Below are 53,528 nucleotides of genomic sequence, written 5' to 3'. Positions count from 1 at the left end.
GATCGAAGCCCGGGCACGCCGTTGCTGTTGGCCCTGGACGGGGTCACCGATCCGCACAACCTCGGCGCCTGCCTGCGCACCGCGGATGCCGCCGGGGCGCTGGCGGTGATCGTGCCCAAGGACAAGTCGGCGACCCTCAACGCCACGGTGCGCAAGGTGGCCTGCGGGGCTGCCGAGGTGGTGCCGCTGGTCGCCGTGACCAACCTGGCGCGTTGCCTGGAGAAGTTGCAGAAGCGCGGTTTGTGGGTGGTCGGCACTGCCGGCGAGGCGGAGCAGGAGCTCTACGACCAGGACCTCAGCGGCCCGCTGGTGGTGGTGATGGGGGCCGAGGGTAGGGGCATGCGCCGGCTGACCCGCGAGCACTGCGACTTCCTGGTCAAGTTGCCGATGGCCGGCAGCGTCAGCAGCCTCAACGTTTCGGTGGCCACCGGGATCTGCCTGTTCGAGGTGGTCCGCCAGCGCCGTGCGGCGCAACGCCAGGCCTGAGCCTGCCGTGCTGTTCAAATAATCGCCAGTCTGCCTTGCGCCGGCGGGGCGGCTTCCCTAGAATGTCGCCCCTTGCCGTGCCGGTAGGTCCTTGTGCGCCTTCAGTACAGCAAGCCAAAGAAGAGTCATTCACTCCTTGCCTGACCGCTGCGGTGGCAGGCTACAACCCGTAAGGAGCATTTATGCGTCATTACGAAATCGTCTTTCTGGTTCACCCGGACCAGAGCGAGCAAGTCGGCGGCATGGTCGAGCGTTACACCAAGCTGATCGAAGAAGACGGTGGCAAGGTTCACCGCCTGGAAGACTGGGGGCGCCGTCAACTGGCCTACGCCATCAACAACGTTCACAAGGCCCACTACGTGCTGATGAACGTGGAGTGCACCGCCAAGGCCCTGGCCGAGCTGGAAGACAACTTCCGCTACAACGATGCCGTGATCCGCAACCTGATCATCCGTCGCGACGAAGCCATCACCGGCCCGTCCGAGATGCTCAAGGCCGAGGAAAACCGCAGTGAGCGTCGCGAGCGTCGCGAGCGCGTCGAGACTGCCGAGAGCGCCGAAGGCCAAGGCAGCAGCGACAGCGAAAACGCTGACGAGTAATCCACGGATCTATTGAGGAGCCACTGTCATGGCACGTTTCTTCCGTCGTCGTAAGTTCTGCCGTTTCACCGCTGAAGGCGTGAAGGAGATCGACTACAAGGATCTCAACACCCTGAAGGCCTACATCTCGGAAACCGGCAAGATCGTTCCGAGCCGTATCACCGGTACCAAGGCTCGCTATCAGCGTCAGCTGGGCACCGCCATCAAGCGCGCCCGTTTCCTGGCCCTGCTGCCTTACACCGACAGCCACGGCCGCTGAGAACGGACGGTCGACAAGCAGTAAGGATTGAATCGCATGCGCGCCCTGGCTGAGTTCATCATGCGCGGCCGCATGCAGGCCACCCTCGTGGTGGTGGGGTCTGCGGCTCTGCCGCTGTTGTTCTGGTTGAGCGCCGCCGCCGGCAGCCTGGTTTTGCTGCGGCGCGGCTTGAACGATGCCTTGAGCGTCGTGCTCTGGGCCATGCTGCCGGCCGTCGGCTGGTGGTATTTCGGCGAACCGCGCACCCTGCTGGTGCTGCTCGGGACGCTGGCGCTGGCGCTGCTGTTGCGCGCCAGCGGGTCCTGGGCACGGGTGACCGTGGCCAGCGTGGCGCTCGGCGTGGTGTACGGCCTGACGTTGGGCTCGGCGTTTCGCGAACCCATCGAGACACTGGCGACGGAGCTGCAGAAGCTCATGCCGCAGATGCTCGGTGACCTCCATCAGCAGATGGGGGAGGGGGAGCGGGCCCGGCTGAACGCCCTGCTGGCACCGGTGCTGACCGGACTGATGGCGGGACTGCTGCAAGCGGCCAGCCTGCTGTGCCTGATGCTTGGGCGTTACTGGCAGGCCGTTCTGTATAACCCCGGTGGTTTCGGCCGCGAGTTCCGCGCGCTGCGACTGCCGCCGGCGCTGGCGCTGCCTTTGCTGGCCGGCATGCTGCTCGGCCCCAACCTCGGGGTCCAGGCGGCGATGCTGACGCCGCTGTGCAGCGTGCCGCTGGCCTTCGCCGGGCTGGCCCTGATTCACGGGCTGGTGGCGCAGGGCCGACTGGGCAGGTTCTGGCTGGTCGGGTTGTACGTGACCCTGGTGCTGTTCATGCAGCTGACCTATCCGTTACTGGTGGTGTTCGCCCTTGTCGACAGTCTGATTGATTTTCGCGGCCGCCCGGCGCGCAACGACGGCGCCGGTTCCGCGAACGGTGAAGGTTAAAAGTTAAGAGGTAAGACTCAAATGGAAGTCATCCTGCTGGAAAAAATCGCCAACCTGGGCAACCTGGGCGACAAGGTGAGCGTCAAGGCCGGTTACGGTCGCAACTACCTGCTGCCGCAGGGCAAGGCCACTGCCGCTACCCCGGAAAACATCGCTGCGTTCGAAGCCCGTCGCGCCGAGCTGGAAAAGGCCGCTGCCGAGAAGAAGGCCGCTGCCGAAGCCCGCGCCGCGCAACTGGCCGAGCTGGAAGTCACCATCACCGCCACTGCTGGCGATGAAGGCAAGCTGTTCGGTTCCGTCGGCACCCACGACATCGCCGACGCCCTGACCGCCGCCGGCGTGCCGGTCGCCAAGAGCGAAGTGCGCCTGCCCAACGGCACCATCCGTCAGGTCGGCGAATACGACATCGCCCTACACCTGCACACCGACGTGGAAGCTACCGTCCGCGTCATCGTGGTGGCTGCCTAACGGCACTCGATCGTCTGGCACCCACCGGGTGCCGGCGGTAACATCGGGCACGGTCCCGCGCAAGCGGGCCGTGCCCTTTGCTTTCCGGCCGTAGCCGGGTGTCCTGCCCCGCGGCTGCCTCCGGGCCTGGCCCCGGCCTTTTCATTGCAGAATCCATCCACCGAGCCATGAACGATATCAGCGTCCCCGAGCAGTACGATCTGCAGACCGCCGCCCTCAAGGTGCCGCCGCATTCGATCGAGGCCGAACAGGCCGTGCTGGGTGGCTTGATGCTCGACAACAACGCCTGGGAGCGGGTTTTGGACGCGGTGTCGGACGCCGACTTCTACCGGCACGACCACCGCCTGATCTTCCGCGCCATCCACAAGCTGGCCGAGCGCAACATGCCGTTCGACGTGGTGACCCTGTCCGAGCAGTTGGACAAGGAAGGCCAACTGGCCCAGGTGGGCGGCCTGGCCTACCTCGGCGAATTGGCCAAGAACACCCCGTCGGTGGCCAACATCAAGGCCTACGCCAACATCATCCGCGAGCGCGCCACCCTGCGGAAGCTGATCAGCATCAGCAACGAGATCGCCGACAGCGCCTACGAGCCCCAGGGGCGTAGCGGCGAGGAGATCCTCGACGAGGCCGAGCGCAAGATCTTCGAGATCGCCGAGTCGCGGCCGAAGTCCGGCGGCCCGGTGGGGATCAACGACATCCTGGTGAAGGCCATCGACCGCATCGACACCCTGTTCAACGCGGGCGACGCGATCACTGGCCTGTCCACCGGCTTCACCGACCTGGACAACCAGACCAGTGGCCTGCAGCCGGCCGACCTGATCATCGTCGCCGGGCGTCCGTCCATGGGTAAGACCACCTTCGCCATGAACCTGGTGGAGAACGCCCTGATGCGCAGCGACAAGACGGTGCTGGTGTACTCCCTGGAGATGCCCTCGGAGTCCATCGTGATCCGTATGCTCGCCTCCCTGGGACGCATCGACCAGACCAAGGTGCGTTCCGGGCGCCTCGACGACGACGACTGGCCGCGCCTGACCTCGGCGGTGAACCTGCTCAACGACCGCAAGCTGTTCATCGACGACACCGCCGGCCTCAGTCCCTCGGAGATGCGCGCGCGCACCCGCCGGGTGGCCCGCGAGCACGGCGAGATCGGCCTGATCATGGTCGACTACCTGCAGCTCATGCAGGTGCCGGGTTCCTCCGGCGACAACCGGGTCAACGAGATCTCCGAGATCTCCCGCTCCCTCAAGGCCCTGGCCAAGGAGTTCAACTGCCCGGTGATCGCCCTGTCGCAGCTCAACCGCTCCCTGGAGCAGCGCCCCAACAAGCGCCCGGTGAACTCCGACCTGCGCGAATCCGGGGCCATCGAGCAGGACGCCGACATCATCATGTTCGTCTACCGCGACGAGGTGTATCACCCGGAGACCGAGCACAAGGGCATCGCCGAGATCATCATCGGCAAGCAGCGTAACGGTCCGATCGGCACGGTACGCCTGGCCTTCCTCGGCAAGTACTCGCGCTTCGAGAACCTGGCGCCGGGCAGCTACCAGTTCGACGACGAGTAAGCGCCGGCCGGCCGTCGCCTGCCCGCCGGCGGCACGGCGCCTGGGCCGGCAAAACCCAGCTTGCCGGTCGGACTTGTTCACTTTTTGTGCTATAGTCCGCGCCCCCGTGACCGCCTGACCGATCAAAAAACATGCAAGCCGCCAAGCCGCTGTTCGACTACCCCAAATACTGGGCCGAGTGCTTCGGGCCGGCGCCCTTCCTGCCGATGAGCCGGGAGGAGATGGATCAGCTCGGCTGGGATTCCTGCGACATCATCATCGTTACCGGCGATGCCTACGTGGACCACCCGTCCTTCGGCATGGCGATCATCGGTCGGCTGCTCGAGGCCCAGGGCTTCCGCGTTGGGATCATCGCCCAGCCGGACTGGCGCTCCAAGGACGACTTCATGAAGCTCGGCGAGCCGAACTTGTTCTTCGGCGTGGCGGCGGGCAACATGGACTCGATGATCAACCGCTACACCGCCGACCGGAAGATCCGCAGCGACGACGCCTACACCCCCGGCGGCCTCGCCGGCAAGCGCCCGGACCGCGCCAGCCTGGTCTACAGCCAGCGCTGCAAGGAGGCCTACAGCCACGTGCCGGTGATCCTCGGCGGCATCGAGGCGTCGCTGCGTCGCATCGCCCACTACGACTACTGGCAGGACAAGGTGCGCCGCTCCATCCTCATGGACGCTACCGCCGACCTGCTGCTCTACGGCAACGCCGAGCGTGCCGTGGTGGAGGTCGCCCACCGCCTGGCCCGCGGCGAGCCGATCGAGCGCATCACCGACGTGCGCGGCACCGCCTTCGTCCGCCGCGACACCCCCGAAGGCTGGTTCGAGATCGACTCCACGCGCATCGACCGCCCGGGCAAGATCGACAAGATCATCAACCCCTACGTGAACACCCAGGACCTGGAAGCCTGCGCCCTGGAGCAGGGCAGGGACGAGGCCGCGGGGACTGACGACGGGGTGCAGGTGGTCCAGCTGCTGCCCCATCCCAAGCTGGAGCGCGAGCGCACGGTGATCCGCCTGCCGTCCTTCGAGAAAGTGCGTAACGACCCGGTGCTTTACGCCCACGCCAACCGCGTCCTGCACTTGGAGACCAACCCGGGCAACGCCCGCGCTCTGGTGCAGCGCCACGGCAACCTGGACATCTGGCTGAACCCGCCGCCGATCCCGCTCTCCACCGAGGAAATGGACTACGTGTTCGGCATGCCCTTCGCCCGGGTACCGCACCCGGCCTATGGCAAGGAGAGGATCCCGGCCTACGAGATGATCCGTTTCTCGGTGAACATCATGCGCGGCTGCTTTGGCGGCTGCACCTTCTGCTCGATCACAGAGCACGAAGGGCGGATCATCCAGAACCGCTCGCACGAGTCGATCCTCCAGGAGATCGAGGAGATCCGCGACAAGGTGCCGGGCTTCACCGGGGTGATCTCCGACCTCGGCGGGCCGACCGCCAACATGTACCGCCTGGCCTGCAAGAGCCGCGACATCGAGAAGCACTGCCGCAAACCGTCCTGCGTGTTCCCGGGCATCTGCGAGAACCTCAACACCGACCACAGCTCGCTGATCGCCCTGTACCGCAAGGCCCGCGAGCTGCCCGGAGTGAAGAAGATCCTGATCGCCTCGGGGCTGCGCTACGACCTGGCCGTGCAGTCGCCGGAATACGTCAAGGAGCTGGTCACCCACCATGTCGGCGGCTACCTGAAGATCGCCCCGGAGCACACCGAGGAAGGCCCGCTGTCGAAGATGATGAAGCCGGGCATCGGCACCTACGACCGCTTCAAGCAGATGTTCGAGAAGTACTCGAAGGCGGCGGGCAAGGAGCAGTACCTGATCCCCTACTTCATCGCCGCGCACCCCGGGACCAGCGACGAGGACATGCTCAACCTGGCCCTGTGGCTGAAGCGCAACGGCTTCCGCGCCGACCAGGTGCAGGCCTTCTATCCCTCGCCGATGGCCACCGCCACGGCCATGTACCACTCGGGCAAGAACCCGCTGCGCAAGGTCACCTACAAGAGCGAGGGCGTGAAGATCGTCAAGAGCGAGGAGCAGCGCCGCCTGCACAAGGCCTTCCTGCGCTACCACGATCCTCACAACTGGCCGCTGCTGCGCGAGGCGCTGGTGCGCATGGGCCGCGCCGACCTGATCGGCAGCGGCAAGCACCAGCTGATTCCCGCCTACCAGCCCAAGGTGGAGGGCTACCAGGCGGCGCGGCGCAAGAACTCCACGCCGCCCGGCAGCAAGAAGGTCGGCCGCCTGCTCACCCAGCACACCGGCCTACCGCCCCGCGGCAGCGATGGCGGCCAGCCCTGGGATAAGCGCGAGCAGGCCAAGGCCGCGGCCTTCGCCCGCCTCGACGAGCAGCGCAAGAGCGGCAAGGGCGGCGCCAAGGGCAAACGCCGGCCGGTCAGCCCGCGTTAGCGGGCGGCCTTAGTTCGGGCTGCGCTCCACCCACTTGGGCGCCACGGTGGGCTGCCACTGCGCCAGGCGCTCGATCAGCTTGGCCGGGGCGCTCGCGATCTGCAGCATCTCTCGGTGCTGGGGGCGGACGAAGCGCTCGGTCACCAGATGGTCGAGGAAGTCGCGGAGCCGGGCGTAGAAGCCCTCCACCTCCAGCAGGCCGAGCGGCTTGCCGTGGTAGCCGAGCTGGCCCCAGGTCCACACCTCGAACAGCTCCTCCAGGGTGCCCAGGCCGCCGGGCAGGGCGATGAAGGCGTCGGCCAGCTCGGCCATGCGCGCTTTGCGCGCGTGCATGCCGTCCACCACCTCCAGGCGGGTCAGGCCCGGATGGCCGATCTCGGCGTCCTTGAGGCTTTGCGGGATGATGCCGATCACCTCGCCGCCGGCGGCCAGGGCGGCGTCGGCCACCAGCCCCATCAGGCCCACCGCGCCGCCGCCGTAGACCAGGGTGATGCCGCGCTCGGCCAGGCCGCGGCCTAGCGCCTCGGCAGCTTCGCGATAGGCGGGGCGGGCGCCGGGGCTGGCGCCGCAGAATACACAGATCGAACGCAGGGACATGGTCGACTCCAGGAAATGACGGGCCGCACAGGGTAACCGCACGGCGCCCGGAAAGTCAGGCAGAATAGCGTTCCGGTGCGGCTTTTTGCCTCGCCCCGGAAGCGATTCGTCTATGGTAAGAAGAGCGCTTCCGAATCCTGCCATTGTGGGCAATGCAGTTCCTGCCCCCAACCTGCCTTAAGGAGTTCATCATGTTTCGCAAGCTAGTCGTTGCTTCCGCCCTGGCCCTGGCCAGCGTTTCCGCCTTCGCCGCCGATTGCGCCGTCACGGTGAACTCCACCGACCAGATGACCTTCGACACCCAGGACGTCAAGATCAGCAAGAGCTGCAAGTCCTTCACCGTGGAACTGGTGCACACCGGCAAGCTGCCGAAGGCCGTGATGGGCCACAACTGGGTGCTGACCAAGACCGCCGACATGCAGCCGGTGGCCACCGACGGCATGAAGGCCGGCGAGGCCAACCACTACCTGCAGCCCGACGATGCCCGGGTCATCGCCCACACCAAACTGGTCGGCGGTGGCGAGAAGGACTCCGTGACCTTCGACGTCAGCAAGCTGAGTGCCGACGAGCAGTACTCCTTCTTCTGCTCCTTCCCCGGCCATATCGCCATGATGAAAGGCACCGTCACCCTGGTCGACTGACCTGTGCCGCAACAGGGTGGCGGTCCTCGGCCGTCACCCTGCCCACGGGGCTCGCATGTCGGCCCCCGCCAGCTATTCTCCCGGCAATCCGCTGCCTCGCCTACCGGGCGTTACGCCCTGCCTACTCTCCCGACTGTCCGCCTGGTTCGCCGCACGGGCCCCGACCGCAAGCCTGGGACTGCGCCTGCGCGAGGTGCGCTGGCCGCTCAGCCTGCTGGTCAGCGTGGTCGCCGAATGACGCCGGCAGATATCCCCGAAGTCTGTGGAACGGTCTGTGGATAAGGTGGGGGCCGATGGCCGCAAGGCGCAGTGGAAGGGCCTTGCAGGCACCTGGCGGTTTTTTGTCCAGTCAGACTTTCTTGAGTAAAAACAGCAGCTTGTGCGTCGTCACGAGGATGTGAACAGAGACCGGGTTTTTCACACATCCTGTGGATGGTCTTGTTGATAACTTCGGTACAGATGGCGGAAGGCTAGGCATCCCGCGGGCCGCAGCGATTTGTTCAGCTTCTGACCAGGACAGCCGACAGCGCCGACTCATGGCTGACAGGCAGGTCGGACGGCCAGTTATCCAAGGAATCTGTGGAGCGCTCTGTGCATAAGCTGGGAGGCAATACCCGATAAGCGCACCGCGCGGGGCCTGGCAGCACCTGGCGATTTTCTGTGCGCCGGGGCTCTTGAAGGGAAATATGAGGGGAAACAGCGACTTGCGGAGCTCCGTCGAGCAGTGGAAAAGCGCCGGTTTTTCCACGTATCCGGTGGATAGTGCTGTTGATAACTTCGGTACAGATGGCGGAGGGCCAGGCATCCCGCGGGCCGCAGCGATTTGTTCAGCTTCTGACCAGGACCGCGGCCGGCGCCGATCCACGGCAGGCAGGCAGGTTGGACGGCCAGTTATCCAAGGAATCTGTGGAGCGTCCTGTGCATAAGCTGGGTGGCTCTGGCCGGGAACCACGCCTGCTGCGGCATGGCGGCGATCGGCGATTTTCTGCACAGGACCACAGGGTGGACGGGGGGTAAGCTAGCAGGCCGATTCCTTGGGCTGTTGCAGGAGATTCTGGCCAATGACTTCAACTCTCTTCATCACGGGTGCCACTTCCGGGTTCGGCGAGGCCTGTGCGCGGCGCTTCGCCCGCGACGGCTGGGCGCTGGTGCTCACCGGGCGCCGCGAGGCGCGTCTGCAGGCGCTGGCCGAGGAGCTCTCGGCGTACACCGAGGTGCATCCGCTGGTGCTCGACGTGCGCGACCGCCAGGCCATGGAGCAGGCCATCGCCGGTCTGCCTGAGAAGTTCACCAGGTTGCGCGGACTGATCAACAACGCCGGCCTGGCCCTGGGCACCGATCCGGCGCCGCGTTGCAGCCTCGATGACTGGGAAGTGATGGTCGACACTAACATCAAGGGTCTGCTGTACAGTACCCGGCTGCTGCTGCCACGGTTGATCGCCTACGGGCGCGGCGCGGGCATCGTCAACCTCGGCTCGGTGGCCGGCCACTGGCCCTATCCGGGCAGCCACGTGTACGGCGCCACCAAGGCCTTCGTCCGGCAGTTCTCGCTGAACCTGCGCAACGACCTGGTAGGCACCGGGGTGCGGGTCACCGACCTGGAACCGGGGCTGTGTGAGAGCGAGTTCTCCCTGGTGCGCTTCGGCGGCGACCGGGAGCGCTACGAGGCGACCTATGCCGGCGCCGAGCCTATCCAGCCGGAGGACATCGCCGAGACCATCCACTGGATCCTCAACCAGCCGGCGCACATCAACATCAATACCCTGGAGCTGATGCCGGTCAGTCAGACCTGGGCCGGCTTCGCCATCGACCGTTCGCGCTCGGCGTCCTGAACGGCCAGCCACGAGCTCAGGCGGCCAGCAGCCACGCCCCGGTGCCGGCCGCCAGGGCGCCGGCCAGCCGCACCAGCGGCGCGGCGACCTGGGGCAGCAGGCGCACCAGCGCGTAGCCTGCGGCGTGCAGGGCGGCGGTGGCGGCGACGAAGCCGGCGGCGTAGCCGACCGGGCTGGCCTGCGCCGGCAGCTCCAGACCGTGAGCCAGGCCGTGGGCGAGGGCGAACAGTGCGGTCACGGTACCGGCCAGGAGCAGCGGCGGGCGCACGGCGAGGGCGACCAGCAGGCCGAGGGCCAGAACCGACCCGGCGATGCCGGTTTCCAGCAACGGCATCCCTACCCCGGAGAAGCCGAGCAGGCCGCCGGCCAGAAGGCTCAGCACGAAGGTGGCGGGCAGCGCCCAGCGTGCGGTGCCCTGCTGCTGGCTGGCCCAGAGGCCGACAGCGAGCATCGCCAGCAGGTGGTCGAGACCGGCCAGCGGGTGGATCAGGCCGGCGGCCAGCCCGCTGTCCGCATGGCCGGGGTGGGCGAAGGCCAGGGCCGGGGCGCAGAACAGGGCGAGGGCGTAGAGGGGCTTGCGCAGGGTCATGGTGGCTTCCTCGTGCGTCTTGGGGGTCAGGCGGCGTTGAGCATGCCGTGGCGCTCGATGAAGGCGATGATCTCCTCGAGGCCCTGGCCGGTCTTCTGATTGCTGAACACGAAGGGGCGCTCGCCGCGCATCTTGCGGGCGTCGCGTTCCATCACCTCCAGGGAGGCGCCGACCAGGGGGGCCAGGTCGATCTTGTTGATCACCAGCAGGTCCGATTTGCAGATACCCGGGCCGCCCTTGCGTGGCAGCTTGTCGCCGGCCGCCACGTCGATCACGTAGAGGGTCAGGTCGGAGAGCTCAGGGCTGAAGGTGGCGGACAGGTTGTCGCCGCCGGACTCGACGATGATCAGGTCCAGGCCGGGGAAACGGCGGTTGAGCTGCTCCACCGCCTCCAGGTTGATGGAAGCGTCCTCGCGGATCGCGGTGTGTGGGCAGCCGCCGGTCTCCACGCCGATGATGCGTTCCGGCGCCAGGGCTTCGTGGCGCACCAGGAACTGGGCGTCCTCCTGGGTGTAGATGTCGTTGGTGACCACCGCCAGGTTGTAGCGGTCGCGCAGGGCGCGGCACAGCGCCAGGGTCAGGGCGGTCTTGCCGGAGCCGACCGGTCCGCCGATGCCGACGCGCAGGGGTTGGCTGTTCATTGTGGGGTTCCTTGTTTCATGAGCGGAAAAGTCGGCTGTACTGGCGCTCGTGCGCCATGCTCGCCAAGGCCAGGCCGAAGGCGGCGCTGCCCCAGGCATCTTCGTCGAGCTGCTCGGCCAGGCGCCGTGCGTCCTCCAGGCTGGGCAGCAGCTCCGAGGTGAGGCGCTGGGCGGCTTGCTGACCGAGCGGAAGGGTCTTCATCAGCACCGCCAGCTGGTTCTCCAGCCAGCCCCATAGCCAGGCGGCCAGGGCATCCTCGGCGGCGATCCCCCAGGCCCGCGCGGCCAGCGCCCAGGCCAGGGCCAGACCGGGCTCCTCGATGCCGGCGAGCCGTTCGCGGGTCGGTCCGTCCAGTTCCGGCAGGCCGTCGAGCAGCTGTTGCAGCGAGTAGCCCATCTGTCGGCTTTCCAGATGCAGCTCGCGGGTCTCGCGGCTGGCCCGGTGCAGGGCGGCCAGTTCATGCAGGCGCGACCAGTCGCCGGCCGCCGCGGCCCGGCAATGAGCGAGCAGGAGCGGTGCCTCGAAGCGTGCCAGGTTGAGCAGCAACTGGTCGGCCAGCCAGCGCCGGGCAGTTGCCGGGTCGTGGACCAGGCGTTGCTCTACAGCCAGCTCCAGGCCTTGGGAATAGCTGTAGCCGCCTATCGGCAGCTGCGGGCTGGCCAGGCGCAGTAGGGCCCAGGCGGAGGATGTCATGGACGCACACCGAACTGGTGCAGGCGCGGCGCGTAGTGGAACTCCGCCTCGCCGCCGTGGGAGTGGTGGTGGCCGCCGCCGTAGGCGCCGTGCTCCGGCTGGTAGGGAGCCTCGATGCGTTCCACCCGGGCGCCGAGTTGTTTCAGCATGGCCTCCAGCACGTGGTCCTCGGGCAGGCGCAGCCAGCCGTCGCCTAGCTGCAGGGCGACGTGCCGGTTGCCCAGGTGGTAGGCGGCGCGGGTCAGCTCCAGGGGGCTAGCGCAGGTGACGTGGAGCAGGCGTTCCGGTTTGGCACACACGCGCACCACGCGGCCGTCACGGGCCAGCAGGCATTCGCCGTGGTGCAGCGGCGGCTGGCCGCGTTCGAGGAACAGGCCGACCTCCTCGCCGCTGCTGGTGAAGCAGCGCAGCCGACACTTGCTGCGTGCCTCGTAGCTCAGGTGCAGTTCGGCGTCCCAGTGGTCGCGGGGCGCGATGCGTTGCTGAATCACCAACATAGGGCAGGCTTCCAGGGATGGATGGAAGGTCCAGAGCAAGGGGCTTGCCAATCTTCCCGCATGGCCCTCGGCCCGCTGGTTGGCGGTGGCGGACCGCCGTCGTGCACGAAGATGGCCGTTCGGCCAGGTTTCATTTGGTGCGCGCGGGGCCTGGGTGCACCATCATGGTGCTCTGGCGAAGGGTCAGCGGCGCAGCTTGCCCAGACCGAGCCAGTGCTTGCCGCCGATCATGATGAAGCGCAGCTGCTGGGTGATCTTCTCGGCGGCGCTCAGGTGCGCCGGCTGGCCGGGAGCCGGCGGGTCGATGAGTTCCGGCAGGGTGGCGAACACTGTCTTGACGATTAGGTCGGCGAGCACGTCGAGTGCCGCATCGTCGAGGTGCGGCATGCGGTTCATCAGGCGCAGGTCGGCGGCCAGGTCGTCGGTGATGCTTTGGCGCAACGCGGCGATCGCCTGGCGCACCGGCAGCGAGCCGCCGTACTGCTCGCGGGCGAGGAACAGGAACTGGGCGCGATTGGCTTCCACCGCGCCGAGGAAGATGCCCACCGAGGCGTCGATGAGTCCGCCCAGCTCGAATTCGTGGTGGCGTACCTGGCGGATGGCGGCGCGGAAGGTTTCGCCCACCTCGGCGACCAGCGCCAAGCCCAGCTCGTCCATATCGGCGAAGTGCCGGTAGAAGCCGGTCGGCACTATGCCGGCGCTGCGTGTCACCTCTCGCAGGCTCAGGCTGCAGAAGCCGCGGCCGCCCTCCATGAGACTGCGCGCAGCCGCCATCAGGGCCTGACGGGTCTGCTGTTTCTGTTCGGCGCGAAGGCTGGGGCGGGGCATGCGCGGCACTTTAGGGGCTGCCGCGGCCTCAGGCAAGACGCGCAGGCGCAGGGCCGGCGCGTCTGAACCGAGGTTCGACGGCCCGCATCGGCAGCGTCGCCGCAGGTGCGGAAAGGACCGGGATCAGGCGTTCCCGGCAGGCAAGGCTGGGGAGGCGCAGGCTCAGACGCTGCGATTGCCGTGGCTGCCGAGACGCTTCCAGCCGCCGCGGGCCAGGTCCAGGCTGTGGTCGGCCGGCTGGGCCTGACGGTCGGCTTTGCCGCCGGTGCGCTCGAAACCGTCGCCGCGGGCGAGCAGGGTGTCGTCGGCGGCTTCCTGGGCGTGCGGCGGTTGGGAGGGCTCGGCGGGCAGGGCAAAGGCGCCCGCGGAGAGGCTGGCAAGAAGCAGTGCTGCAAAAGCGTGGACTTTCATGGTCGGGTCTCCAGGGGGGACTGAAGTGGTTACGGGGCCATGGTAGCCACGGGGGTGATAGATAGAAGTTCTTGTTGCTAATGGTGACTATCAACGGAATCAATTAACCGACTGAAACGGTCGGAAAAGCCGTGCCATCGGCAGTCCGCTGCTGTCGATAGAAAGGCGGACACCCCGTGGCGGCCTAGCCGCTACCCGGCAAGGAGAAATGCATGAGCGTCCGTCGAGTCCTGGGCTGGGGCAGCGCGGTGCCGGTCCTGCTGCTCGCCGCCCTGGCGATCCTCGTCGCTTCCTTTGACTGGAACCGGATCCGGCCGCTCCGCAACGAGCGGGTCTCCACCGCTTGCGGACCAGTCACGGCGAACGGAGCGGCAGCCCCTCAGCAACGAGCTGCTGGTGTTCCTGGTGGTGTTCGGCGTGCCACTGGCCGTGCTGCGCTGGATCGGTCGGTCGGTCTGGGCGCGTCGCCGTAGCCTAGAGCTTCTGCTCCAGCTCGCGCCGGTTGGCCTCGTGGCGCTCGCAGGTCATGAAGCCCTTGCCGTCGACCCGCCCGGCGGAGTCGAAGGTCACGTAGTAGGGCTGCTGCACGCCGCCTTCGTTGAGGATGTAGTTGTGGCAGGTGCCGGGGTGCAGCTGGCGAGGTACCTCGCTGGACGGCGTGCCGCCGATGCGCAGGACTTCCTGGCGGCTCATGCCGTCCTCCACCTGCCTGACCAGTGGCTGGTTGCGGAAGGTGTAGTAGTCCACCGGGTTTTCGGGCTTGATGGCGCAGCCGGCCACCGCACCCAGCAGGCAGAGCGGGAGCAGTATCGACTTGGGCATGGGCAGTTTCCTTGTGTGGGCCCGGGGCCGACCGGATTGCCGGCCCACACCAGGTTGGAGCCGGTCAGGGCCCGGGAAGTTCGCCGCCGTGCCCCGGACGGCTGTGCTAGGGTGTGGCACAGTGATTCGCCGGGCAGGGAGGCAGGTCATGGGGGACGAGGCGCGAACCCGCTATCCGCTGGTGCTGGTGCCCGGGCTGCTGGGCTTCGTGCGGCTGCCCGGCTACCCCTACTGGTACCGCATCGACGAGGCGCTTCGCCGCGCCGGCGCGCAGGTCCATCCGGTGCTGGTCTCCTCCCTGCACGGCAGCGAGGTGCGCGGCGAACAGCTGCTCGCCGAGATCGAGCGCATCTGCGTGCAGACCGGCGCGGACAGGGTCAACCTGATCGGCCACAGCCAAGGTGCCCTGACCGCCCGCTACGCCGCCGCCGTGCGCCCGCAGCGGGTCGCCTCGGTGACCTCGGTGGCCGGGCCCAACCAGGGGTCCGAGCTGGCCGACTACCTGGCCCGCCAGGTGCCGCCGGGCAGCCTCCGCGAGCGCGTGCTGGTCGCCATGATGCACGGATTGGCGCGCCTGCTGGCCCGTCTGGAGCGCGGCTATCAGGGCCCTCCGCTGCCCCTCGACGCGCGCGCCGCCCATGCCTCGCTAACCAGCGCCGGAGTGGCTGCGTTCAACCGCCGCTACCCGCAGGGCCTGCCGGAGACCTGGGGCGGCCAGGGCCCGGCCGAGGTGAACGGGGTGCGCTACTACTCCTGGTCCGGGACACTCCAGCCGGGGCGAACCGAGCGCGGCGGCAACCGCCTGGATCTGTCCCACTACTGCTGCCGGCTATTCGCTCGATGCTTCGTCCGCGAGGCGGGGGAGAACGACGGCATGGTGGGGCGGCGCAGCGCGCACCTGGGCCGGGTGATCCGCGACGACTACCCACTCGACCACCTGGACATCGTCAACCAGAGCCACGGCCGGGTCGGCCTCGGCGTGGATCCGGTGGCCCTCTACCTGGAGCACGCCGCGCGTCTGCGCGCCGATGGCTGCTGAGCGCTGACCTGGATCAAGCCGCGGCAGGTCGCCTTGGCGTTTCCTATGCTGTGAGGGTTGCAGCGAGGAGGCACCATGGAGTTCAAGGACTACTATGCAGTGCTCGGCGTGGCGCCGGACGCCGACGCCAAGACCATCAAGACCGCCTACCGCCGGCTGGCCCGCAAGTACCACCCGGACGTCAACAAGGAAGCGGGCGCCGAGGAGCATTTCAAGGAGATTGCCGAGGCCTACGAGGTGCTCGGCGATCCACAGAAGCGCGCCGAGTACGACGAGCTGCGCCGCTACGGCAGCCGCGGCCAGCGCTTCGAACCGCCGCCGGGCTGGCGGGGCGGCGCCGGCGATTTCGAGGACCTCCGCCGGTCCGGCGACTTCGACTTCTCGGAGTTCTTCGAGAGCCTGTTCGGCGCCGGCCGCGGCGCGGGCGGGCAGGCCCGCAGCCGCCGCGGTCGCGACCTGGAGGTGGAGCTGCCGCTGTTCCTCGAGGAGACCCTGGGCAACGAGGCCAAGCCGGTGACCATCACGGTGCCGCGGTATGCCGCCGACGGCCGGCGCCTCGGCGAGCAGCAGAAGAGCCTCAACGTGAAGATCCCCCGCGGGGTGCTGGATGGCGAGCGCATTCGTGTCAAGGGCCAGGGCGCGCCGGGGATCGGCGGCGGGCCGGCCGGCGACCTCTACCTGGTGATCCGCTTCGTGCCCCATCCGCTGTTCGAGGTGGACGGCCACGATCTGCTGCTCACCGTGCCGCTGGCGCCCTGGGAGGCGGCGCTGGGCACGCGCATCGAGGTGCCGACCCTGGACGGGCGCATCCAGCTCAGCGTGCCGGCCAACAGCCAGACCGGCCAGCGCCTGCGCATCCGCGGCAAGGGCCTGGCCACCCGGCATGGCGGTCATGGCGACCTCTACGCCCTGCTCAAGGTGGTGATGCCGCCGGGCAGCGATGCGCGCAGCCGTGAGCTGTGGACGCAGCTGGCTGGGCAGGCCGCCTTCGATCCGCGCAGCAACTGGAGGCGACAAGCATGAAGAGCAGCCTGATCATCGAGTTCGATGTCGAGGAGGTCTGTCAGCTGACCGGCCTGGAGCGCGCCTACCTGGTGGAGATCGTCGCCCATGGCATCGTCGAGCCGCGCGGCGAACGACCGGAGAACTGGCGCTTCGATCAGCAGGCTCTGCACCTGCTGCGCCGCGCCGCGCGCCTGCAGCGTGAGCTGGCGCTGGACTGGGCAGGGGTGGCGGTGGCCCTCGACCTGCTCGGCGAAGTGGAGCAGCTGCGCCGCGAGAACCTGCGCCTGCGCCGTCTGCTCGAGCGTTTCGAGAAGGACTGAACCACGGCGGGGTGGGTGCGGTCGATTGCACAGAAGCCATCCACAGGGAGACCATTCATGGACCTGATCCGCATCCTCATCGCCATCCTCCTGCCGCCGCTCGGCGTGTTCCTCCAGGTCGGCTTCGCCGGGGCCTTCTGGCTGAACATCCTGCTCACCCTGCTCGGCTACATTCCCGGCATCGTCCACGCCGTGTACATCATCGCCAGGCGTTGACCCGCTCCGGAAGCGCGGCAGGCGCTGCCGGGGCAATTCGTTGCGCGGGGGGAGTGCCATTTCTCTTCCGGTTTGTGTAGATTTGCAGCCCACGCCGGATTAGCTCAGCTGGTAGAGCAGCGCACTCGTAACGCGAAGGTCGTAGGTTCGATCCCTATATCCGGCACCAGATCCGCTTTCCGCTCCGCCGGAATCCCGCAGAAGCCCGCCCCGCGCGGGCTTTTCGCATTTTTCCGGACGCCGGAAACAAAATGCCCCGCCATGAAGCGGGGCAAGAGGAGCAAATCACGGGGCTAGCATAGGCCCCGACATGTGAAAATTCCGTGGTGGTTCCGGGCCGAGTGGCAATCGGGCCCTGCGGCTGCGGGAGGCCGGGAAGGGCCAGCCGGCACGCTGCTTGCTGGGTATTCACAGGCGGCGCAGGGCGTCGCCCGGCCGGGTCGGCGTGTCAGCGGTCGCCGCACCCCGTGTACGATGCGCCAGCCGCCTGCTGCACGTCTCGTTGTGCTAGTGTGACCGGCCCGTGCGCCGGCCAACCGTTTCGCCTCTTCTGGAACCGATCATGTACAGAGTTTCTCCCCAGGAACTGCGCCGTGCCTTTCGCACGCTGCTGAAGTTCCCCGCCTGTTATCACACTGCCTCGGTGTTCGACCCCATGTCCGCGCGCATCGCCGCCGACCTCGGCTTCGAGGTGGGCATCCTCGGCGGCTCGGTAGCCTCCCTGCAGGTGCTGGCCGCGCCGGACTTCGCCCTGATCACCTTGAGCGAGTTCGCCGAACAGGCCACTCGCATCGGCCGCGTCGCCCGCCTGCCGGTGATCGCCGACGCCGACCACGGCTACGGCAACGCCCTCAACACCATGCGCACGGTGGTCGAGCTGGAACGTGCCGGGGTGGCCGCGCTGACCATCGAGGACACCCTGCTGCCGGCCCAGTACGGTCGCAAGTCCACCGACCTGATCAGCCTGGAGGAGGGCGTCGGCAAGATCCGCGCGGCCCTGGAGGCGCGCGTCGATCCCGAGCTGGCGATCATCGCCCGCACCCACGCCGGAGTGCAGAGCACCGAGGACTGCATCGCCCGTGCGGTGGCCTACCAGGAAGCCGGCGCCGACGGCATCTGCCTGGTCGGGGTGCGCGACTTCGAGCACCTGGAGGCGATCGCCGGGCAGTTGAGCATCCCGCTGATGCTGGTCACCTACGGCAACCCCAAGCTGCGCGACAACCAGCGCCTCGCCGCGCTGGGCGTGCGCATCGTGGTCAACGGCCACGCCGCCTACTTCGCGGCGATCAAGGCCACTTACGACTGCCTGCGCGAGCAGCGCCAGCTGGCCGGCGCCACGCCGCTGAGCGCCTCGGAGCTGGCCCACAAGTACACCCAACCGGAGGACTACCAGGCCTGGGCGCGGGAATTCATGGACGTCCGCGAGTAGCGCGCCGTAGAGGCTCCGGCCGGGGCTTGCCAAAGCGTCCATTGGCGGGCATATCTGTGCGGGTGGACGACTCGCGGCGGAGGTGCCCATGGCCGGTGGCTGGACCAGTGACGACAACGTGCAGGAGCAGATCGACGACACCATTGCCGATGCTGTCGCCCGGGCGCGCAGCGAACTGCCGCGCGGCGAGAGCCTGAGCCACTGCGCCGAGTGCGATGCGCCCATCCCCGAGGCGCGCCGCCAGGCGATTCCCGGCGTGCGCCTGTGCGTGGCCTGCCAGAGCGAGCTGGACAAGGCCCGCGCCACCTTCAGCGGCTACAACCGGCGCGGCAGCAAGGACAGCCAGCTGCGCTGAGGCGTCGTTGCCTTCCCGATTCTTCTTCCGCTCCTAGCCGTAGCGCTTCTTGGCCTCGATCGCCAGGCCGCTGCCGATGCCGCCGAAGCGGTTGCCTTCCACCGCGCGGGCCTGCGGCAGCAGGGCGGCGACGTTCTGGCGCAGGGCTGGGACGCCGCTGGAGCCACCGGTGAAGAACAGGGTGTCGACCTGCTCGCCGCGCAGCCCGGCATCCGCCAGCAGGCGCTGCACGCTGGCGCGGATGCGCTCCAGCAGCGGGGCGATGGCCGTGTCGAACAGCGCCCTGTCCAGCTCGGCGGCGAGCCCGGGCTCGATGCGCGCCAGGTCGATGCGGCAGCGTTCGACCTCGGTCAGGGCGATCTTGCTGTCTTCCACCTGGATCGCCAGCCAGTGCCCGGCCCGCTGCTCGATGAGCCGGAACAGGCGGTCGATGCCCGTGGTGTCGGCGGCGTCGTAGCGCATATTCTGCAGGGCCAGACGGGACTTCTGGGCGTACACCGCATTGATGGTGTGCCAGGTAGCCAGGTTCAGGTGGAAGCTGGTGGGCATGGGCGCCTCGCTCTTCATCCGGCTGCCGTAGCCGAACAGCGACATCACCCCGTGCAGGGACAGCTGCTTGTCGAAGTCGGTGCCGCCGATGTGCACGCCGCCAGTGGCCAGGATGTCCGTCGCGCGGTCGGCCAGGGCGCGGCGCTCGGGGGCCAGGCGCACCAGGGAGAAGTCCGAGGTGCCGCCGCCGATGTCGACGATCAGCACCAGCTCCTCGCGGTCGATGCCGCGCTCGTAGTCGAAGGCCGCGGCGAGCGGTTCATACTGGAAGGAGACGTCCTTGAAGCCGAGCTTGCCGGCCACTTCCGCCAGGGTGTCCTGGGTCTGGCGATCGGCCTCCGGATCGTCGTCGACGAAGAACACCGGGCGGCCCAGCACCACCTGCTCGAAGCTGCGCTCGGCGGCTGCCTCGGCACGGCTCTTGAGCTGACCGAGGAACAGGCGCAGCAGCTCCTTGAACGGCAGGGCGCTGCCCAGCACCGTGGTCTCGCTTTTCAGCAGGCTGGAGCCGAGCAGGCTCTTCAGCGAGCGCATCAGCCGTCCCTCGTAGCCGTCCAGATATTCGCGCAGGGCCTGGCGGCCGTACACCGGGCGGCGTTCCTCGTTGTTGAAGAACACCACCGAGGGCAGGGTGGGCCTGCCTTCCTCCAGGGCGATCAGCGGCTCGACGTCCGGCCGCCACCAGCCGACCGTGGAGTTGGAGGTGCCGAAATCGATACCGAGGGCATTGGCGGGCTGGGCGAGGGGCATGGCGCGGCTCCGGAGCAAAAACGGCCGCGCAGTGTACGCGAGCGGCGCGGCGCTTTCAGCCCGCCGCACCGCGCGCCGGTCGAATGGCTACAGCAGTCGCGGCGGCTGCCCGGCGGCGCGCCGCTCGGCCTGCCATTCCGGCAGGCTGGGCGCGGCCTGCTCGCCGTCCAACTGATGAACGATCTCGAAGTAGTCCTGCTTGAGCGGGTCCTTGAGCACCTCGGCGCGCGGCTTGACGCGCACCGCGTAGACCCGCTGGACGTTCTGGTGGTCGAAGGCGCGCCATTCCTGCTCGCCCTTGAGCAGGCGGTAGCGGTGGCCCTCCAGGGCGCGGATCAGCGCCTCGCTGTCCAGGCTGCGGGCCCGCTGCACGGCGTCCGCCCACTGGTAGACGATGCTGTAGGCGGAGGCCGCCGAGCTGGACGGGTAGCTCTGGTAGCGCTCGACGAAGGCGGCGACGAAGGCCTGGCCGCGCTCGCTGCGTTCCAGCTCCGGGACCCGCCAGGTCCAGGGCTCGGTGCCGATCACTCCTTCCATCAACTGCGGCCCGGCCTGCTCGACCATGTGCAGGGTGAGGTTGGGCACCACCACCTGCATGCGCCGGGTCAGGCCGAGGTCGTTGGCGATGCGCATGGCGCGCACCAGGTCCTCGCCGAACAGCACCAGGGCGAGGATCTGCGCGTCGCTGGCGGCGGCCTGGGTGAGGGCGTCGCGGTAGTCGGCCAGGCGGGCGCCGGGGAAGGGTACGCGCACCCCGGGATGGCGGGCGACGTCTTGGCTGCCGGTGGTCTGGCGCAGCGAGGTCTCGGTGGTGTGTCCCCAGGTGTAGTCGGAGGTGACGTAGAAGTAGCGCTGGTTCGGGAAGCGTTCCGCCAGGTATTCGCCGAGCACCCGGGCGCTCATCCAGGCGTTGTTGCTCTCGCGGAACATGTAGCGGTGGCCGTCCTTGCCGGTGGTGTCGTTGGAGTAGGTGAGGGTGCCGAAGTACAGCAGGCCGTGCTCGCGGGCGCGCTTGCCGGCGGCGATGGCGATGGCGCTGGAGGCGCCGCCGAACAGCATGGCGGCGCCTTCCTGGGCCAGACGGTCGACGTTGCGCAGCGCCTTGTCGATGCTGGAGCCGCTGTCGTAGCTGGCCAGGCGCAGCGGCCGGCCGAGCACGCCGCCCCGGGCGTTGAGCTCGTCGATGGCCAGCAGCGCGCCGCGCATCTGCGCCAGGCCCTCTTCCTTGTAGCTTCCGGTACGCGGGTAGTTGAGGCCCAGCGTGATGGGCTCGGCAGCCTGCACGCAGGCGCTGATGCCGAGCCACAACAGGAGGGCGGCAGTCAGTCGTTTCATGGCTTGTCCCTGTTGTTCTTGTTGGACAAGCGCGGTTGTACGCCGCGCCGCCAGGCGGCGGCATTGGCTATTGGTCGAATGCCGGCGGGCCTGGTTCGCATTCCCGGCCGCCGGCCGCGACCGGGGCCTCAGAACAGGAAGTAGCGCTGCGCCAGGGGCAGCACCTCGGCCGGCTCGCACCAGAGCAACTGGCCGTCGGCCCGGACCTGGTAGTTCTGCGGATCCACCTCGATGTGCGGCAGATAGCCGTTGTGGATCAGGTCGGTCTTCCGTACCGTGCGGCAGCCCCTGACCACGCCGATTGTCTTTTTGAGGCCCAGCTGCTGCGGAATCCCGGCGTCGAAGGCCGCCTGGCTGACGAAGGTCAGGCTGGTGGCATGCCGGCTGCCGGCGAAGCTGGCGAACATCGGCCGGTAGTGCACCGGCTGCGGGGTGGGGATCGAGGCGTTGGCGTCGCCCATCAGGCTGGCGGCGATGGCCCCGCCCTTGAGAATCAGCGTCGGCTTGACGCCGAAGAAGGCCGGGCGCCAGAGCACCAGGTCGGCCCACTTGCCGACTTCCACCGAGCCTACCTCGTGGGCGATACCGTGGGTGATCGCCGGGTTGATGGTGTACTTGGCGAGGTAGCGCTTGATGCGGAAGTTGTCGTTGCCCGGTGCGTCCTCGGCCAGCGGGCCGCGCTGCCTCTTCATCTTGTCGGCGGTCTGCCAGGTGCGGGTGATCACCTCGCCGACCCGGCCCATGGCCTGGCTGTCCGAGCTGATCATGGAGAAGGCGCCGAGGTCGTGGAGGATGTCCTCGGCGGCGATGGTCTCGCGGCGGATGCGGCTCTCGGCGAAGGCCACGTCCTCGGCGATGCTCGGGTCGAGGTGGTGGCAGACCATCAGCATGTCCAGGTGCTCGTCGATGGTGTTGCGGGTGAACGGCCGGGTCGGGTTGGTCGAGGACGGCAGCACGTTGGCGAAGCCGCAGGCCTTGATGATGTCCGGGGCGTGGCCGCCGCCGGCGCCCTCGGTGTGGTAGGTGTGGATGGTCCTTCCCTTGAACGCGGCCAGGGTGGTCTCGACGAAGCCGGACTCGTTGAGGGTGTCGGTGTGGATGGCCACCTGAACGTCGTACTGGTCGGCCACCGCCAGGCAGTTGTCGATCGCCGCCGGAGTGGTACCCCAGTCCTCGTGGAGCTTGAGGCCGATGGCTCCGGCGCGGATCTGCTCGACCAGCGGCTCCGGCAGCGAGGCGTTGCCCTTGCCGGTGAAGCCCAGGTTGATCGGGAAGGCGTCGGCGGCCTGGAGCATGCGCGCCAGGTGCCAGGGGCCGGGAGTGCAGGTGGTGGCGTTGGTGCCGGTGGCCGGGCCCGTGCCGCCGCCGATCAGGGTGGTCACCCCGCTCATCAGCGCCTCCTCGATCTGCTGCGGGCAGATGAAGTGGATGTGGGTGTCGATGCCGCCGGCGGTGAGGAGCATCCCTTCGCCGGCGATCACCTCGGTGCTGGCGCCGACGGGGATGGTCACCCCCGGCTGGATGTCCGGGTTGCCGGCCTTGCCGATGGCGGCGATGCGCCCGTCCTTGAGGCCCACGTCGGCCTTGACGATGCCCCAGTGGTCGAGGATCAGCGCGTTGGTGATCAGGGTGTCGACCACCTCGCCGGCGAGCAGCTGGCTCTGCCCCATGCCATCACGGATCACCTTGCCGCCGCCGAACTTCACCTCCTCGCCGTAGACGGTGAAGTCCTGCTCGACCTCCAGCCAGAGGTCGGTGTCGGCCAGGCGCACCTTGTCGCCGACGGTGGGGCCGAACATGTCGGCATAGGCTTGGCGGCTGATTCTCATGGGGCGGTTCCTTGTGGTTCTGCGGTCACGCTAGGGGTGGTTGTCCAGAGGTTCCGTAGGGCGCGGGTCATGCCCTTTGCCGAGGGCCGTCGTTCACAGCTCGCCCATCACCCGGCCGGCGAAGCCGTAGACGCGGCGCAGGCCGGCGATCTCCACCAGTTCCACCTCGCGGCTCTGTCCCGGCTCGAAGCGCACTGCGGTGCCGGCCGGGATGTTCAGGCGCATGCCTCGGGCGGCGGCGCGGTCGAAGTCGAGGGCGTCGTTGGTCTCGAAGAAGTGGTAGTGCGAGCCGACCTGGATCGGTCGGTCGCCGCGGTTGGCTACGCTGAGTTTGAGGGTGCGGCGACCGGCGTTGAGCTCGATCTCGCCGTCGGCAATGCGGTATTCGCCGGGGATCATGGGGCACTCCGTTCGGGGGTGAGGATCAGCTGCATGAAGGTCAGGTCCAGCCAGCGGCCGAACTTGCGGCCGACCTGGGGCATCTGCCCGGTGATGGTGAAGCCGAGGCGCTGGTGCAGGCGGATCGAGGCGGCGTTGCCCGACTCGATGGCGCCGACCATGACGTGCAGGCCGGCGTCCCGAGCGTGGTCGATCAGCGCCTGCAGCAGCGCCTTGCCGATCCCCCGGCCGCGCACTCCGTCGCGTACGTAGACCGAGTGCTCGACGGTGTGCCGGTAGCCCTCGTGGGGCCGCCAGGGGCCGTAACTGGCGTAGCCGAGCACTGCGCCGGCCGCATCCACCGCGACCTGCACCGGGAAGCCGGCGGCTGTGCGTTCGTGCAGCCAGGCACGGCGCTCGGCGAGGTCCGTGGGCGTCTCGTTCCAGATCGCCGTGGTGTGCGCCACCGCGTCGTTGTGGATGGCCAGGATGCCGGGCAGATCGGCTTCGCCGGCGGTGCGGATCCGGTAGTCCATGGCTCAGGCGATCGGCTGGTGGACGGTCACCAGCTTGGTGCCGTCCGGGAAGGTGGCCTCGATCTGGATCTCCGGGATCATCTCCGGCACGCCCTCCATCACCTGCTCGCGGGTCAGCAGGGTGGTGCCGTAGTGCATCAGCTCGGCCACCGTGCGGCCGTCGCGGGCGCCCTCCAGGAGGGCGGCGGAGATGTAGGCCACGGCTTCCGGGTAGTTCAGCCTGAGGCCGCGGGCCAGGCGGCGCTCGGCCACCAGACCGGCGGTGAAGATCAGCAGCTTGTCTTTCTCGCGGGGGGTGAGGTCCATCGCTTGCTCCGAATGGGTGAGCGGTTGCCCTAGGTGTTCCAGATCCGCGGCGGCAGCGCGGGGCGGCCGAGCAGAGCCGGGCGCAGCAGGCGCCAGAGTTCGATCAGCCAGGCGCGGGCGTGCAGTGCCTCGCTGGCCAGGCAGCGGCCGACCAGCAGGCCGGGCAGCTGGCTGAGGTCGCCGCGCACTCCGGCGACCCGCAGGTCCCGGCAGCGTTCCAGCAGCTCGGCGTCGGGCTCGCCGCTGGCCAGCAGAGTGGCGAACACCGGCTGCCCGGCCAGGCCGATGGGCGAGTCGAGCAGGCCGTCGCCGCCGTCGATGCGCTGCCGCTCGTGCCACAGCGGGCGGCCGTCGCGGCGGATGTCCAGGCGGGCGCGATACTGGCCGCTGGCGAAGCGCTCGCCGGCGGCCGGGCGGCCGAGGGCCACCAGGTCCCAGTAGAACAGCCGGGCGCTGCCGCGCAGCTCGATGCGGGTGTCGAGACTGGCCAGGGCGCCGGCGTAGAGGATGGTTTCCTGGGGCAGCCATTCCAGGGTCGCGCCGTCTTCCACCTGCAGCTCGATGCCTTGCTGGGCCGGGGTCGCGGCGCGGTACCACTTGGCGGCGCCCGGGCTGGTCAGCTGGGCCCAGGCTCCGGCGCCGACCCGCACGCCGATCGCCAGGCTGTCGCCGCCGGCGATGCCGCCCGGCGGGTGGACGACGATGTGCTGGCAGACTCCCGGGCCTTCCGGATGCAGGTGCTTCTGCACCCGAAGTGGGCCCAGGTGGCGGCGCTGCACCGGTGTGGTGCGGCCGTCCAGCAGGGCATAGGCCAGCTCCAGCTCGGCGTGCCAGCTCGGGGTGAACAGGGCGGCGGGCAGGGTCATGTGGCTGTAGGCATCCAGGGAAAGTTGACCTCCTGGCCAAAGCAAGAGGCGTGCCCTGCAGTGCCTGCGCCGGTCGGGGCGGGCTGGCTCAGATCGCCACCAGGCCGCGCACGCCCTCGGCCTCCATGTCCGCGCCACGGCCCTGCTGGACGATCTCGCCGCGGCTCATCACCAGGTAGTGGTCGGCCAGTTCGGCGGCGAAATCGTAGAACTGCTCGACCAGCAGGATGGCCATGTCGCCGCGCGCGGCGAGCTTGCGGATCACCACGCCGATTTCCTTGATCACCGAGGGCTGGATGCCCTCGGTGGGCTCGTCGAGGATCAGCAGGCGCGGGCGGCTGGCCAGAGCGCGGCCGATGGCCAGCTGTTGCTGCTGGCCGCCGGAGAGGTCGCCGCCGCGGCGGTGCTTCATTTCCTGCAGCACCGGGAACAGCTCGTAGATGAACGAAGGTACCGTCCGCGCCTCGCGGGCGGGGAAGCGCGACAGGCCCATCAGCAGGTTCTCCTCGACGGAGAGGCGCGGGAAGATCTCGCGGCCCTGGGGCACGTAGGCGATGCCGGCCTGGACGCGCTGGTGTGGCTTGGCATGGGTGATGGGCCGGCCTTCCCAGCGCACCTCGCCCTCGCGAGCGGGGATCAGGCCCATCAGGCACTTGAGCAGGGTGGTTTTGCCCACCCCGTTGCGGCCGAGCAGGCAGGTGACCTCGCCGACCCTGGCCTGGAAGGACAGGCCGCGGAGGATGTGGCTGCCGCCGTAGTATTGGTGAAGCTGCTGGACTTCTAGCATGGCTGTGCCTCGTGAATGCCCGGTGCCCTCATCCCCGGCCCCGCTTCCGCGCCCGGGAGATGCGCGCCGCGGGCGGGGCAAGGGCCGGTTCAACGCCCCAGATAGACCTCGATGACCCGCTCGTTGGCCTGCACCTGTTCCAGCGACCCTTCGGCCAGCACGCTGCCCTGGTGCAGCACGGTGACGTGGTCGGCGATGGTGCCGACGAAGCCCATGTCGTGCTCGACCACCATCAGGGAGTGCTGGCGCGCCAGCGACTTGAACAGCTCGGCGGTGAACTCAGTCTCGGCGTCGGTCATGCCGGCCACCGGCTCGTCGAGCAGCAGCAGCTGCGGGTCTTGGACCAGCAGCATGCCGATCTCGAGGAACTGCTTCTGGCCGTGGGACAGCAGCCCGGCCGGACGATGCCGCGAGCCTTCCAGGCGGATGGTGGTCAGTACCTCCTCGATCCGATCCTTCTGCGCGCCGGAGAGCCTGGCGCGCAGGCTGGCCCACACCGACTTGTCGGTCTTCAGCGCCAGCTCGAGGTTCTCGAACACGCTGAGGGCCTCGAAAACGGTGGGCTTCTGGAACTTGCGGCCGATGCCGGCCTGGGCGATCTCCACCTCGCTCATGCGGGTCAGGTCGAGGGTCTCGCCGAACCAGGCCTGGCCACGGTCCGGGCGGGTCTTGCCGGTGATCACGTCCATCAGGGTGGTCTTGCCGGCGCCGTTGGGGCCGATGATGCAGCGCAGCTCGCCGACGCCGATGTACAGATTGAGGGCGTTCAGCGCCTTGAAGCCGTCGAAGCTGACGCTGATGTCCTCCAGGGTCAGGATGGTGCCGTGGCGGACGTCCAAGCCCCGCCCGGCGCTCTGGCCGAGGCCGATGGCGTCACGGCCGACGCCGGCCGGGTGGAAGGCTGGTTCGAGCATGCAGGTAGGGGACGGGGTGGCGATCATGACTTGTCTCCCTTGCCGAGCAGGCCGATCACGCCCTTCGGCAGGAACAGGGTGGCGACGATGAACAGGGCGCCGAGGAAGAACAGCCAGTATTCGGGGAAGGCCACGGTGAACCAGCTCTTCGCGCCGTTCACCAGGCCGGCGCCGAGCAGTGCGCCGAGCAGGGTGCCGCGGCCGCCCAGAGCGACCCAGATGGCCGCCTCGATGGACTGGGTGGGAGCCATCTCGCTGGGGTTGATGATCCCCACCTGCGGCACGTACAGCGCCCCGGCCAGGCCGCAGAGCACGGCGGACAGCACCCAGACGAACAGCTTGTAGCCGCGCGGGTCGTAGCCGCAGAACATCAGGCGGTTCTCGGCATCGCGCAGGGCTGTGAGCACCCGGCCGAACTTGCTGTGGGCCAGCCTCCAGCCGAGCAGCAGGCTGCCGACCAGCAGCGCCAGGCTGCAGAGGAACAGCGCCGCGCGGGTGCCCGGCGCGGTGATCTCGAAGCCGAGGAGGGTGCGGAAGTCGGTGAAGCCGTTGTTGCCGCCGAAGCCGGTCTCGTTGCGGAAGAACAGCAGCATGGCGGCGAAGGTCAGCGCCTGGGTCATGATCGAGAAGTACACGCCCTTGATCCGCGAGCGGAAGGCGAAGAAGCCGAACGCCAGGGCCAGCAGGCCCGGCGCCAGCACCACCAGGGCCAGGCACCAGAGGAAGCTGGAGGTGCCGTACCAGTACCAGGGCAGTTCGCTCCAGGCCAGGAAGCTCATGAACGCCGGCAGGCCGTCGCCGGCCGCCTGGCGCATCAGGTACATGCCCATGGCGTAGCCGCCGAGGGCGAAGAACAGGCCGTGGCCGAGGGACAGCAGGCCGGCGTAGCCCCACACCAGGTCCAGGGCCAGGGCGACCACCGCGTAGCAGAGGATCTTGCCGACCAGGGTCAGGGTGTAGGCGGAGACGTGCAGGGCGTGCTCCGCCGGCAGCAGGTGCAGCAGCGGCAGGGCCAGCAGCACGGCGAGCGCCAGCGCGCCCAGGCCGCGGCCGAGGTGCGGCCCGGCCTTGGCCAGCAGGGTGATGGAGATCGGTCGAGTCATCAGTCGAGCACCCGTCCCTTGAGGGCGAACAGGCCCTGCGGACGTTTCTGGATGAACAGGATGATCAGCGCGAGGATCAGGATCTTGCCCAGCACGGCGCCGATCTGCGGTTCGAGGATCTTGTTGGCGACGCCCAGGCCGAAGGCCGCCAGCACGCTGCCGGCCAACTGGCCGACGCCGCCGAGCACCACCACCAGGAAGGAGTCGATGATGTAGCTCTGGCCGAGGTCCGGGCCGACGTTGCCGATCTGGCTGAGGGCCACGCCACCCAGCCCGGCGATGCCCGAGCCGAGGCCGAAGGCCAGCATGTCCACGCGGCCGGTGGGCACGCCGCAGCAGGCGGCCATGTTGCGGTTCTGGGTCACCGCACGGACGTTGAGGCCCAGGCGGGTCCGGTTCAGCAGCAGCCAGGTGAGGGCCACCACGAACAGCGCGAAGGCGATGATCACCAGGCGGTTCCAGGGCAGCACCAGGTTGGGCAGCACCTGCACGCCGCCGGACAGCCAGGCCGGGTTGGCCACCTCGACGTTCTGCGCGCCGAACAGCACGCGCACCAGCTGGATGAGGATCAGGCTGATCCCCCAGGTGGCCAGCAGGGTCTCCAGCGGCCGGCCATAGAGGTGGCGGATCACCGTGCGCTCCAGGGCCATGCCCACCGTGGCGGTGGCCAGGAAGGCCACCGGCAGGGCGGCCAGTGGGTAGAGCGCCAGGGCCTCAGGGAAATGGCGCTGGAACAGCAGCTGCACCACGTAGGTGGCGTAGGCGCCGAGCATCAGCATCTCGCCGTGGGCCATGTTGATCACCCCGAGCAGGCCGAAGGTGATGGCCAGGCCGAGGGCGGCGAGCAGCAGGATGGAGCCGAGGGAGAGGCCGCTGAAGGCCTGGCCGAGCAGCTCGCCGAACAGCAGGCGGCGCTTGATCTGGGCCAGGCTGGTCTCGGCGGCGGTGCGCACCGTCGGGTCGCGTTCCGCATCCGGGGCGAGCAGGGCCTCCAGGCGGGTGCGCGCCAGGGGCTCGCCGGTCTCGCCGAGCAGGCGTACGGCGCCCAGGCGGATCTTCGGGTCGGGATCGGCCAGTTGCAGGTTGGCCAGGGCCAGCGCCAGGGCGTCGCGCACCGCGGCGTCCGATTCGCGGGCCAGACTGGCGTTGAGCAGCGATAGCTGGGCCGGGCGGGCGCTCTTCTGCAGGGCCCGGGCGGCTGCCAGGCGCACCTCGGGCTCTTCGGCGAGCAGTCGGTGGCTGGCCTGGGCGGTGGCCAGCAGACCGCGCAGGCGGTTGTTCAGGCGCAGCTTCTTCGGCGTGCCCTCGGGCGGGGCGTCGCCCTCCGCGGCGACCAGGCGGCCGTCCCGCTCGATGAAGGCCCGGCGGGCGCCGTCCACGGCCAGGCGGCCGTGCTGCAGGGCGTCGAGCAGCGGCTGGCGCGTTGGGTCGGGCGTGGCGGCCCAGTGTTCCAGCAGCTGGGCCTGGCGCGCCGGGCTAGCGGCGGCGAAGTCCGCGGCTTCGCCGGCCTCGCTGGTCAGCGGCAGCAGGAACAGCGCCAGGGACAGCAGGAAGGGGTAGATGGCAGGCATGGCAGGATCCTTCGGCTGGGGCGGAAGCGGGGCTGCGGGGGCGTCCTCGGCCCGGCCCGTCTTCCGACGGGGCGGGGCGAGGAGGCGTCCGGGCGCCGCGCTGCCCCTCTCCCGGAGGCGGGAGAGGGGGGAGAGGGCATCAGCGCCTCAGTTCGACTTCACCGCGTATTCCGGCTTGCTCTCGTTACCCGGGATGAAGGGGCTCCACGGCTGGGCGCGGATCGGCCCCTCGGTCTGCCAGACCACCGAGAACTGACCGTCTTCCTGGACCTCGCCGATCATCACCGGCTTGTGCAGGTGGTGGTTGGTGGCATCCATGGTCAGGGTGTAGCCGGAGGGTGCGGCGAAGGTCTGTCCGGCGAGGGCCTCGCGGACCTTGTCGACCTCGGTGGTGCCAGCCTTCTCGACCGCCTGGGCCCACATGTGGATACCCACGTAGGTGGCTTCCATCGGATCGTTGGTCACCGCCTTGTCGGCGTTCGGCAGGCCCTTGGCCTTGGCGTAGGCCTTCCATTTCTCGACGAATTCGCTGTTGACCGGGTTGTCCACCGACTGGAAGTAGTTCCAGGCGGCCAGGTGGCCGACCAGCGGCTTGGTGTCGATGCCGCGCAGCTCCTCCTCGCCCACCGAGAAGGCCACCACCGGTACTTCGGTGGCGTCCAGGCCCTGGTTGGCCAGCTCCTTGTAGAAGGGCACGTTGGAGTCGCCGTTGATGGTGGAGACCACCGCGGTCTTGCCGCCGGCGGCGAACTTCTTGATGTTGGCGACGATGGTCTGGTAGTCGCTGTGCCCGAACGGGGTGTAGACCTCCTCGATGTCCTTCTCGGCCACGCCCTTGGAGAGCAGGAAGGCGCGGAGGATCTTGTTGGTGGTGCGCGGGTAGACGTAGTCGGTGCCGAGCAGGAAGAAGCGCTTGGCGGCGCCGCCCTCCTCGCTCATCAGGTACTCGACGGCGGGGATCGCCTGTTGGTTCGGCGCGGCGCCGGTGTAGAAGACGTTCGGCGACAGCTCCTCGCCCTCATACTGCACCGGGTAGAAGAGCAGGCCGTTGAGCTCCTCGAACACCGGCAGCACCGACTTGCGGGACACGCTGGTCCAGCAGCCGAAGACCACCGCCACCTTGTCCTGGGTCAGCAGCTGGCGGGCCTTCTCGGCGAACAGCGGCCAGTTGGAGGCTGGGTCGACCACCACGGGCTCCAGCTGCTTGCCGTTCACGCCGCCCTTGGCGTTGATCTCCTCGATGGTCATCAGCGCCATGTCTTTCAGCGAGGTTTCCGAAATCGCCATGGTGCCGGACAGCGAATGCAGGATGCCGACCTTGATGGTCTCGGCGGCCTGGATGGTCCAGCTCAGGCCCATGGCGGCGATGGAGGCGGAAAGGGTGAAAGCCTTGATCAGGCTGCGACGTTGCATGTGGCGATCTCCGTGCTTGGAAAAGTCTCGGTGGACAACGTGTTGCTCTGGGCAGTCATTCAGGTCGTTCACGTCACTTCGGGCGCCGCTCTCCCCGGCGGGCTTCGTCAGGCGCGGGCAGCTGGGCTGCCGGCCGGTGTCGTGCTGGTCCCTCAGCAATAGGCGTGCCTTGTTGCCGGCAGGCTGCGGGCGCGGCTCCCGGAAAACGGTGCGGGACGGCTCTGGCATGCGCATTGGCGCGTCGCGGGGGAGGGCTTCGAGGGAGCTGCGGCGAAGTCCGCAGGGCGGTGGTCTGGCGGATGGCTGCACCGGTGTGGTGCGCGGGCGGGTCGGATGATGCAGAAGGAAGCCGTTCGTCTAGAAAGATGGCATTTTGACGCCAGAATTTCGCGCGTTTCCGGGGCGGGAGCCGTACAATCCCGCGCCGCCAACCGCAGCGCATCGAATGCACCGTGACCCATGAACATCCCCGAGCCGACCGGCATCGTCTACCTGATCGACGACGATCCCTTCATTCTCCAGGTCCACCGTGAACTGCTGGGCTCGGTGGGTCTCGAAGTGCGCAGCTACAGCTCCTCCACCAGCTTTCTCGAGACTTACCGTCCCGGCCCTCACGAGTGCATCCTCTGCGACCTGCGCATGCCGCAGCTGAGCGGGCTGCAGCTGCAGGCGGAGCTGCTCGAGCGCGGCGTGGAGACGCCGATCATCTTCATCACCGGGCACGCCGACGTAGCCACCGCGGTGGAGGCCATGCGCCGCGGCGCCTTCGACTACATCGAGAAGCCGGTGCACGGTCAGCAGCTGCTGGACCGGGTCAACGCCGCGCTGCCGGTCAGCCGCCAGCGCTACCAGGAGCGCCTGCAGCGCGAGGTCCGCGAGGCGCGCCTGGCGCTGCTCACCCCTCAGGAGCGGCGCATCGCCCAGTGGGTGGTGCAGGGGCATTCCAGCCGGGAGATCGCCGAGCGCGCTGGCCTGAGCGTGCGCACCGTGGAGAACCACCGCGCGCGGCTGATGGAGAAGCTGCACGTCGGTTCGGTGGTGGAGCTGGTGCGCCTGCTGCTGTGAGGTAAATCCCCTCGCACGCCCTGAGTAGTTCTACTCATGCTTGCCGTCGGATACCTGCCGACAATGGCGCTCCCCAAAAGGATGACGCTGGAGTTGAGCGGGCATGCGACAAGCGAACGTGGCACAGGTTCTGGCCGTGGCCAATCTGGTCTTCTGCGGCCTGCTGGCCGAGTCCGCCTGGCTGGGGCTGGGCTGGGGCGGGCTGGTGCTGCTGGCCACCTGCGTTCTGACCCGCTCCCGCTCGCCGCGCGTGCCGGCGGCCAGCCTGGTCGTCGAGGAGCCGCAGTCGGCCGGCGATGAGTCGCTGCGCAAGCTGGTCGGCGGCGTACTGCCGCTCTGGAGCCAGCACCTGCTGCTCGCCCGCGGGCAGATCGGCGAGGCGATCAACGGCCTGGCCGGCGGCTTCGCCACGCTCAGCCAGCGGCTGGTCACTCAGGCCCCCCCAGCAGGGCCAGGAACAGAGCGGCCGGGCCATCGAGATCATCCAGCAGGCCGAGCGCGGTCTGCATCAGATCACCGACGCGCTGCGCCAGACCCAGGAATACCGCGGCCTGCTGCTGGCGGAGATCGACCGCATCGCCAGCCACACCCACGAGCTGAGCCGGATGGCCGAGCAGGTCGGCAAGATCGCCGACCAGACCAACCTGCTGGCGCTGAATGCCGCCATCGAGGCCGCGCGTGCCGGCGAGGCCGGGCGCGGCTTCTCGGTGGTCGCCGACGAGGTGCGCAAGCTGTCGAAGGAGTCCGGCGAGACCGGCAAGCTGATTCGTCAGACTGTGGACACCGTCACCGAGGTGATCCACAAGGCCCAGGGCCTCTCGGCCTCCTTCGCGGAGAGCGAGCAGGCGGTGGTGGCCGAGTCGCAGCAGCGCGTCGCGCAGATCATCGGCGACTTCGACCAGACCGCCAGCATGCTCCAGGAATCGCTCAGCGAGCTGCAGCAGGAGCGCCAGCTGGTGGAGAGCGAGATCAACCAGCTGGTCATGCACCTGCAGTTCCAGGACCGGGTGGACCAGATCATGGGCCACCTCGGCGACGACATGCAGCACCTCGGCCAGGCCCTGGAGACGCTGGACGAGAACGGCCAGCTGCCCAGCGTGGCCGACTGGCTGGAACGCCTGAAGAGCACCTACACCACCCTCGAGCAGCACGAGCTGCACGACGGGCGCAGCACTGCGTCCGCCAACACTTCTTCCTCCATTACCTTCTTCTGAGTTGAGACGAGATGAGCAAGACGATTCTGGTGATCGACGATTCTGCGAGCATGCGGCAGATGGTCAGTCTGACCCTGCGCAGCGCCGGCTACACCGTGGTTGAGGCACAGGACGGCAAGGACGCGCTGAGTAAGCTGGACGGCCGCAAGTACAACCTCATCGTCTCCGACGTGAACATGCCGAACATGGACGGCATCAGCTTCGTCCAGGAAGCCAAGAAACTGCCGGCCTACAAGTTCACCCCGGTGATCATGCTCACCACCGAAGGCAGCGACGACAAGAAGGCCCAGGGCAAGGCCGCCGGCGTGCGTGCCTGGATCGTCAAGCCGTTCCAGCCGCCGATGCTGCTCGACGCCGTGTCCAAGCTGGTGCTCTGAGCATGGAGCACTGTTCCGAGAGCCGCCTGCGGCTCGGCGGCAGCTTCACCATCGAGCGGGCCGCCGAGCTCCGGGAACTGCTGTTGCTCGACCTCGAGCGGCACCGGCCGGAGAGCATCTGCCTGGCCGGCATCAACGACATCGACTGCGCCGGCCTGCAGCTGCTCATCGCCCTGCGCCGCCAGCTGCCGGACGTGCCCTTCGTGGCTCCCAGCCCGGCCGTCGAGCAGCTGCTCGCACGCCTGCACATGACCACCCTGCTCGATCACTGAGGGACGCCCCACCATGGATATGCAAGCCGTTCGCAGCGTACTGCTGGACGAGGCCCGCGAGCTGCTGGTCGAGCTGGAGCAGAACCTGCTGGCCATCGAGTCCGCCGGCGCCGATCCCGAGCGGATCAACGCGCTGTTTCGGGCCGCCCATACCCTCAAGGGCTCCTCGGGCATGTTCAACCTGCACCTGGTGGTGGATTTCACCCACCTGATGGAGAACCTGCTGGTGCGGGTCCGCAATGGCGAGCAGGCCATCGACGGCCCGCTGGTCTCGCTGCTGCTGGGCTGCGGTGACTACCTGAGCCGGCTGTTCGACGAGGTTGCCGAGGGGCGCGACGACAGCGACCCTGATCCCCGCGAGCGGGCCCGTCTATGCGCCGCGCTGAACGACTACCTGGGCGGCGCCGCCGATAGCGCCGCGCCGGCCGCCAGCGCGACGCCGGCGAGCGCCGGGCTGCAGCGCTGGCGCATCAGCCTGCGTCCCGAGCCGCAGGTGCTCAGCTATGGCCTGGACCCGCTGGCCTTCATCCAGTACCTGACCGACAAGGGCGAGCTGCTGTCCCTGCAGATCCTCGACGAGCAACTGCCCGCGCTGGCCGAGCTGGACCCGGAAAGCTGCTACCTGGGCTTCGTCCTCGAGCTGCGCACCCAGGCCAGCCGCGAGTCCCTGGAGCAGGCTCTGGAGTTCATCGCCCAAGACTGCGCCATTGAGCTGGAATGCCTGGACCCGCCGCCCTCCGCGGCTCAGGGCGGAGCACCGGCGGAGCGCCAGGCCGAGGGCTAGGACGGCGGTCGCAGTCGCGCCGCCGAGCAGGTGTTCATCAAGGTGGATGCCCGCAAGCTCGACGAGCTGATCAACGCCGTGGGCGAGTTGGTGATCCGCAACTCGGCCTGCAACGCCCACGGTGTGATCCGCGAGAATCCTGAATTGAGCGAGCTGCTGGCCGGTGTCGGCCAACTGGTCGAGCAGATCCGCGACCGCGCCCTGAACCTGCGCATGGTGCCCATCGGCGAGGTGTTCCAGCGCTTCCCGCGGGTGGTCCGCGACGTCTGCGCCGAGCTGGGCAAGCGCATCGAGCTGAAGGTCAGCGGCGCCGAGACCGAGCTGGACAAGTCCATGGTCGAGAAGCTCAACGATCCGCTGCTGCACATCGTGCGCAACGCCATGGACCACGGCATCGAATCCATCGAGGCGCGCCGCGCCGCCGGCAAGCCGGAGCAGGGCACCCTGTCGCTGAACGCCTACCACCGTTCCGGCGCCGTGGTCATCGAGATCAGCGACGACGGCCGCGGTCTGGACACCGAGCGGATCCTCGCCAAGGCCGTCGAGCGCGGTCTGGTGGAGCCCGACGACCAGCTGGCCGAGCGCGACATCCACAACCTGATCTTCGCCCCGGGCTTCTCCACCGCCGAGCAGGTCACCGACCTCTCCGGTCGCGGCGTGGGCATGGACGTGGTACGGCAGAACATCGAACAGCTGCGCGGCAGCGTGGATATCCATAGCGTGCGCGGCCAAGGCTGCACCTTCCGCATCCAGCTGCCGCTGACCCTGGCGATCATTGATGGCTTCCATGTGGTGGTCGGCGATGCCGACTTCGTGCTGCCGCTCGACCTGGTGGTCGAGTGCCTGGAGTTCACCGAACGGCCCGGCAACCAGGTGATCAACCTGCGCGGCCAGCCGCTGCCCTACATGCGCCTCGCCGAGCGCTTCGGCATTCCGCGTGCTGCCGGTGCCCGCGAATGCCTGGTGGTGGTGCAGGCCGGCGAGCAGCGCGCCGGGATCGTCGTCGACCGCTTCGTCGGCGAGATCCAGGCGGTGATCAAGCCGCTCGGCCGCCTGCTCGACGGCATGCGCGGCCTGGCCGGCTCCACCATCCTCGGCGACGGCAGCGTCGCCCTGTTGCTAGACGTTCCGGTGCTGGTCGCCAGCCCCGTCCAATCCTCTCTCTGATCTGACACTAAGGCATTTCTGATGAACTGGTTCATGAAACTCGGTCTGGCGAAGAAGCTGCTCAGCGCCTTCTTCACTCTGGCGGTGATTGCCGCGGCGATGGGGCTCTTTGGGCTGAACAACATCGTGTCGATGGGCTCGTCCATGCAGCGCATGTACGACAACAACCTGCTGGCGACGGTGAAGGCGCAGATCGCCTTCCGCGAGTACCTGATCTACACCCGTACCGTCATTCGCTTCCTGACCCAGGAAGGCGAAGAACGCGAGGAGACCGTCAAGCGTTCCATTGAATACCGGGAGCGCGCCCAGGCGGCGTTCAACGAATACCGCCAGACCGAGATGTCGCCCGCCGAAGTGGCGCTTGCCGACAAGGTCCAGGCAGGGGTGGACAGTTATGTCAAGGGCGTCCAGGAAGCCCTGGCACTGGCCCGTGACGGCCGTGCCGACGAAGGGCTGGCGATGGTGAACGGTCCGCTGCGGCCGATTGCGCACCAGATCGAGAGCGATTTCGCCGATCTGGTCCAGGAAATGCTGAGACAGGCCGACACGGCCAATCAGGGGGCCCGGGAAACCGTCGCGACGATGAAGGTCGTGATGGGCGTCCTCATCGCGCTGGCCGTCCTGGTAGCCGTCCTTTTCGGCCTGTTCCTGACCCGCGTGATCATCCGCCAGCTCGGCGGTGAGCCCGACTATGCCCGCGAGGTGGTGCAGCGCATCGCCCAGGGCGACCTGACCGTCAAGGTGCAGCTGCGCAAGGGCGACGAGGACAGCCTGCTGGCCGCCATGAGCGGCATGGTCGAGCGCCTGACCGACGTGATCGGCCAGGTCAGTTCCTCGGCTGAATCGCTGGCCTCGGCCTCCGAGCAGGTCTCCGCCTCTTCCGGCACCCTGAGCCAGAACGCCACCGAGCAGGCCTCCAGCGTCGAGGAGATCAGCGCCACCATCGAACAGGCCGCCGCGTCGGTGACCCAGAACGCCGAGAATGCCGCGCTGACCGACCGCATGGCCAGCCAGGCGGCTCAGGCGGCCAAGGAGGGCGGCGAGGCGGTGCGCGAGACCGTCGACGCCATGAAATCGATCGCCGACAAGATCAGCATCATCGACGACATCGCCTACCAGACCAACCTGCTGGCGCTGAACGCCGCCATCGAGGCCGCCCGCGCCGGTGACCACGGCAAGGGCTTCGCGGTGGTGGCTGCCGAGGTCCGCAAGCTGGCCGAGCGCTCCCAGGTCGCCGCCCAGGAGATCGGTACCCTGGCCGACTCCAGCGTGAAGCTGTCCGAGCGGGCCGGTGGCCAGCTCGAGGAAATGCTCCCGGCGATCAGCAAGACCGCCGACCTGGTCAAGGAAATCGCCGCCGCGTCTCAGGAGCAGCGCTCCGGCATCGACCAGATCAACAGCGCCATCCTCGAACTGTCGAAGAGCACCCAGGCCAACGCCTCGGCTTCCGAGGAGCTGTCCGCCACCGCCGAGGAGATGAGCAGCCAGGCGCTGCAGCTGCAGGGCGTGATGGGCTTCTTCAAGACCGGCAAGAACGCCGAACGCCGCGTGCTGCGCGATCCGGCTCCGCTCGCCAGTCGTCCGGCCGCGGGCCAGGGCGCCGCGCAGGGGGCGGTCGACGAAAGCCTCTTCGTCAGTTTCTAAGGGAACCGGACCATGGTCGATTCCACTCAAGCTCAGGAACTGGTGCGCCAGTACCTGATGTTCAACCTCGGCGGTGAAACCTATGGCGTGGGCATCCACGCCATCCGGGAGATCATCGAGTACCCGGGGGTCACCTCCATCCCACTGGCGCCCGCCTTTCTGCACGGGGTGATCAACCTGCGCGGCGCGGTGGTGCCGGTGCTCGACCTCTCGGTGCGCTTCGGCCGCGAGCCCACTGTCATCAACCGGCGCACCTGCATCGTGGTGGTCGAGGTGGCCCAGGGCGAGTCCCTGCACATGCGCGGCGTGCTGGTGGATGCGGTCAGCGAGGTGCGTGAGGTGGAGGCCAGCGAGGTGGAGGGCCGTCCGCAGTTCGGCACCGGGCTGCGCAGCGACTTCGTCACCGCCATGCTGCGTCGCGAGCAGGGCTTCATCCCGATTCTCGACATCGCCGCGGTGCTCTCGCTGGGCGAGCTGGAAAGCCTGATCGAGGCCGGAGCCCAGGCCGGTGTCGGGGCGGCGGCGGGCTGATCAGCATGAAGCCGCTCAGTCCCAAGGCCTTTCAACGCATCCAGGAATGGCTCTACCGCAATGCCGGGATCCAGCTCAGCGCACAGAAGGGGTCCATGGTAGTGAGCCGGTTGTGGCGGCGGGTGGAGGCTCTGGGGCTGGCCGACTTCGATGCCTATCTGGAGCATGTCTTCAGCCCCGTGGGCGAGGTCGAGCGTGCCGAGATGCTCGACCGCCTGACCACCAACGAGACCTATTTCTTCCGCGAGCCGGGGCATTTCGCCCTGCTGCGCGAGCGCATTCTGCCGGATATTCGCGACCGCGCGGCCAAGGTCTGGTGCGCCGCTGCTTCCACCGGCGAGGAGCCCTACAGCCTGGCCATGGTGCTGGCCGACCAACTGGGCCAGCGCTGGCAGCTGACCGCCAGCGACATCTGCGGCCGCGCCCTGCAGCAGGCGCGCAGCGGGCTGTACCGCATGGATCGCCTGGATCTGCTGCCCCGCGACTACCTCAAGCGTTTCTGCCGGCGTGGCACGGGCCACTACGAGGGGATGCTGCTGATCGATCCGGAGTTGCGCGCGCGGGTGCGCTTCGTCCAGCACAACCTGCTCGACGCCTGGGCCGAGCCTGACGAGTTCGACGTGATCTTCCTGCGCAACGTACTGATCTATTTCGATCAGCCGACCCGCCAGCGGGTGCTGGACAACCTCTGTGCCACCCTGCGTCCCGGCGGCTGGCTGATCATCGGCCATTGCGAGTCGCTGGCGGGCCTCTCCCTGCCACTGCAGCAGCTGGCCCCCTCCATCTACCGCATGGCCCGCGTGCCCCACCGGCAGAGGCTGTCGGCATGATCAAGGTAATGATCGTCGACGACTCGGCGGTGGTCCGCTCCATGCTTCGCGAGCAGCTCGGCAGCGAGCCGGACATCGAGGTGGTGGGCGTCGCCCACGATCCGCTGTTCGCCCTGCAGAAGCTCGATACCCTGTGCCCCGACGTGCTGGTGGTGGACGTGGAAATGCCGCGCATGGACGACCTGACCTTCCTGCGCCAGCTGATGCAGCAGAAGCCGATCCCCACCATCGTGTTCTCCTCGCTGGCCGAGCAGGGCTCGGCGATCGCCCTGGACGCCATGGATGCCGGCGCGGTGGCGATTCTCTGCAAGCCGGGTATGGGCGTCGGCCAGTTCATCCAGGAGCAGCGCGCCCAGCTGGTGCAGACGGTGCGCCAGGCGGCCGGTGCGCGCCTGCGCGGCGTGGACCGGCGGGCGGCGGATGAGCCGGGCGAGGCGCTGCACGGCCTGCCGCTGCAGGGGCGCCACGTGTTGCTGGTAGAGGACGATGCGCTCAACCTCGAGGTGGCCAGCGAGCAGCTGCTGGCCCTGGGGCTGCGCCTGAGTACCGCGCGCAACGGCCGCGAGGCGCTGCAGCGACTGGCCGCCGATGCCAGCATCGAGCTGGTCCTGATGGACCTGCAGATGCCCGAGATGGACGGCCTGGAAACCCTACGCCGGTTGCGTCCTCTGTACCCCGAGCTGACGGTGATCGCCCTCACCGCCAGCAACCTCAGCGGCGACCGCGAGCGTTGCCTGGCGGCGGGGATGAGCGACTACCTGGCCAAGCCGGTGGATCCGCGCCACCTAGAGGCGCTGCTGGAGCGCTGGCTGGCCCGCGCGCCGCAGTCCGACGGCGGCGCGGTCGCGCCGACGCCGCGCGCGGTGCCGGAGGCCGGGCTGCCGGAGATCGCCGGTCTCGACCAGCGGGCCGCCCTGGAACGCCTGCTCGGCAACCACACGCTGTACCGCAATCTGCTGCTGCGCTTCGTCGAGGACCACGCCGGGGTGCCGGACGAGCTGCTGGCCAGCCTCGAGGCGCAGAGCGGCGAGGACGCCCAGGCGCTGCTGCACCGCTTCAAGTCCATGGCCGCCACCCTGGGGGCCGTGCAGTTGGAGTCCCTGAGCGTCACCCTGGAGCAGGAACTGCGCGACGCCCAGCCCTGGCGGGCCAGCTACGCCGCCTTCGCCGGGGAGTTCCGGCGCCTGCGCGAGGCCGTGCTCGCCGCGCTGGCCATGTCGCCCGGAGAGGCCGGCGCCCCCGGAGCGTGAGGCCGGACGGGCCGGCCGCGCCAGGTCCGGCCCGGCGGGATCAGGCCCTGGAGGCTTCCAGGGCCTGTTCCAGGTCGGCGCGGATGTCGTCGAAGTGCTCGATGCCGATCGACAGGCGCACCATGTCGCGGGGCACGCCGGCCTTGGCCAGCTCCTCGTCGTTGAGCTGCCTGTGGGTGGTGGAGGCCGGGTGGCAGGCCAGCGACTTGGCGTCGCCGATGTTCACCAGACGCACCACCAGCTTGAGCGCGTCGATGAAGCGCGCGCCGGCTTCCTGCCCGCCCTTGATGCCGAAGGAGAGGATCGCCGCCGGCTTGCCGCCCATGTAGCGCTGGGCCAGCGGGTATTCCGGATGGTCCTCGAGGCCGGCGTACTGCACCCAGGCCACCTGTGGGTGCTGGCGCAGGTACTGGGCCACCTTGAGGGCATTCTCGGTGTGCCGCTCCATGCGCAGGGCCAGGGTCTCCAGGCCCTGCAGGATCAGGAAGGCGTTGAACGGCGACAGCGTCGCGCCCATGTTGCGTAGCGGCACCACCCGGCAGCGGCCGATGAAGGCGGCGGGACCGAAAGCCTCGGTGTAGGTCACGCCGTGGTAGGACGGGTCCGGGGTGTTGAGCAGGGGGAAGCGTGCCTTGTGCTCGGCCCAGGGGAACTTGCCGGAGTCCACCACGATGCCGCCGATGCTGGTGCCGTGGCCGCCGATGTACTTGGTCAGCGAGTGCACCACGATGTCCGCGCCGTGCTCGAAGGGGCGGCAGAGGATCGGGGTGGCCACGGTGTTGTCGACGATCAGCGGCACGCCGTGGCGGTGCGCGGCCTCGGCCAGGGCGGCCAGGTCGACGATGTTGCCGGCCGGGTTGCCGATGGATTCGCAGAACACCGCCTTGGTGCGTTCGTCGATCAGCGCCTCCAGGGCGGCGAGGTCGTCGTGGGGGGCGAAGCGCACCTCGATGCCGAAGCGCGGCAGGGTGTGGGCGAACAGGTTGTAGGTGCCGCCGTACAGCTTGGCCACCGAGACGATGTTGTCGCCGGCCTCGGCGATGGTCTGGATGGCGTAGGTGATGGCCGCCATGCCGGAGGCCACCGCCAGCGCCCCCACGCCGCCTTCCAGGGCGGCGACGCGCTTCTCCAGCACGTCGTTGGTGGGGTTCATGATGCGGGTGTAGATGTTGCCGGCCACCTTGAGGTCGAACAGGTCGGCGCCGTGCTGGGTGTCGTCGAAGGCGTAGGAGCTGGTCTGGTAGATCGGCACCGCCACTGCCTTGGTGGTCGGGTCGGGACTGTAGCCGGCATGGATGGCCAGGGTTTCCGGTTTCATGGCTGCGCTCCTTCGATGGGGATGAAAAAGCGCAGGATGGTAAAGGGCCGGCGACCCGTCAATGACCCGATGGAATAAAAAGCCCGATCTTCCTAGATGGAAAGGTTATTGGCCTAGAACAGGCTGCTGTAGATGTTGTAGGCGCTGATGCAGGTGATCAGGCAGCCGACGATGGTCAGCAGGGTGCGCGCGGAAAGCTTCTTGCACAGCAGGGCGGCGAAGGGCGCGGCGAACAGCCCGCCGAGCACCAGGCCGGCGACCATCATCCAGGTGGCCGGCTGGCCGGCGAGGAGGATGAAGGAGGTGGCGCTGGACAGGGTGAGGAAGAATTCCGCGAAGTTCACCGAGCCGATGGTGGTGCGCGGGTCGCTGCCGGAGCCGAGCAGGCTGCTGGTCACCACCGGGCCCCAGCCGCCGCCGCCGGCGGCGTCCACGAAGCCGCCGAACAGCGCCAGCTTGCCGACGTGCTTCGGCGTGCGACGCTGGATCATCTGGCGGTAAGCCTTGCTGAGGATGTACAGGCCCATGACCAGCAGGTAGGCGGAGATGAACGGCTTCATCAGCGCGCCGTCCACCTGGGTGACCAGGATGGCGCCGAGGATCGCACCGATGCTCCCGGGCAGCAGCAGGCGCAGGAACAGTGCCTTGTCGACGTTGCCCAGCTTGACGTGGGAGATGCCCGACAGGCCGGTGGTGAACACCTCGGCGATGTGCACGCTGGCGCTGGCCGCCGCCGGGGTGGCGCCGGCGGAGAGCAGGAAGGTGGTGGCGGTGATGCCGTAGGCCATGCCCAGGGCGCCGTCGATCACCTGGGCGAAGAAGCCCACCGCCACGGCGCTCCAGAATGCCGAGCTGCTCAGGGTGCTCTCGATGATGTGCAGGGCGCCGCTGCTGCCGTTGCTGGAGAACAGCCGCCAGATCAGGAAGGACAGCAGGCCGGCGAGGATCAGTACGGCGGCCCACATGGCGCCGCGCAATACCGGATGGTTGTCGGGCTGGGAAACGTAGGCTTCCACGGGCGGAAGCCCCAGTGCCTCGTGCTCTGCGTTGAGGGGGCTCGGGCTGAGGTCGAGGTCACGGATTTTCATGCGGGGAAGAGCCTGACAGTTGGTGGTAGAACAGGCGGAAATAAGCAGGCGACGAAAGATAGTGGCCTTCTCTTAGAGCGTCCAAGATCAATTCCTGAGGTTCATATGACTCGGAGTGATAAGGCGCCTGAGGCTCCGGCTGTATCGCCGCCCCTCTCGGCAACTGTGCCTGTGCCGGCGCGGCGGTGGTCGCTAGGCTGGGAAACCGACAGAGGGGAGGCGAGAAATGCGACTTCTGGGCGTACTCGGCGGCATGAGCTGGGAATCCACCGTCACCTATTACCGGCTGCTCAACCAGGGCGTGCGCGAGCGGCTCGGTGGGTTGCACTCGGCCCCCTTGCTGCTGCACTCGGTGGACTTCGCCGGCATCGCCGCCCTGCAGCGTTCCGGCGACTGGGACGCGGCCGGGCGCCAGCTCGCCGAGGCCGCCCGCGGCCTGGAGAGAGCCGGCGCCGGGGCGCTGCTGCTGGCTACCAACACCATGCACAAGGTGGCGGCCTCGATCGAGGCGGCGGTGGGGATTCCCCTGCTGCATATCGGCGATGCGGTGGGCGCGGCCCTGCGCGAGCTGGGGGTGCGCCGCGCGGCGCTGCTCGGCACCCGCTTCACCATGGCCGAGGCCTTCTACCGCGAACGGCTCGCCGCGCGTTACGGTATCCAGGTGCTGGTTCCGGATGCGCCGGGCATGGCGGAGATCGACCGGATCATCTTCGCCGAGCTGTGCCAGGGACGCTTCTTGGATAGCTCGCGGGCCTTCTACCTGAAACAGTTGGAGCGGCTGGCGGCGCGCGGCGCCCAGGCGGCGATCCTCGGCTGCACCGAGATCGGTCTGCTGCTGGACGGTGTCAGCACGCCGCTGCCGCTGGTGGACAGCAGCGAGCGCCATGTGGCCATGGGGCTGGACTGGCTGCTCGCCGAGGCGCCCTCCGCGCGCTGACGGTCGAGGGCCGGGAGAGAGGATCTCTGGCCGCTCAGGACGAACAGCTGATCTCCAGATGCTTCCCCCACTCCGGCGGGCGCTCGGCGTAGCGCTCCATCCCGGGCTGCTCGGCGTAGGGCTGGCTGAGCACCGCGTGGAGCTCGCGCACGGGGGCGTAGTCGCCCTGCTCGGCGGCCTCGATGACCTGCTGGGCCAGGTAGTTGCGCAGGACGTACTTGGGATTGACCGCGTGCATGCGCGTCCGCCGCTCGGCCTGGCTGCCGCCTTCACTGTCCACGCGCGCCCGGTAGGCGGCGCCCCAGGCGTCGAAGCCGGCCAGGTCGGCGAAATCTTCCCGGAGAATCCGCAGGGCCTGCTCCGGGGCCTCCTCGCCGAGCTGGCGGAAGAACCGGCTGTAGTCGACGGCGCTGCCCTGCATCAGCTGCAGCAGACGCTGCACCAGCTCCTGATCGCCTTCCGCGGCGCTGGCCAGGCCCAGACGGCGGCGCATCAGGTCCAGGTAGTGGGCCTGGAACAGCGGCAGGAACAGGCCGAGGCTGGCGCGCAGCTCGTCCACGCCGACGAAGGGGGTCAGGGCCTGGGCCAGGGCGGCCAGGTTCCAGTGGGCGATGGGCACCTGGTTGCTGAAGCTGTAGCGGCCGCTGTCGTCGGAGTGGTTGCAGACGTGGTTGGCGTCGAAGTCGTCGAGGAAGGCGTAGGGGCCGTAGTCGAAGGTGATGCCGAGGATCGACATGTTGTCGGTGTTCATCACCCCGTGGCAGAAGCCGTAGGCCTGCCAGTAGGCGAGCAGCTCGGCGGTGCGCTCTACCACCTCGCGGAACAGCGCGGCGTGCGGCGCGGGCTGTTCCAGGCAGGCCGGGAAGTGGCAGCGCAGCACGTGCTCGGCGAGGATCCGCAGCTGCTCGCGCTGGTCGCTGTAGTAGAAGTACTCGAAGTGTCCGAAGCGCACGTGGCTGGGTGCCAGGCGCAGCAGCATGGCGGCGCTTTCCTGGCGCTCGCGCCACACCGGGGTGGTCGAGCCGGTGACGCACAGGGCGCGGCTGGTGGGGATGCCCAGGGCGTGCAGGTGCTCGCTGGCGAGGAACTCGCGGATCGTCGAGCGCAGCACCGCGCGGCCGTCACCCATCCGCGAGTAGGGGGTCAGGCCGGCGCCCTTGAGGTGCAGGTCCCAGTACTCGCCGGCGGCGTTGACCACCTCGCCGAGCAGCAGGCCGCGGCCGTCGCCGAGGCGCGGGTTGTAGACGCCGAACTGGTGCCCGGAATAGACCATCGCTCGCGGCTCGGCGCCGGCCCACAGGCGGTGGCCGGAGCCCAGCTGGGCAAGCAGCGGGTCGTCCTGCACCGCCGGCTCGAGATCGAGCAGGGCCAGGGCCGCCTCGCTGGCCACCACCAGGCGCGGTTCGTCGATGGGATCGGGAGCCACGGCGACGGAGAAGGCGTTGCCCAGGCGCGCGTAGCGGTTGTCGAAGTGCAACTCGTCGAGGTTCTTCATCATCGGCTCAGCTTGGCCGCAAGGCCGCCGCCGGGCAAGTGCCGGCGGCTCATTGCGGCGCGTCCGGCGCCTCGGTGGCGGGCTTGTCCAGGTGACGTTGCTCGCCCTTGGCGTTTATGAGGGTGACGTCCATCTTCGGAACGGTCGCGACATTGATGCCGTGCTCCTGGAACAGTTGGTCGATGCGCCTGTTCAGCTCGTCGGTGGCCAGGCCGCGGTCGCCCAGCTCGCGCACGTAGATCTTCAGCTCGTGCTCCAGCACCGTCGGGCCGTAGGTCTTCAGCTGCACACTGGGCGCCGGCTCGCGGAGCACCCGCGGGTTCTCCTGGGTGGCCTGCAGGAGCAGCTTGCGCACCAGTTCCAGGTCGGGGCCGCGGTTGACGTTGTAGGTCAGCACCACGCGGGTCACGGTGTCGGTCAGCGTCCAGTTGATCAGTTGGCTGGTCAGGAATGTCTGGTTGGGGACGATGACTTCCTTGCGGTCGCTGTCGGTGATGTGGGTGGCGCGGATGCGGATGCGATTGATGGTGCCGGTGACGCCGCCGATGGTCACGGTGTCGCCGATCCGCACCGGGCGCTCGAAAAGGAGGATCAGGCCGGAGATGAAGTTGGCGAAGATCGCCTGCATGCCGAAACCGATACCCACCGAGAGGGCGGCGACCAGCCACTGCAGCTTGTCCCAACTGACCCCCAGGGTGCCCAGGGTGGACACCGCGCCGAAGCCGATGATGGCGTAGGAGAGCAGCGAGGTGGCCGCGTAGGAGGTGCCCTGGGCCAGGCTCAGGCGCGACAGCACCAGCACTTCCAGCAGGCCGGGCAGGTTGCGGGCGAGGATGATGGTGATCGCCAGGATCGCCAGGGCGCCGAGCAGGTCGGCCAGGCTGATCGGCACCATGGTGGCTGCGGCCCCGCTGCCGGCGCTGTATTCGTAGAGGGTGACGTTGTCCAGGTAGGCGAACACCGAGATGAGGTCGGCCCACACCCAGTACAGGGCGGCGATGAAGGCGAGCATCAGGCTGAGGCTGGTGAGGCGCAGCGACTGCTGGTTGATCTGCTCGATGTCCAGCACCGGCTCCTCCACCACTTCCTCGCTGCCCGGGGCCTGCTGGCGCTTGCCGAGCGCGCGCTGGTAGGCCAGACGCCGGGCGGCGACGCCGAGGCTGCGCCGCGCGGTGGCTTCCAGCACTAGCCAGAGCAGCACCAGATAGAAGGTGTCCAGCAGGCGGTCGCTGAGCTTCAGGGCGGTGTAGTAGTAGCCGGCGCAGACCGCGACGAACAGCACCACCGGGAGGATGACGATGGCCACACCGAGGAACTGGCGGAACAGCGGGACGTGCTCGCGGGTCGGCAGGTCGTACAGTAGCTTGCCGGTCAGCCAGCCCAGCAGGGCGTAGCAGACCAGCACCACGCTGATGCCGATGACGTCGTTGCCGAGCACCTCCGGCTGGCGTTCGGCGACCGTCACCACCGCGGCCAGGGCCAGCACTACCACGCCGAGACGGCGGATCTGGCTACGCAGGAAGGCCACCTGGTGGCGCGGCCAGTGGAAGTGCAGCTCGGCCACCCCGGAGGGGGCGAGGATCCGGTAGGCGGTGTAGAACACCAGCCAGGCCATGGCCATCTTGTACAGGGCGGCGCCGAAGATGGCGTTCTGGCCTCGGGCGTCCATCTGCAGGGCGAAGCCGGCAAGGGCCAGCAGCAGGGTGCCGGGCAGCGCCAGCAGCAGGTTGATGAACAGCGCCAGGGGGGTATGCAGCTGGCTGTCGCGCTTGTAGTGGCCGACGTCCTGGTGCAGGGCGGCCAGCTTGGCTTTCAGCCAGCCGCGCCGCCACAGCAGCAGGGCGAAGAGCACCAGCAGGGGCAGGAACACCAGCGGCTTGTCGGCCAGCCCGCTGCCCAGTTCGTGGAACAGCGAGCCCCAGTCCACGCTGGCCAGTTGGGCCTCGAGCAGCTCCGGGACGCTCTTCAGCCAGGCCATGTCCAGCGGCCGGTTGCTGGGGATCCAGAACATCTGCTCCTCGAGGGTGGCGCGTAGGCTGCTGGCGGTGGCTTGCAGCTGCTTCTGGTTGAGCTGCAGGTTGATGGATTCGTTGAGCAGGGCGCTCATCTCGCGGTTGAGGCGCTCGAGCAGTTCGCTGCGGGTGGCGATCAGCTCGCCGAGGGTGCTGCGCAGCTCCGGGGTGACCTGCTCCTCGGCCTGCTTGGCGAGCAGCTGCTCCACGTAGGTCTCGGGATTGCTGAGCTGCTCGCGCTGCTGGTTGATCTCGAACTGGTAGAGGCGGATGTCGGCGATCTCGTCGGCCAGGCCACGATCCTCCCTCACCTTCGGCAGCGCCTGCTTCTGCTGGTAGAGCAGGCGGGACAGCAGCAGGCTGCCCTGCAGCACGTCGATCTGCTCGCTCAGGGCCTGTTCGCTCTGGCTCAGGTTGTCCAGGCGCTGCTTGGTCTCCAGGTTCAGGCGGGTCAGGTCGTTGAGGCGTTCGGTGGAGCGCAGCAGGTAGTCGGAGAGCTTCAGGTTGATGGCGCTTTCCCGGGCCAGCAGGTCGTCGTCGCGGGCGTCCTCGGTCTCCTTGGCCAGTTCGGCGACGGTGCGTTCCGACTGTTCGCGGCGGCGGTCATTGATCAACGACTGCAGGGCCAGGGTTTCCTGCTCGGCACGGCGGATACGCTCCTCTAGCAGATCGTGGCGGGCGCGGCCGAGGTCCTGCAGCTGGCTGTTGCCGGCCAGTTCCTCGCGGCGCAGCTGGGCCTTCGCGGCCAGGGCGGCCAGCTCGGCGTTGAGCTGGTCGCGGCGCTCCGCGGAAAGGGGCTTGCCCTGCTCCTTGCCGAGCTTGAGCAGGTTGTTGATCTCCAGGCTGCGTGCCTGGCCTTCGCTGATCTCTGCCTGGGCACGCTCCGGGCGGGTCTGCGCGGTGACGATCAGGCTGTTGGCGGCGGCCAGCTGGCGTTGCCATTCGCCGAGCTGGGCGTTGCGCTCGGCGAGCAGTTGCTCCAGTTCCTCCACCGGGCGTTCGGCGTAGAGGCGCGGCACGTCGGGCAGCGCGCTGTCCTTCAGACGGGCCAGCTCGCGCTGCGCCTCAAGCACCTGGCGCGGCGCCTCGGCGAGCTGCTTGCGCAGTTCGGCGAGCTTCTGCTCGCTGTCGGCTTTCTCGGCGAGCTGCTGCAGAGTGCTTTCCAGCACCTGGCGCAGGGCCTGCTGCTCGGCTTCGGCGAGCTGGCGCTCGGCCAGGCCGTCGAGGCTCTTCTGCACCGCGGCGGCGCTCGGCGCTTCGGCGGCCGGCAGGAGGGGATGGAACAGCAGACCGAGGCCGAGCAGGGCCGCGGCGAGAAGGTTGCGCACAGGGGGCATGATCAGAGCGTCGCGAAAGGTTGCAGAGTTAGAGAAGCCGCACGGGACCGGGGCGGGCACCGGCGGGGAATTTGAGGCCGATCTTGAGGATCCGGTTCCCTTCCATGGCCGCCACCGTCCAGGTCAGGCCGTTCCACTCCACCTGGTCGCCGACCACCGGAGCGCCGCCGATCTGTCGGGCGATGAAGCGTGCCAGCGGCTGGCTGCCGTCCTCGTCGCCCAGTTCCAGGCCATAGAGTGCCGCCACCGCGTCCAGCTCGGCATCGCCCTCGAGCATGAAGTCGCCGAAGAAGCGCAGGTCCTGGCCGCGACTCGGTGCCTCGCTGAACAGCTTGCCGAGAGCCGGCAGGTCGCGTTCGTGGCCGACCACGCAGAGGATGTCGCCGGCCTCCAGGGTGGTGCTGCCGGACGGGTGGAGCAGCTCGCGGCCGCGGAACAGCGCGGCGACGCGGGTGCCCTCGGGCATCCGCAGCTCGCGCAGCGGCGCGCCCACGCACCAGCGCTCGGCGGCCAGGCGGTAGACGAACAGCTCCCACTCGCTGGTCGGATGCACCTCCAGGCCGGCGCGGGAGATGGGCGATGGCGCCGGCGGCACGGTGACGCGCAGCAGCTTGGCCGCCCAGGGCAGGCTGGTGCCCTGCAGGAGCAGGGAGACCAGGACGATGAAGAAGGCCAGGTTGAAGTACAGCTGGGCGTTCTCCAGACCGGCCATCAGCGGGAACACGGCGAGGATGATCGGCACCGCGCCGCGCAGGCCGACCCAGGCGATGAACATCTTCTCGCGGTCGTGGAAGCCGCGGAACGGCCAGAGCCCGACCAGCACCGACAGCGGCCGGGCGATGAGGATCATCCATAGCGCCAGGAGCAGCGCGGGAACGGCGATGGGCAGCAGGTCGTGGGGGGTGACCAGCAGACCGAGGACCAGAAACATGCCGATCTGCGCCAGCCAGGCCATGCCGTCGAGCATGTGCAGGATACCGTGGCGCGAGCGGATCTGCCGGTTGCCGAGCACCAGGCCGCACAGGTAGACGGCGAGGATGCCGCTGCCGTGTAGGGCGTTGGTCACCGCGAAGACCAGCAGGCCGCCGCTGATCACCAGCAGCGGGTAGAGGCCGTGGGCCAGGTGCACGCGGTTGACCACCTGGAGCAACAGCCAGCCGCCGCCGAGGCCGAGGATCAGGCCGATGCCGAACTCGCGCACCAGATGGAGCAGGAAGTCCAGGCTGAACTCGCTCTGCCCCTTGGCGAGCATGTCGATCAGGGTCACGGTGAGGAACACCGCCATGGGGTCGTTGCTGCCCGACTCGATCTCCAGGGTGGCGTTGACGCGCTCGTTGAGGCCCTTGCCGCCGAGCAGGGAGAACACCGCGGCGGCATCCGTGGAACCGACGATGGCGCCGATCAGCAGGCCCTGCAGCAGGTTGAGGTCGAACAGCCAGGCGGCGGCCAGGCCGGTCAGCCCGGTGGTGATCAGCACCCCTACCGTGGCCAGGGACAGCGCCGGCCAGAGCGCCACGCGGAAGCTGGAGACGCGGGTGCGCAGGCCGCCGTCGAGGAGGATCACCGCCAGGGCCAGGTTGCCCACCAGGTAGGCCAGCGGGTAGTTGGTGAAGTTGATGTGGCCGATGCCGTCGACGCCGGCGACCATGCCCACGGCGAGGATGATCACCAGGATCGGGATGCCCAGTCGCGAAGAGAAGGAGCTGACCAGAATGCTCGCGCCCACCAGAATCGCGCCGATCAGGAACAGGCTATTGACGGTGGATGCGTCCACGGGAACTCCAGCGGTGACAGTGATGGGCGAAGCGGAGGGGGAGGGTGGTGCGGCGGCACCGGCAGCTGCTGATTTAAACCGCTGCCGGCGCGTGACCGCAAGGGCCGCGCAAGTCATCTGACGGTCCGCGCGGCGGGCAGGTCACGGGCGTTGGCGATGACCGGAGCATGGGCTCCGCCGCGAGTGGCGCGGGGTCCCGGCGGCTTCAGAACCAGGCGTCCTGCATGGCCAGGCAGGTGTCGTCGCGGGCTTCCAGCAACTCCAGCTCGTGGCGGCAGGCCGGCACTTCCCAGGTCAGGAAGTAGCGCGCCGCCTGCAGTTTGCCGCGGTAGAAGTCGGCATCCGCCGGGTTGCCGGCAGCCAGGCCGCGTTCGGCGCACAGCGCCTGTTCCAGCCAGCGCCAGCCGATCACTGCGTGGCCGAACACCTTGAGGTAGAGCGCCGAGTTGGCCAGCGCCAGGCTCGCCCGGCCGGCCAGCAGGTCGTCGAGCAGGCCCAGGGTGACCCGCTGCAGCTGCCCCAGCAACTGCTCCAGGGGCTGGCGCAGCTGGGCCAGGGCGGGATTGCCGGCGGCGCGCTGGCAGCAGGCGTTGATCCGCTTGAACAGCTGGCGCAGGCCGGCGCCGTCGTTCTGGATCAGCTTGCGGCCGAGCAGGTCCAGCGACTGGATGCCGTTGGTTCCCTCGTGGATGGGGTTCAGGCGATTGTCGCGGTAGTAGTGCTCCACCGGGTGGTCGCGGGTGTAGCCATGGCCGCCGAGGATCTGGATGGCCAGCTCGTTGGCCTTCAGACAGAACTCGGAGGGCCAGGCCTTGACGACCGGGGTGAGCAGGTCGAGCAGCTCCAGGGCGTGGGTGCGGTCCTCGGCGGTCTCCAGAGTCTCGCTGTCGTCCATCAGGCGCGCGGCATACAGGCCCAGGTCGAAGGCGCCTTCCACGTAGGCCTTCTGGATCAGCAGCATGCGCCGCACGTCGGCATGGGCGATGATCGGCACCATGGGCGCCTGCGGGTCCTTCGCCTCCGGCAGGCGGCCCTGGGGGCGTTGGCGGGCGTAGTCGAGCGCGTAGAGGTAGCCGGCGTAGCCGAGCATGACGGCGCCCATGCCGACGCCGATGCGCGCCTCGTTCATCATCTGGAACATGTAGGCCAGGCCGTGGTGCGGCTGGCCCACCAGGTAGCCGACGCACTGGCCGTTGTCGCCGAAGTTGAGCGCCGTAGAGGTGGTGCCGCGCCAGCCCATCTTGTGGAACAGGCCGGCCAGGCTCACGTCGTTGCGCGGGCCCAGGCTGCCGTCCGCGTTGACCAGATACTTGGGCACGATGAACAGGCTGATGCCCTTCACCCCGGGCGGCGCATCCGGCAGGCGGGCCAGTACCAGGTGCACGATGTTCTCGGCCAGCGGATGGTCGCCGGCGGAGATGAAGATCTTGTTGCCCCTGAGGCGGTAGCTGCCGTCGGGGTGCGGTTCGGCGCGGGTGCGGATGTCGGCCAGCGAGGAGCCGGCCTGCGGCTCGGTGAGCGCCATGGTGCCGAAGAAGCGGCCCTCGAGCATCGGTTGCAGGAAGCGGCGCTTCTGCTCGGCATCTCCGAAGCTGTCGAGCAGCCGGCTGGCGGCCATGCTCAGCAGCGGGTAGGAGGCGGTGGCGATGTTGGCGGCCTGGAAGTGGGCGAAGCAGGCGCGGGACAGCAGCTGCGGCAGCTGCATGCCGCCGGCCTCGAAATCCCGGCTGGCGTTGAGAAAACCGGCCTCGTGGAAGGCGCGCAGGGCCGGCGCCAACTCGGGGATCAACTGCACACCGCCGTCGACGAAGCGCGGCTCCTGTTCGTCGCTCTTGCGGTTGTGCGGGGCGAACTCCTCCTCGGCGAGGCGCCGCGCGGTGGCCAGCGCGGCATCGAAGGTGGCGCGGCTGTGTTCGGCGAAGCGCGGGCGCTGGGTGAGCGCGACGGCATCCAGCACTTCGTAGAGCTCGAAGGCCAGGTTGCGGGAGCTGAGCAGGGTTTCGGACATGACGGGCCCTCCGGTGACTCTGGCGAGTCTAGGCAGCCGTGCGGCGGGCCGCCCAGCATCATCAGCGGCGGTGATGGGCGGCCACATCGCCGGGCTGATCGGCGCTCCCTACCAGCATCCGCAACTGGACTGCCTGCCGCTCTGAGGGGAGGCGCTGATGCAGGAGCCGCACCCGCGCGCCCATCCGGTGCGCTACCAGGCCATCGAGGCCGAGCTGGGCGCCGCGCTATCCGCCTCGCCCGGCATCGCGCCGCCGGCGAGCACCCGGAACCGCGGCTCGAACTGATGCAGGCACAAGGCCCCGTCAGCGGGTAAACTGGCGCCCTGCTTCGGAGAGCCTCATGAACTACCGCCACGCCTTCCATGCCGGCAACCATGCCGACGTGCTCAAGCACCTGGTGCTGACCCGCCTGATCGCCCTGCTGTCGCGCAAGGACAAGCCCTTCGCCTATCTGGACAGCCACGCCGGGGTGGGGCTCTACGACCTACTCGGCGAGCAGGCCAGCCGCACAGACGAATGGCAGGACGGCATCGGCCGGCTGTGGGCCAGCGAGGCACCGGCGCTGGCCGGCGACTACCTGAAGGCCATCCTGGCTCTCAACCCAGACGGCGAGCTGCGCTACTACCCCGGCTCGCCGGAACTGGCGCGGCGCCTGACCCGTCCCCAGGACCGCCTGCTGCTCAACGAGAAGCATCCCGAGGACGGCCAGCTGTTGAAGGCCAACATGGCCGGCGACCGCCGCGTGGTGGTGCGCCTCGGCGAGGGCTGGCACATTCCCCGGGCGCTGCTGCCGGTCAACGAGAAGCGCGGCCTGCTGCTGATCGACCCGCCGTTCGAGAAGGTGGACGAGCTGGAGCGCTGCGTGAAGGCGCTCGACGAAGCGATCGGCCGGATGCGCCAGACGGTGGTGGCGATCTGGTACCCGATCAAGTCCGTGGATCAACTGAAGCGCTTCTACCTGAACCTGGAACAGAGCGCCGCCCCCAAGCTGCTGCGCGCCGAGCTGTACGTGGCGGCCCCGGAGGATCCGGAGCGGCTGACCGGCTCCGGGCTGGTGATCAGCAATCCGCCCTGGGGGCTGGAGGACGAGCTGGCCGAGCTGCTGCCCTGGCTGGCCGAGCTGCTGGCCCAGGACGCCGGCGCCGGCTGGCGCCTGGACTGGCCGATTCCGGAGTGAGGCGTCGGCTCAGGACGGCTCGCTCTGGCGGCGCGCCTCGCGCTGGTTGACCCAGAACTCGATCAGCTCGCGCAGCTGGGACATCTCCACCGGCTTGGCCATGTGCCCGTCCATGCCCGCTTGGCGGGCGCGTTCCTTGTGCTCGCTGAGGATGTGCGCGGTGAGCGCCACCACCGGGGTGCGTTCGCGGTGCACCTCGGCCTCCCAGCTGCGCAACTGCGCGGCGGCGGAGAAGCCGTCGAGCACCGGCATCTCGCAGTCCATCAGCACCAGATCGTACTG

At 68.6% G+C, this 53,528-nt stretch carries 58 protein-coding genes and 1 tRNA gene (2 of these 59 only partly in view); 32 read left to right on the top strand and 27 right to left on the bottom strand.

What is annotated here, in order from left to right:
- The 7 genes from rlmB to H165_RS0101335 form a co-directional block, all read left to right on the top strand.
- Positions 1–486: the 3' portion of a 23S rRNA (guanosine(2251)-2'-O)-methyltransferase RlmB gene (gene rlmB, locus H165_RS0101365; protein ID WP_017937103.1), read on the top strand. 270 nt of this gene lie to the left of the window's left edge; the window shows 486 of its 756 coding nt (coding positions 271–756); its start codon lies beyond the left edge, outside the window; its stop codon occupies positions 484–486.
- Positions 487–668: 182 nt separating this feature from the next.
- Complete coding sequence (gene rpsF / locus H165_RS0101360) at positions 669–1,085, top strand: 30S ribosomal protein S6 (protein WP_017937102.1); 417 nt, start codon at positions 669–671, stop codon at positions 1,083–1,085.
- A 28-nt stretch (positions 1,086–1,113) separates the two neighbouring features.
- Positions 1,114–1,344 (top strand): 30S ribosomal protein S18, encoded by a 231-nt coding sequence (rpsR, locus tag H165_RS0101355; RefSeq protein WP_017937101.1) that lies wholly within the window; start codon positions 1,114–1,116, stop codon positions 1,342–1,344.
- A gap of 36 nt (positions 1,345–1,380) precedes the next feature.
- Positions 1,381–2,274 carry a hypothetical protein gene (locus H165_RS0101350; protein ID WP_017937100.1) on the top strand — a complete coding sequence of 298 codons (894 nt, stop codon included), beginning with the start codon at positions 1,381–1,383 and terminating at the stop codon, positions 2,272–2,274.
- 21 nt (positions 2,275–2,295) lie between these two features.
- Entirely contained in the window at positions 2,296–2,742 is a 447-nt protein-coding gene (gene rplI, locus H165_RS0101345; protein WP_017937099.1) for a 50S ribosomal protein L9, read from the top strand.
- Between the two features lie 167 nt (positions 2,743–2,909).
- A complete protein-coding gene (dnaB, locus tag H165_RS0101340; RefSeq protein ID WP_017937098.1) occupies positions 2,910–4,304 on the top strand; it encodes a replicative DNA helicase in 1,395 nt (464 codons plus the stop codon).
- Positions 4,305–4,435: 131 nt separating this feature from the next.
- Positions 4,436–6,712: a YgiQ family radical SAM protein gene (locus tag H165_RS0101335; protein WP_017937097.1), complete on the top strand. Its 2,277-nt coding sequence runs from the start codon at positions 4,436–4,438 to the stop codon at positions 6,710–6,712.
- A gap of 9 nt (positions 6,713–6,721) precedes the next feature.
- Here H165_RS0101335 and H165_RS0101330 read toward each other — a convergent pair whose 3' ends face one another.
- Positions 6,722–7,309: an LOG family protein gene (locus H165_RS0101330; RefSeq protein ID WP_017937096.1), complete on the bottom strand. Its 588-nt coding sequence runs from the start codon at positions 7,307–7,309 to the stop codon at positions 6,722–6,724.
- 191 nt (positions 7,310–7,500) lie between these two features.
- Here H165_RS0101330 and azu point away from each other — a divergent pair, with 191 nt between their 5' ends.
- From azu to H165_RS0101320, 3 genes are all read left to right on the top strand, one after another.
- Positions 7,501–7,950, top strand: a complete 450-nt coding sequence (azu, locus tag H165_RS0101325) for an azurin (RefSeq protein WP_017937095.1) — start codon at positions 7,501–7,503, stop codon at positions 7,948–7,950.
- 55 nt (positions 7,951–8,005) lie between these two features.
- Positions 8,006–8,188, top strand: coding sequence for a hypothetical protein (locus H165_RS19540; protein WP_155943567.1), 183 nt, complete (start codon positions 8,006–8,008; stop codon positions 8,186–8,188).
- 823 nt (positions 8,189–9,011) lie between these two features.
- A complete protein-coding gene (locus H165_RS0101320) occupies positions 9,012–9,782 on the top strand; it encodes an SDR family oxidoreductase (protein ID WP_017937094.1) in 771 nt (256 codons plus the stop codon).
- A gap of 16 nt (positions 9,783–9,798) precedes the next feature.
- Here the strand turns inward: H165_RS0101320 and H165_RS0101315 are convergent, their stop codons facing one another.
- The 7 genes from H165_RS0101315 to osmE all read right to left on the bottom strand — a co-directional run bounded on the left by H165_RS0101315 (position 9,799) and on the right by osmE (position 14,264).
- Positions 9,799–10,371 (bottom strand): HupE/UreJ family protein, encoded by a 573-nt coding sequence (locus H165_RS0101315; protein ID WP_017937093.1) that lies wholly within the window; start codon positions 10,369–10,371, stop codon positions 9,799–9,801.
- A 26-nt stretch (positions 10,372–10,397) separates the two neighbouring features.
- On the bottom strand, positions 10,398–11,012 hold the full coding sequence (ureG, locus tag H165_RS0101310) for an urease accessory protein UreG (protein WP_017937092.1): 615 nt from the start codon (positions 11,010–11,012) through the stop codon (positions 10,398–10,400).
- Positions 11,013–11,028: 16 nt separating this feature from the next.
- Entirely contained in the window at positions 11,029–11,706 is a 678-nt protein-coding gene (locus H165_RS0101305) for an urease accessory protein UreF (RefSeq protein ID WP_017937091.1), read from the bottom strand.
- The gene (gene ureE / locus H165_RS0101300) at positions 11,703–12,203 is read right to left on the bottom strand and encodes an urease accessory protein UreE (RefSeq protein WP_017937090.1); all 501 of its coding nucleotides are present in this window, start codon (positions 12,201–12,203) and stop codon (positions 11,703–11,705) included. Before ureE ends, H165_RS0101305 begins: the two co-directional genes overlap by 4 nt.
- Positions 12,204–12,386: 183 nt before the next feature.
- Positions 12,387–13,031 (bottom strand): TetR family transcriptional regulator, encoded by a 645-nt coding sequence (locus H165_RS0101295; RefSeq protein ID WP_017937089.1) that lies wholly within the window; start codon positions 13,029–13,031, stop codon positions 12,387–12,389.
- 162 nt (positions 13,032–13,193) lie between these two features.
- Positions 13,194–13,442, bottom strand: coding sequence for a hypothetical protein (locus H165_RS0101290; protein WP_017937088.1), 249 nt, complete (start codon positions 13,440–13,442; stop codon positions 13,194–13,196).
- Positions 13,443–13,916: 474 nt separating this feature from the next.
- Positions 13,917–14,264 (bottom strand): osmotically-inducible lipoprotein OsmE, encoded by a 348-nt coding sequence (gene osmE, locus H165_RS0101285; RefSeq protein WP_017937087.1) that lies wholly within the window; start codon positions 14,262–14,264, stop codon positions 13,917–13,919.
- A 148-nt stretch (positions 14,265–14,412) separates the two neighbouring features.
- Here osmE and H165_RS0101280 point away from each other — a divergent pair, with 148 nt between their 5' ends.
- The 8 genes from H165_RS0101280 (at position 14,413) to H165_RS0101250 (ending at position 18,628) form a co-directional block, all read left to right on the top strand.
- Positions 14,413–15,303: an esterase/lipase family protein gene (locus H165_RS0101280; RefSeq protein ID WP_017937086.1), complete on the top strand. Its 891-nt coding sequence runs from the start codon at positions 14,413–14,415 to the stop codon at positions 15,301–15,303.
- Between the two features lie 75 nt (positions 15,304–15,378).
- Positions 15,379–16,326 carry a DnaJ C-terminal domain-containing protein gene (locus tag H165_RS0101275; protein ID WP_017937085.1) on the top strand — a complete coding sequence of 316 codons (948 nt, stop codon included), beginning with the start codon at positions 15,379–15,381 and terminating at the stop codon, positions 16,324–16,326.
- A complete protein-coding gene (locus H165_RS0101270; protein ID WP_017937084.1) occupies positions 16,323–16,628 on the top strand; it encodes a chaperone modulator CbpM in 306 nt (101 codons plus the stop codon). The genes H165_RS0101275 and H165_RS0101270 overlap by 4 nt, the downstream gene beginning before the upstream one ends.
- Positions 16,629–16,685: 57 nt before the next feature.
- Complete coding sequence (locus H165_RS19020) at positions 16,686–16,844, top strand: YqaE/Pmp3 family membrane protein (RefSeq protein ID WP_017937083.1); 159 nt, start codon at positions 16,686–16,688, stop codon at positions 16,842–16,844.
- A 93-nt stretch (positions 16,845–16,937) separates the two neighbouring features.
- Positions 16,938–17,013 (top strand) — tRNA-Thr (locus tag H165_RS0101260).
- Between the two features lie 143 nt (positions 17,014–17,156).
- Complete coding sequence (locus H165_RS20175; RefSeq protein WP_420493612.1) at positions 17,157–17,360, top strand: DUF6229 family protein; 204 nt, start codon at positions 17,157–17,159, stop codon at positions 17,358–17,360.
- A 46-nt stretch (positions 17,361–17,406) separates the two neighbouring features.
- A complete protein-coding gene (locus H165_RS0101255; protein WP_017937082.1) occupies positions 17,407–18,273 on the top strand; it encodes an isocitrate lyase/PEP mutase family protein in 867 nt (288 codons plus the stop codon).
- 88 nt (positions 18,274–18,361) lie between these two features.
- Positions 18,362–18,628 (top strand): DksA/TraR family C4-type zinc finger protein, encoded by a 267-nt coding sequence (locus H165_RS0101250; protein ID WP_017937081.1) that lies wholly within the window; start codon positions 18,362–18,364, stop codon positions 18,626–18,628.
- A 33-nt stretch (positions 18,629–18,661) separates the two neighbouring features.
- Here H165_RS0101250 and H165_RS0101245 read toward each other — a convergent pair whose 3' ends face one another.
- The 12 genes from H165_RS0101245 to urtA all read right to left on the bottom strand — a co-directional run bounded on the left by H165_RS0101245 (position 18,662) and on the right by urtA (position 30,965).
- Entirely contained in the window at positions 18,662–19,927 is a 1,266-nt protein-coding gene (locus H165_RS0101245; protein WP_017937080.1) for an Hsp70 family protein, read from the bottom strand.
- Between the two features lie 87 nt (positions 19,928–20,014).
- Positions 20,015–21,262 carry an ABC transporter substrate-binding protein gene (locus H165_RS0101240; RefSeq protein WP_017937079.1) on the bottom strand — a complete coding sequence of 416 codons (1,248 nt, stop codon included), beginning with the start codon at positions 21,260–21,262 and terminating at the stop codon, positions 20,015–20,017.
- Positions 21,263–21,390: 128 nt separating this feature from the next.
- A complete protein-coding gene (gene ureC, locus H165_RS0101235) occupies positions 21,391–23,091 on the bottom strand; it encodes an urease subunit alpha (RefSeq protein WP_017937078.1) in 1,701 nt (566 codons plus the stop codon).
- Positions 23,092–23,184: 93 nt separating this feature from the next.
- A complete protein-coding gene (locus H165_RS0101230) occupies positions 23,185–23,490 on the bottom strand; it encodes an urease subunit beta (RefSeq protein WP_017937077.1) in 306 nt (101 codons plus the stop codon).
- Positions 23,487–24,005 carry a GNAT family N-acetyltransferase gene (locus H165_RS0101225; protein WP_017937076.1) on the bottom strand — a complete coding sequence of 173 codons (519 nt, stop codon included), beginning with the start codon at positions 24,003–24,005 and terminating at the stop codon, positions 23,487–23,489. Before H165_RS0101225 ends, H165_RS0101230 begins: the two co-directional genes overlap by 4 nt.
- A gap of 3 nt (positions 24,006–24,008) precedes the next feature.
- Complete coding sequence (gene ureA / locus H165_RS0101220; protein WP_017937075.1) at positions 24,009–24,311, bottom strand: urease subunit gamma; 303 nt, start codon at positions 24,309–24,311, stop codon at positions 24,009–24,011.
- 29 nt (positions 24,312–24,340) lie between these two features.
- Complete coding sequence (locus H165_RS0101215) at positions 24,341–25,177, bottom strand: urease accessory protein UreD (protein WP_017937074.1); 837 nt, start codon at positions 25,175–25,177, stop codon at positions 24,341–24,343.
- Between the two features lie 88 nt (positions 25,178–25,265).
- Positions 25,266–25,964 carry an urea ABC transporter ATP-binding subunit UrtE gene (gene urtE, locus H165_RS0101210; RefSeq protein ID WP_017937073.1) on the bottom strand — a complete coding sequence of 233 codons (699 nt, stop codon included), beginning with the start codon at positions 25,962–25,964 and terminating at the stop codon, positions 25,266–25,268.
- An 89-nt stretch (positions 25,965–26,053) separates the two neighbouring features.
- Positions 26,054–26,905, bottom strand: a complete 852-nt coding sequence (urtD, locus tag H165_RS0101205; protein ID WP_017937072.1) for an urea ABC transporter ATP-binding protein UrtD — start codon at positions 26,903–26,905, stop codon at positions 26,054–26,056.
- Entirely contained in the window at positions 26,902–27,981 is a 1,080-nt protein-coding gene (gene urtC, locus H165_RS0101200; RefSeq protein ID WP_017937071.1) for an urea ABC transporter permease subunit UrtC, read from the bottom strand. Before urtC ends, urtD begins: the two co-directional genes overlap by 4 nt.
- Complete coding sequence (urtB, locus tag H165_RS0101195) at positions 27,981–29,552, bottom strand: urea ABC transporter permease subunit UrtB (RefSeq protein ID WP_017937070.1); 1,572 nt, start codon at positions 29,550–29,552, stop codon at positions 27,981–27,983. Before urtB ends, urtC begins: the two co-directional genes overlap by 1 nt.
- A 147-nt stretch (positions 29,553–29,699) precedes the next feature.
- Positions 29,700–30,965 carry an urea ABC transporter substrate-binding protein gene (gene urtA / locus H165_RS0101190; RefSeq protein ID WP_017937069.1) on the bottom strand — a complete coding sequence of 422 codons (1,266 nt, stop codon included), beginning with the start codon at positions 30,963–30,965 and terminating at the stop codon, positions 29,700–29,702.
- A gap of 459 nt (positions 30,966–31,424) precedes the next feature.
- Here urtA and H165_RS0101185 point away from each other — a divergent pair, with 459 nt between their 5' ends.
- The 10 genes from H165_RS0101185 (at position 31,425) to H165_RS20070 (ending at position 40,099) form a co-directional block, all read left to right on the top strand.
- Positions 31,425–32,030 carry a response regulator transcription factor gene (locus H165_RS0101185; RefSeq protein ID WP_017937068.1) on the top strand — a complete coding sequence of 202 codons (606 nt, stop codon included), beginning with the start codon at positions 31,425–31,427 and terminating at the stop codon, positions 32,028–32,030.
- A 296-nt stretch (positions 32,031–32,326) separates the two neighbouring features.
- A complete protein-coding gene (locus tag H165_RS19815; protein ID WP_081609312.1) occupies positions 32,327–33,244 on the top strand; it encodes a methyl-accepting chemotaxis protein in 918 nt (305 codons plus the stop codon).
- A gap of 11 nt (positions 33,245–33,255) precedes the next feature.
- On the top strand, positions 33,256–33,621 hold the full coding sequence (locus tag H165_RS0101175) for a response regulator (RefSeq protein ID WP_017937065.1): 366 nt from the start codon (positions 33,256–33,258) through the stop codon (positions 33,619–33,621).
- A 2-nt stretch (positions 33,622–33,623) separates the two neighbouring features.
- The gene (locus H165_RS18235; protein ID WP_017937064.1) at positions 33,624–33,893 is read left to right on the top strand and encodes an STAS domain-containing protein; all 270 of its coding nucleotides are present in this window, start codon (positions 33,624–33,626) and stop codon (positions 33,891–33,893) included.
- Positions 33,894–33,906: 13 nt separating this feature from the next.
- Positions 33,907–34,677 (top strand): Hpt domain-containing protein, encoded by a 771-nt coding sequence (locus H165_RS19890; protein WP_248681181.1) that lies wholly within the window; start codon positions 33,907–33,909, stop codon positions 34,675–34,677.
- 42 nt (positions 34,678–34,719) lie between these two features.
- A complete protein-coding gene (locus H165_RS19885; protein ID WP_248681180.1) occupies positions 34,720–35,844 on the top strand; it encodes a chemotaxis protein CheA in 1,125 nt (374 codons plus the stop codon).
- Between the two features lie 21 nt (positions 35,845–35,865).
- Positions 35,866–37,488, top strand: coding sequence for a methyl-accepting chemotaxis protein (locus tag H165_RS0101160; protein ID WP_017937061.1), 1,623 nt, complete (start codon positions 35,866–35,868; stop codon positions 37,486–37,488).
- Between the two features lie 12 nt (positions 37,489–37,500).
- Complete coding sequence (locus tag H165_RS0101155; protein WP_017937060.1) at positions 37,501–38,019, top strand: chemotaxis protein CheW; 519 nt, start codon at positions 37,501–37,503, stop codon at positions 38,017–38,019.
- Positions 38,020–38,024: 5 nt separating this feature from the next.
- The gene (locus H165_RS0101150) at positions 38,025–38,849 is read left to right on the top strand and encodes a CheR family methyltransferase (RefSeq protein WP_017937059.1); all 825 of its coding nucleotides are present in this window, start codon (positions 38,025–38,027) and stop codon (positions 38,847–38,849) included.
- A complete protein-coding gene (locus H165_RS20070) occupies positions 38,846–40,099 on the top strand; it encodes a response regulator (RefSeq protein WP_017937058.1) in 1,254 nt (417 codons plus the stop codon). Before H165_RS0101150 ends, H165_RS20070 begins: the two co-directional genes overlap by 4 nt.
- Before the next feature lie 40 nt (positions 40,100–40,139).
- Here H165_RS20070 and H165_RS0101140 read toward each other — a convergent pair whose 3' ends face one another.
- Both H165_RS0101140 and H165_RS0101135 read right to left on the bottom strand, forming a co-directional pair.
- Positions 40,140–41,417, bottom strand: coding sequence for a bifunctional O-acetylhomoserine aminocarboxypropyltransferase/cysteine synthase (locus H165_RS0101140; protein ID WP_017937057.1), 1,278 nt, complete (start codon positions 41,415–41,417; stop codon positions 40,140–40,142).
- Between the two features lie 113 nt (positions 41,418–41,530).
- Positions 41,531–42,505: a sulfite exporter TauE/SafE family protein gene (locus tag H165_RS0101135; RefSeq protein WP_017937056.1), complete on the bottom strand. Its 975-nt coding sequence runs from the start codon at positions 42,503–42,505 to the stop codon at positions 41,531–41,533.
- A 226-nt stretch (positions 42,506–42,731) separates the two neighbouring features.
- Here H165_RS0101135 and H165_RS0101130 point away from each other — a divergent pair, with 226 nt between their 5' ends.
- Positions 42,732–43,442 (top strand): aspartate/glutamate racemase family protein, encoded by a 711-nt coding sequence (locus tag H165_RS0101130; RefSeq protein ID WP_017937055.1) that lies wholly within the window; start codon positions 42,732–42,734, stop codon positions 43,440–43,442.
- 34 nt (positions 43,443–43,476) lie between these two features.
- Here H165_RS0101130 and selO read toward each other — a convergent pair whose 3' ends face one another.
- The 4 genes from selO to H165_RS0101110 form a co-directional block, all read right to left on the bottom strand.
- Entirely contained in the window at positions 43,477–44,937 is a 1,461-nt protein-coding gene (gene selO / locus H165_RS0101125; protein ID WP_017937054.1) for a protein adenylyltransferase SelO, read from the bottom strand.
- Between the two features lie 49 nt (positions 44,938–44,986).
- Positions 44,987–48,286, bottom strand: a complete 3,300-nt coding sequence (gene mscK, locus H165_RS18225) for a mechanosensitive channel MscK (protein WP_081609311.1) — start codon at positions 48,284–48,286, stop codon at positions 44,987–44,989.
- A gap of 28 nt (positions 48,287–48,314) precedes the next feature.
- The gene (locus H165_RS0101115; protein WP_017937052.1) at positions 48,315–50,060 is read right to left on the bottom strand and encodes a potassium/proton antiporter; all 1,746 of its coding nucleotides are present in this window, start codon (positions 50,058–50,060) and stop codon (positions 48,315–48,317) included.
- 205 nt (positions 50,061–50,265) lie between these two features.
- The gene (locus H165_RS0101110) at positions 50,266–52,068 is read right to left on the bottom strand and encodes an acyl-CoA dehydrogenase (RefSeq protein WP_017937051.1); all 1,803 of its coding nucleotides are present in this window, start codon (positions 52,066–52,068) and stop codon (positions 50,266–50,268) included.
- Here H165_RS0101110 and H165_RS19535 point away from each other — a divergent pair.
- Genes H165_RS19535 through H165_RS0101100 form a run of 3 tightly spaced genes read left to right on the top strand, consistent with a single transcriptional unit; the run spans position 52,067 to position 53,246 of the window.
- Entirely contained in the window at positions 52,067–52,213 is a 147-nt protein-coding gene (locus tag H165_RS19535; protein ID WP_155943566.1) for a hypothetical protein, read from the top strand. The genes H165_RS0101110 and H165_RS19535 overlap by 2 nt on opposite strands.
- Positions 52,214–52,225: 12 nt before the next feature.
- Positions 52,226–52,354 carry a hypothetical protein gene (locus tag H165_RS20065; protein ID WP_017937050.1) on the top strand — a complete coding sequence of 43 codons (129 nt, stop codon included), beginning with the start codon at positions 52,226–52,228 and terminating at the stop codon, positions 52,352–52,354.
- A 55-nt stretch (positions 52,355–52,409) separates the two neighbouring features.
- Positions 52,410–53,246 carry a 23S rRNA (adenine(2030)-N(6))-methyltransferase RlmJ gene (locus H165_RS0101100; protein ID WP_017937049.1) on the top strand — a complete coding sequence of 279 codons (837 nt, stop codon included), beginning with the start codon at positions 52,410–52,412 and terminating at the stop codon, positions 53,244–53,246.
- Between the two features lie 9 nt (positions 53,247–53,255).
- Here the strand turns inward: H165_RS0101100 and H165_RS0101095 are convergent, their stop codons facing one another.
- On the bottom strand, positions 53,256–53,528 hold the final stretch of the coding sequence (locus H165_RS0101095) for a hybrid sensor histidine kinase/response regulator (RefSeq protein ID WP_017937048.1). 2,460 nt of this gene lie beyond the right edge of the window; only the last 273 of its 2,733 coding nucleotides appear in the window; the start codon falls outside the window, past its right edge — the gene reads right to left on this strand; its stop codon occupies positions 53,256–53,258.

It is taken from the genome of Pseudomonas thermotolerans DSM 14292, from assembly GCF_000364625.1.
GTDB classification, from domain to species: Bacteria; Pseudomonadota; Gammaproteobacteria; order Pseudomonadales; family Pseudomonadaceae; genus Aquipseudomonas; species Aquipseudomonas thermotolerans.
Note: the sequence above shows the minus strand (reverse complement) of the source record. Positions and strands in the feature narration are given on the sequence as shown.

What these genes read in the sequence shown, in the direction of transcription:
- rpsF (WP_017937102.1), top strand. Translation starts at nt 669, where the DNA reads ATGCGTCATTACGAAATCGTCTTTCTGGTTCACCCGGACCAGAGCGAG.
- rpsR (WP_017937101.1), top strand. Translation starts at nt 1,114, where the DNA reads ATGGCACGTTTCTTCCGTCGTCGTAAGTTCTGCCGTTTCACCGCTGAA.
- H165_RS0101350 (WP_017937100.1), top strand. Translation starts at nt 1,381, where the DNA reads ATGCGCGCCCTGGCTGAGTTCATCATGCGCGGCCGCATGCAGGCCACC.
- rplI (WP_017937099.1), top strand. Translation starts at nt 2,296, where the DNA reads ATGGAAGTCATCCTGCTGGAAAAAATCGCCAACCTGGGCAACCTGGGC.
- dnaB (WP_017937098.1), top strand. Translation starts at nt 2,910, where the DNA reads ATGAACGATATCAGCGTCCCCGAGCAGTACGATCTGCAGACCGCCGCC.
- H165_RS0101335 (WP_017937097.1), top strand. Translation starts at nt 4,436, where the DNA reads ATGCAAGCCGCCAAGCCGCTGTTCGACTACCCCAAATACTGGGCCGAG.
- H165_RS0101330 (WP_017937096.1), bottom strand. Translation starts at nt 7,309, where the DNA reads ATGTCCCTGCGTTCGATCTGTGTATTCTGCGGCGCCAGCCCCGGCGCC.
- azu (WP_017937095.1), top strand. Translation starts at nt 7,501, where the DNA reads ATGTTTCGCAAGCTAGTCGTTGCTTCCGCCCTGGCCCTGGCCAGCGTT.
- H165_RS19540 (WP_155943567.1), top strand. Translation starts at nt 8,006, where the DNA reads ATGTCGGCCCCCGCCAGCTATTCTCCCGGCAATCCGCTGCCTCGCCTA.
- H165_RS0101320 (WP_017937094.1), top strand. Translation starts at nt 9,012, where the DNA reads ATGACTTCAACTCTCTTCATCACGGGTGCCACTTCCGGGTTCGGCGAG.
- H165_RS0101315 (WP_017937093.1), bottom strand. Translation starts at nt 10,371, where the DNA reads ATGACCCTGCGCAAGCCCCTCTACGCCCTCGCCCTGTTCTGCGCCCCG.
- ureG (WP_017937092.1), bottom strand. Translation starts at nt 11,012, where the DNA reads ATGAACAGCCAACCCCTGCGCGTCGGCATCGGCGGACCGGTCGGCTCC.
- H165_RS0101305 (WP_017937091.1), bottom strand. Translation starts at nt 11,706, where the DNA reads ATGACATCCTCCGCCTGGGCCCTACTGCGCCTGGCCAGCCCGCAGCTG.
- ureE (WP_017937090.1), bottom strand. Translation starts at nt 12,203, where the DNA reads ATGTTGGTGATTCAGCAACGCATCGCGCCCCGCGACCACTGGGACGCC.
- H165_RS0101295 (WP_017937089.1), bottom strand. Translation starts at nt 13,031, where the DNA reads ATGCCCCGCCCCAGCCTTCGCGCCGAACAGAAACAGCAGACCCGTCAG.
- H165_RS0101290 (WP_017937088.1), bottom strand. Translation starts at nt 13,442, where the DNA reads ATGAAAGTCCACGCTTTTGCAGCACTGCTTCTTGCCAGCCTCTCCGCG.
- osmE (WP_017937087.1), bottom strand. Translation starts at nt 14,264, where the DNA reads ATGCCCAAGTCGATACTGCTCCCGCTCTGCCTGCTGGGTGCGGTGGCC.
- H165_RS0101280 (WP_017937086.1), top strand. Translation starts at nt 14,413, where the DNA reads ATGGGGGACGAGGCGCGAACCCGCTATCCGCTGGTGCTGGTGCCCGGG.
- H165_RS0101275 (WP_017937085.1), top strand. Translation starts at nt 15,379, where the DNA reads ATGGAGTTCAAGGACTACTATGCAGTGCTCGGCGTGGCGCCGGACGCC.
- H165_RS0101270 (WP_017937084.1), top strand. Translation starts at nt 16,323, where the DNA reads ATGAAGAGCAGCCTGATCATCGAGTTCGATGTCGAGGAGGTCTGTCAG.
- H165_RS19020 (WP_017937083.1), top strand. Translation starts at nt 16,686, where the DNA reads ATGGACCTGATCCGCATCCTCATCGCCATCCTCCTGCCGCCGCTCGGC.
- H165_RS0101255 (WP_017937082.1), top strand. Translation starts at nt 17,407, where the DNA reads ATGTACAGAGTTTCTCCCCAGGAACTGCGCCGTGCCTTTCGCACGCTG.
- H165_RS0101250 (WP_017937081.1), top strand. Translation starts at nt 18,362, where the DNA reads ATGGCCGGTGGCTGGACCAGTGACGACAACGTGCAGGAGCAGATCGAC.
- H165_RS0101245 (WP_017937080.1), bottom strand. Translation starts at nt 19,927, where the DNA reads ATGCCCCTCGCCCAGCCCGCCAATGCCCTCGGTATCGATTTCGGCACC.
- H165_RS0101240 (WP_017937079.1), bottom strand. Translation starts at nt 21,262, where the DNA reads ATGAAACGACTGACTGCCGCCCTCCTGTTGTGGCTCGGCATCAGCGCC.
- ureC (WP_017937078.1), bottom strand. Translation starts at nt 23,091, where the DNA reads ATGAGAATCAGCCGCCAAGCCTATGCCGACATGTTCGGCCCCACCGTC.
- H165_RS0101230 (WP_017937077.1), bottom strand. Translation starts at nt 23,490, where the DNA reads ATGATCCCCGGCGAATACCGCATTGCCGACGGCGAGATCGAGCTCAAC.
- H165_RS0101225 (WP_017937076.1), bottom strand. Translation starts at nt 24,005, where the DNA reads ATGGACTACCGGATCCGCACCGCCGGCGAAGCCGATCTGCCCGGCATC.
- ureA (WP_017937075.1), bottom strand. Translation starts at nt 24,311, where the DNA reads ATGGACCTCACCCCCCGCGAGAAAGACAAGCTGCTGATCTTCACCGCC.
- H165_RS0101215 (WP_017937074.1), bottom strand. Translation starts at nt 25,177, where the DNA reads ATGACCCTGCCCGCCGCCCTGTTCACCCCGAGCTGGCACGCCGAGCTG.
- urtE (WP_017937073.1), bottom strand. Translation starts at nt 25,964, where the DNA reads ATGCTAGAAGTCCAGCAGCTTCACCAATACTACGGCGGCAGCCACATC.
- urtD (WP_017937072.1), bottom strand. Translation starts at nt 26,905, where the DNA reads ATGATCGCCACCCCGTCCCCTACCTGCATGCTCGAACCAGCCTTCCAC.
- urtC (WP_017937071.1), bottom strand. Translation starts at nt 27,981, where the DNA reads ATGACTCGACCGATCTCCATCACCCTGCTGGCCAAGGCCGGGCCGCAC.
- urtB (WP_017937070.1), bottom strand. Translation starts at nt 29,552, where the DNA reads ATGCCTGCCATCTACCCCTTCCTGCTGTCCCTGGCGCTGTTCCTGCTG.
- urtA (WP_017937069.1), bottom strand. Translation starts at nt 30,965, where the DNA reads ATGCAACGTCGCAGCCTGATCAAGGCTTTCACCCTTTCCGCCTCCATC.
- H165_RS0101185 (WP_017937068.1), top strand. Translation starts at nt 31,425, where the DNA reads ATGAACATCCCCGAGCCGACCGGCATCGTCTACCTGATCGACGACGAT.
- H165_RS19815 (WP_081609312.1), top strand. Translation starts at nt 32,327, where the DNA reads ATGAGTCGCTGCGCAAGCTGGTCGGCGGCGTACTGCCGCTCTGGAGCC.
- H165_RS0101175 (WP_017937065.1), top strand. Translation starts at nt 33,256, where the DNA reads ATGAGCAAGACGATTCTGGTGATCGACGATTCTGCGAGCATGCGGCAG.
- H165_RS18235 (WP_017937064.1), top strand. Translation starts at nt 33,624, where the DNA reads ATGGAGCACTGTTCCGAGAGCCGCCTGCGGCTCGGCGGCAGCTTCACC.
- H165_RS19890 (WP_248681181.1), top strand. Translation starts at nt 33,907, where the DNA reads ATGGATATGCAAGCCGTTCGCAGCGTACTGCTGGACGAGGCCCGCGAG.
- H165_RS0101160 (WP_017937061.1), top strand. Translation starts at nt 35,866, where the DNA reads ATGAACTGGTTCATGAAACTCGGTCTGGCGAAGAAGCTGCTCAGCGCC.
- H165_RS0101155 (WP_017937060.1), top strand. Translation starts at nt 37,501, where the DNA reads ATGGTCGATTCCACTCAAGCTCAGGAACTGGTGCGCCAGTACCTGATG.
- H165_RS0101150 (WP_017937059.1), top strand. Translation starts at nt 38,025, where the DNA reads ATGAAGCCGCTCAGTCCCAAGGCCTTTCAACGCATCCAGGAATGGCTC.
- H165_RS20070 (WP_017937058.1), top strand. Translation starts at nt 38,846, where the DNA reads ATGATCAAGGTAATGATCGTCGACGACTCGGCGGTGGTCCGCTCCATG.
- H165_RS0101140 (WP_017937057.1), bottom strand. Translation starts at nt 41,417, where the DNA reads ATGAAACCGGAAACCCTGGCCATCCATGCCGGCTACAGTCCCGACCCG.
- H165_RS0101135 (WP_017937056.1), bottom strand. Translation starts at nt 42,505, where the DNA reads ATGAAAATCCGTGACCTCGACCTCAGCCCGAGCCCCCTCAACGCAGAG.
- H165_RS0101130 (WP_017937055.1), top strand. Translation starts at nt 42,732, where the DNA reads ATGCGACTTCTGGGCGTACTCGGCGGCATGAGCTGGGAATCCACCGTC.
- selO (WP_017937054.1), bottom strand. Translation starts at nt 44,937, where the DNA reads ATGAAGAACCTCGACGAGTTGCACTTCGACAACCGCTACGCGCGCCTG.
- mscK (WP_081609311.1), bottom strand. Translation starts at nt 48,286, where the DNA reads ATGCCCCCTGTGCGCAACCTTCTCGCCGCGGCCCTGCTCGGCCTCGGT.
- H165_RS19535 (WP_155943566.1), top strand. Translation starts at nt 52,067, where the DNA reads ATGACGGGCCCTCCGGTGACTCTGGCGAGTCTAGGCAGCCGTGCGGCG.
- H165_RS0101110 (WP_017937051.1), bottom strand. Translation starts at nt 52,068, where the DNA reads ATGTCCGAAACCCTGCTCAGCTCCCGCAACCTGGCCTTCGAGCTCTAC.
- H165_RS20065 (WP_017937050.1), top strand. Translation starts at nt 52,226, where the DNA reads ATGCAGGAGCCGCACCCGCGCGCCCATCCGGTGCGCTACCAGGCCATC.
- H165_RS0101100 (WP_017937049.1), top strand. Translation starts at nt 52,410, where the DNA reads ATGAACTACCGCCACGCCTTCCATGCCGGCAACCATGCCGACGTGCTC.